Below are 57671 nucleotides of genomic sequence, written 5' to 3'. Positions count from 1 at the left end.
GGCGTCGACGGCGACTTCGGTCCTTTGGAAGAACTGGCCGACGCGCTGGGCGGTGCACTCGGGGCTTCCCGTGCCGCCACGGATGCGGGCTGGATCGGCCATGACTACCAGGTTGGCCAGACGGGCAAGACCGTGTCCCCGCAGCTCTACATTTCGGCGGGCATCTCCGGAGCGATCCAGCAGAAGGCCGGGATGCAGACCTCCAAGGTCATCGTCGCGATCAACAAGGATGCTGAATCGCCGATCTTCGAAATCGCGGACTTCGGCATCATCGGTGACCTCTTCAAGGTTGTTCCGCAGGCCACCGAAGAGATCAAAAAGCGGAAAGGCTGATCCCTTTGTCTTCTGACGCTACGTCAGCAAAGAGCCCGTTCAACGCCTCCAGGGAGCGTGTTGAGCGGGTGCTTTGTTTTACCGCCCACCCGGACGACATCGACTTCGGCGCGGCCGGCACCATCGCTGCCTGGACCGCTGCCGGCGTCGAGGTCAGCTACTGCATCATGACCGACGGCGACGCAGGAGGTTTCGATCCTGCCCACCGCGAAGAGATCATTTCCATGCGCGCAGAGGAGCAGAGACAAGCCGCTGCCCTCGTAGGAGTGACGGACGTGCACTACCTCCATGAGCGCGATGGCTACCTGGAACCGACGCATGGGGTCATCAAGCAAGTGGTGAAACTTATCCGCGAAATCCGCCCCGACGTTGTCCTTGCCATGCATCCGGAACGCAATTGGGACAGGATCCAGAAGAGCCATCCCGACCACCTCGCCGTGGGGGAGATCGTGACCCGGGCGGTGTACCCCGCGGTGGAGAATCCCTTCGCCTACCCGGAACTGGCGGAAGCCGGCCTCGAGGCCTTCAGACTGCCGTGGCTGTGGCTCTTCGCCGGTCCCGAAACCCGTGAGAACTATTTCGTGGATGTCACCGAACACATCGACGCGAAACTGGCTGCCATCCGGATCCATGCGAGCCAGCACCCCGATCTGGAGGGCATGGAACGGGCTGTCAGAGGCATGCTCCGGCACAATGCTTCACGCGCCGGCATGCCCGACGGGCGCAGCGCCGAGGCGTTCCATGTTGTGGAAGTCAACGGTTCCCAAACCATCGCCGGTTTCTGAAATTGCTGATGTGTAACCTGTGTCATATGCTTAGTCTCGTTTAAATCATATTTAATTGAGAGAGGCAGACTTTGATGGCGAAGACTGCACAACAGCCGGTATTGGTGATCATGGGTGTCTCCGGTTCCGGTAAATCGACAGTGGCCGGCGTATTGTCCGGCCGGCTGGGTTGGGACCTCGCCGAAGGCGACGACCTGCACCCGGAAGCGAACGTGGCAAAGATGCAGGCAGGGCACGCACTCAGCGATGAGGACCGTTGGCCCTGGCTGGAAATCATTGCCGATTGGATCAAGGAGCGTACCGCAGCAGGAAAGCCGGGCATCATCACGTGCTCGGCCTTGAAGAAGCGCTACCGGGATGTCCTGCGCGGCGAGGGCGTCGTGTTCGTCTTCCTCCAAGGGAGCAAGGACAAGATTTCCGACCGGCTGGCTTCGCGTCACGGACACTTCATGCCTGCCTCGCTGCTGGAATCCCAGTTCGATGCACTCGAGGCGCCCACGGAGGACGAGAACCACATCTCGCTGTGCGTCTCCGCTTCTCCGGCTGAAGAAGCAGACGAAATCATCGAACGGCTCGGCCTTGAGGCACAGACCGCCCACGCGGTCGGTGGCGCAGCGTGAACTGGACCGGGCACGATACCCAACTTCTTGTGGTCGCGGCTATCGGCATTGCGCTGATCGTCCTGCTGATCGCCAAATTCAAAGTCCACCCCTTCCTTTCCCTGGTACTCGGATCGGCCTTCGTTGGCCTGGCCTCCGGAGTGGAACTGGCCAAGGTTGTCAGCAACTTCGAGGACGGCGTGGGAGGCGTCCTTAAAGAGGTCGGCATCCTGATTGCGCTCGGCGCCATGCTGGGCAAGCTCCTGGCGGATTCCGGCGGCGCAAACCGCGTGGTGGACACCTTGCTGGAGAAAGCCAGCGGCAACAAGGTGGTCTGGATGATCACCTTGGTTGCGGTCATCATCGGCCTCCCGATGTTCTTTGAGATCGGCCTCGTCCTGCTGCTTCCGGTGATCGTCCTGGTCACCCAGCGCTCGCAGATGAAGCTCATGCGCATTGCCATTCCGGCCCTCGCGGGTCTGTCCGTGCTGCACGGCCTGGTCCCGCCGCACCCCGGGCCGCTCATTGCCATCAGCGCTGTGAAGGCTGAACTGGGCACCACCCTGGCATTGGGACTCCTGGTCGCCGTCCCCACGGTCATCATTTGTGGACCGCTGTTTTCCCGTTTGGCCGCGCGATGGGTTCCAGTTGACGCTCCTGCGGTGGCCGGCGGCGTCGACACCAAGCACGCCGTCGACCTCAGCGAAGTGAAGCGTCAGCCCAGCTTCCTCGTCACGTTGTTGACCATCATTTTCCCCGTGGTGCTCATGCTCCTGAAGGCCGTCGCGGACATTGTCTGGCCCGACGCGGCGCATGCCCCCATGATCCGCACGGTCCTGGACTTCGTGGGCCAGCCCCTCGTGGCGATGACCCTGGCGGTGCTTGCCGCCATGGTGACCTTTGGCTATGCCGTCGGCTTCACCGGAAGCAAGATCACCGCCAAGCTCGGCGACAGCCTCGGACCGATCGCCGCGATCCTGTTGATCGTGGGCGCAGGCGGCGGCTTCAAGCAGACCCTTATCGGTGCCGGCGTCGGTGACGCGGTCAAGAAATGGGCCGAGGGCGCCAATATGTCCGTGCTGGTCCTGGGCTTCATTGTGGCTGTGGCGCTTCGCCTGGCCACGGGCTCGGCGACAGTTGCCACCGTGACGGCTGCGGGCATCGTGGCTCCCTTGGCGAGCAGCCTGAGCCCGACGCACGCCGCACTCCTTGCTTTGGCCATCGGAGCCGGTTCGCTCTTCCTGTCCCACGTCAACGACGCCGGATTCTGGCTCGTGAAGGAACTGTTCGGCCTGACAGTCGGGCAGACGTTCAAGACGTGGTCGGTGATGGAGACGCTCATCTCGGTTGTCGGCTTCGGCTTTATCATGGTGCTCTCGCTGATCATCTAGCCGGGCTGCTTGGCAGTCAGTACGACGGCGGCCCGCCCCCTGTGTTTCCAGTGGGGACGGGCCGCCGTCGCGCTTTTCGGCAGGAAGCCCTAACTGAGCTTTTCTGCTGCGTAAACCTTGATGCCTTCGAGCAGGTAGGGCGCCAGGCCTACCCGGACCTTGTCGTAATTGGCGGTGAACCGGGGGTCGTCCACATACATCTGTCCCAGGCCTACATAGGATTCAGCGTTGGGCGTCCAACTCGCGCAGATCCACTTGTAATGCCGGCCGACGGCTGCCTGGACGTCCGGGTGGTCTGCCGGAAGGGCCGCGTCGAAGCAGCGGGCGAGATCCTGGTTCAGGGCCGCGTACTCCTCCATGAAGGCCTGTTTTTGGGCGGTTGTCATCGCCGAGTGTCGTGCTTTGCTCTCGTCGACGGCCCGATCGCCCCAGCGCTCGCGCGCCTCGGCTTCGTAGGGGTTGTTGTCGAAATCCTTGAAGATGTTCTCCGCGGTCATGGTTTCTCCTTGACGTAGTGCTGCGATAGTGGCGTCGACCGTCCGGGACATCCGGTCCAGCCGGTCGCGCTCGGCCAGCAGCCAGTTCCTGTGCACGGCAAGTGCCTCCACAGGATCGGCCTGGCCATCCAGAACTTCGCCGATGGTCTCGAGCCCAAGGCCAAGTTCACGAAGCAGAAGGATCCGCTGCAGGCGCAGCAGCTCAGGCTGGCCGTAGTACCGGTAGCCGTTGTGTCCCGTGCGGGCAGGTTCCAATAGTCCGAGTTGGTCATAGTGGCGCAAGGTTCGCGAGGAAACCTTGCTGGCCTTGGCCAATTCGGAAATGGTCCAGGTATCTGCCTTGTCCTGCTTCATGTATCCAGCGTAGAAGTTGACGTTACGTCAAGGTCAAGCCCCGTGACCGAGAGCCCATGTCCGGGCAGCCTCCGTCGCTTTACGTGAGAGGCGCTGCAGCGACGGTCGGGAGTGTCGGCTTCTTGGAGCCGCCCACGGGTTCAACCGTGATGCCGATGGCCGCCGCGCTGGAAATGCCGGAGACAACCGCCGGATGGCTCAAGGCCTGGGCGTCCATGAGTCCCTGGGATACAGGGTCGGAGCCGTCCTTGGGAATGAGCCACATCTGATAGACCTTGCCGGCCGGGGGAGCGGGAACTCCGTTCATACGGACCACCACAGCGTTCTTCGAGCTGGAGATGGACACAGTGGCAGTGCCGCCGCCGTTGACGTTGACGGTTGCTTGCCGGACATCGCCGGCCTGCAGTACCTGATTCACGGGATCGTTCTGCCCGGCCACGTAGACGCCCACGCCAACACCGCCAAGCGCAATTACCGCGGCCGCCGCAGCGGCTGCCACCCAACCACGGACGCCGCTGAAGCGTCGGCGATCCCGCCGGTTCCGGGCCGCGGCGAGGTCAACGACGTCGGGGGTTACGTGCGTTGCGGGTCCGGACGACACTTCGGGAACGGAAGAAGGTGCGGACGCTGTGCCGGTTTGTGCAGTGCGCGGTTGTTGCGGGAGCTGCCGCAGAATGTCCTCCAACAGTCCCGGCCGCGGTTCGGCCTCGTCGGCGAAAGAGGTGGCGAGGGTTTCGCGTGACTGCCTGACCCGCTCAAGGAACGCCGAGCGTTCAGGTGCCGTGGCAATGTAGTTGTCGATTTCCGCTCGCTCGGCGTCGTTCAAGGCGTCGAGGGCATAGATCTCGGCAAGCTCCAGGACGCGGCCTTCGGCAAGATCAGTGGCTATATCGCTGGCGAACATCCTGCGGAGGCCTTCCTTCCCGGCATTCTGCTTGTTGTCATCGTGTTCGGTCATGTCAGCTCACCCCCAGGCAAGTCTTGAGTCGGAGAAGTCCATCGCGGATGCGGGATTTGATGGTCGGCATCGCTGCACCGAGTTGTTCGGCGACTTCACGGTAGGTGAGCCCGCCATAGTAGGCGAGCCGCACGGATTCCAATTGCGTTTCCGTCAGGGTGCCGAGGCAACGGGTGACGGCCTCGGCCTCAAGCCGGCTGGTGGCTTCTTCTTCCACTGAATCGTGGTCAAGGAGTTGGCTTGCCGCGCCATACTTCGCTTCGCGGTCCGTGGCGGACTGGGCCGAGCGGACACGGTCGATCGCGCGCCGGTGGGTGATGGTCATGAGCCACGCGAGCGGGCTGCCTGCTTCGGGATTGAATTTGGCCGCGTTCTGCCAGACCTGGATGAAGACTTCCTGGGTGGTATCTTCGCTCAGGCCCGCATCCACCAAGACGCGCTTGGCCATGCCGAAGACCCTACGCGCGGTGAGCCGGTAAAACTCGCTGAAGGCGACCCGGTCGCCGTCGGCCATCAAGCCCAGCAATTCCGCAAGCTGGGCATTGGAGCCGGCTATCAGGCCGGGTGCCTCGGGGCCTCGCACATTCGGTGTATCCATCACCGTCCAGCATAGGTTGTTGGTGACCCCGGCAGTACCGGAAGTGCTGCGGGTCTTGAGAGTAGTCACCTGCGCCCCTTCCGCGGCCGCCGCTTCACCGGCCCCTTGCTTCGCAGGCCAACTGCCTGCCCAGGCTGTTGATGCCTGCACAGGGCATTCGGCGCAGGGGGCGCTTTGGATGGGTGATCCGCGGAGATGACCTTGCGGATATCTGGCGGCTCTGCCTGCCCGCTACAGCTTCGCCCCGGCAAAACCGTGTTGGCGCCAGGCCTCGTACACCGCGATGGAGGCGGCATTGGCGAGGTTGAGCGAGCGGAGGGATGGCAGCATGGGGAGCCGGACGCGGGCCGTGACGTGCGGGTCCTGTTTCAGCCAGTCCGGAAGCCCGACGGACTCGGGGCCGAACAGCAATACGTCGCCCTCCTCGTAGGCAATGTCTGTATAGGAGGATTCGCCGTCGGACGTGAAGGCGAAGACGCGCCCGGGCTGCAAAGCCGCCCATGCTGCCTCGATGTCCTTGTGCACCGTGACCACCGCGAGGTCGTGGTAGTCGAGTCCCGCGCGGCGCAGCTTCGCGTCGGAGAAGTCGAAGCCCAGCGGCTCCACGAGGTGGAGCTCAGCGCCGGTGATGGCGGCGAGCCGGATGGCGTTTCCCGTGTTGCCCGGGATTTCAGGGGTGTGGAAGAGGATGCGGAACACGTATCAATCCTAGCCAGCGAAAATACAGGGTTGTTCCTGCCGGCTCAGTGCATGCCGCGCAGCAGCCGGGCCAGGACCGGGACAACCACAGTGTTGGGCACCGGGCCTGAACTCAGGAACTGCTTGAGACCGCGGGCCAGCCCGGAGGCGTTGACGATTTGGACCGAACCGAAGTCTCCGTCCGTGCGCCGGTAGTGGTCGATGACAGGCTCGTGCGGGTTGCCGTCCGGGCTGTGGACTACTACCCACCCCGTCACATTCAGTTCCGGGAAGATCTCCTGCATGTGGCGAACGATCAGCTCTAGCTGCGGCGGCGGCACCGAACGGCCGCCGTGCTTGAGCGCCACCCCGTCCCAGGCATAGGCGCCCTTGGGCAGCAGCATGGAACCGATGAGCGCCAGGCGGTAGCCGGCAAGCAGGGCGTGATCGATGTGGCTGTCGTCCGAGGGGGAGCGGAGCCCGTTGACGAGCCGCGCTGAGGGGATGGCAGTCAGGATCTGGCGGCTGATGAGCTGGACTGTCCGCATTTCGCGCTGAATGCGGGCTTCGGCGCCGAAGATTCCACGCTTCCGGGGAATCCCGTGGATCTGCAGCGCGGCTTCGCCCTTGGAGAGCAAGGGGACCTCGCGGGGATCATCAAAGGGCGGCACATAGACGGGGGCGTCGCCGGCCGTGTTGCGCGGGGCATTCGGCCGGTGGACCCCGGCGGTGGTGCGGGTTTCCGGTCCGGGAGCGCCGGCCCCGCCGTAGTCCGGTCTTTGAGTCGCGAAGGGGTTCGCCCCGCCCGAAGCGCCGCTCGCATAGCGGCGGTCGTACTCCGCGCGTCGCTTGGGATCAATCAGGGTCTCGTACGCGAGCGTGACCTGTCGAAAGACCTCCGGATCCCCGCCATGGTCCGGGTGGGCGTTCCTCGCAGCCTTCCGGTAGGCCACTTTGATCTCCTTGTCCGTCGCGGTGACGGGGACCCGGAGGATCTGATAGTGGGAACTGCTGCCCTGAGCCAACCACGGGCCTTTCTCTGGGATTCTGAAGATTCCCGCCGTCCCGGTGCGGAGCGGCGATCTTGGCAAGTCTAGCCAGCCCACCATGAGAACGACGGCGGCCCGGGCTTTAGTTCCCCCCGGGCTTTAGTTCCTAGGGTCCAGCCCCTGCCGATGGCATGATTCAAGCTGTGAACTCCCCGGCCGGCTCCGATCATCCCCTTCACCTACCAGGGACCGGCCCTGATGGGCTGAGCGGGTCGCCCGGCCGAAGGATCGTGCTGGCGGTCAATCCGGCCGCAGCGTTTGGCCGGCACGCCGTTTCCGGGGACCAAGCCGCCCGCTGCCTCCGCGCCGCAGGTCTCGACGTCGTCGTACTTCGGCGCGAAAGCATGGACGCCCTGCGGGAAGCGGTAGACGAAGCGCTTCGGTCAGGCGCTGAAGCCCTGGTGGTGGTGGGCGGCGACGGCATGGTCCATTTGGGTGTCAACTCACTTGGCGGGACGGGGTTGCCGCTCGGGATTGTTCCCGTGGGTACGGGAAACGACGTAGCCCGGATGCTTGGACTGCCGTTGCAGGATGTCGCGGCGTCGTGCGCCCGCGTGGTCTCGGCGCTCGCCGACGGCGGGCGGGTACTCGACGCGGGCCGCATCACCACCGGCGGACGGACCATTTGGTTTGCCGGAGCCGTGTCCGCGGGATTCGACGCCGCCGTCAATGAACGGGCCAACTCCTGGAGGTGGCCCCGCGGTACGCTCCGCTACACCCTCGCGATGCTCCGGGAGCTCGGATCGTTCCGGGCCATCAACTACACCGTGACTGCCGACGGCGCGACATCGAAGGAGGGCGCCATGCTGATTTCCGTCGCCAACGGCCAGTCGATCGGCGGCGGTATGCGTATCGTCCCGGATGCCGCGCCCGACGACGGGTTGCTGGATCTGTTTATCGTCAAGCCCCTGTCCCGGCTGGCCCTCCTTGCGGTCTTCCCGAAGGTCTTCTCCGGCCGGCATACCTCGCACCCGGCGGTGGAAATCCGCCGGGTCCGCTCAGTGCGCCTTGCCGCCGAGAACGTGGTGGCATACGCCGACGGTGAGCGGATCGGCCTGCTTCCCTTGGACATCGACGTGGTTCCGGGCGCCCTGCGGGTATTGGCCTGAAGTCCCGAAGGATTAAGCAATGAGTGTTGATTTTAGAGTTAAGCTGGATCCATGACCGGACTTCCCTGGCTGCGTCGGCTCTCCGCTTTGGCCTCCCTCGACGACGGCAACCGCCGCCGCTTGTATGAGCACGTCTGCGGTGCAAAGGATGCGGTCAGCCGCGACGACGCCGCGATGGCCCTTGGGCTTCCCCGCAGCACGGCCTCCTTCCACCTGGACCGGCTGGTCCGTGACGGGCTCCTGAGTGTTGAGTTCCGCAAGCTCGGCGGCAAGGTCGGTCCGGGGTCCGGGCGCCCTGCGAAGCTCTATGCGCCCGTCATTGAAGAGATCGGCGCCTCGGTTCCGGAGCGACACTATGACCTCGCCGGGGAAGTGATGGCCTCTGCCATCCAGGACTTGATGGCGAAGGGTGGTTCCCCCCGCGAAGCGCTCCTCGAAACCGCCTACGCCCGGGGCCGCGAGGCAGGCAGCACGGGGCCCCGTTTCGAGGATGTCCTGGCGAACTATGGTTACAGGCCGGAAGCTGACGACGACGGCGGGTACTCCCTGGTGAATTGCCCGTTCCACCGGCTGGCCGAAAGCCACACGAAGGTCGTCTGTGCCATGAACGGCGCCTTCCTGAGCGGAGCGGCAGCCGCGTGCGGAATTGCCGAGGACCGGATCGCCGATGACAACCGCGAAGGCCATTGCTGCGCCAGAATCCGTCCGACCTCGTGATCCGTCCCGCGGATTAGGGGAGCGGCCCGGGAAAGCGCCTTTCGTCGCCGAAGCCGGGATCCGCCCGCCTCGATAGACTTGGGTAGTGCCTGTTTATCTTGACCATGCCGCCACCACGCCCCTTTCCGCCGTCGCCCTCACCGCCATGACCCGCGAGCTGGCACGGACCGGCAATCCGTCATCGCTGCACGCTTCCGGACGGCGTGCCCGGCGATCCGTGGAAGAGGCGCGGGAGGCGATTGCGGCAGCGGCCGGGGCGCATCCTTCCGAGCTCATCTTCACGTCCGGGGGAACCGAAGCAGACAACCTTGCCGTCAAGGGGATGTACTGGGCCCGCCACGACGAAGACGGCCGGCGCAAGCGGATCCTTTGCTCCGCTGTCGAGCACCATGCTGTGCAGGACACCGTCGAATGGCTAGAACGGCACGAAGGGGCCGAAGCGGTGTGGCTCCCCGTCGATTCCCAGGGCGTGGTGCGGCTGGACGCTGTGCGGGCGGAGATCGAGCGTGATCCGGGATCGGTGGCCCTGGTCACTGTCATGTGGGCAAATAACGAGGTGGGCAGTATCCAGCCCGTCAAGGAGATCGCGGAAATCGCCGCCGTCCACGGCATCCCCGTGCACTCGGACGCAGTCCAGGCATTTGGTTCGATTCCGCTTAATTTCCGCGAATCGGGGCTAGCCGCGATGTCGGTCTCGAGCCACAAAATCGGCGGACCCGTGGGCGTGGGCGCCCTCTTCCTCGGGCGCTCCACCAAGGTCACTCCGGTCCAGCACGGGGGAGGGCAGGAGCGCGACGTCCGCTCGGGAACCCTGGACACGGCGTCCATCGCGGCATTCGCCGCCGCGGCGGAGTCGGTCGCTCAAAACCTGGCGGCAGAGCGCGGACGAATCAGCGCCTTACGGGACCGGATCATCGACGGCGTCAAGGTTGCCATTCCCGAGGCAGTGCTACGCGGAGCGTCCGGCGACGCCCGGCTCCCCGGCAACGCGCATTTCACCTTCCCGGGCTGTGAAGGCGATTCCTTGCTGTTTCTCCTGGACCTCGCGGGCATCGAATCATCCACCGGATCCGCCTGTACAGCGGGAGTCCCCAGGCCCTCGCACGTCTTGCTTGCCATGGGGTTGGATGAGGACACCGCCCGCGGGGCACAGCGGTTCAGCCTGGGCCACTCTTCGAACGACGCCGACGTCGACGCCCTGCTCAAGGCTCTCCCCGACGCGTATGCCCGGGCGAAGCTTGCCGGCATGGCCGGTCACGAGTCCAGCATCCAGACCGCAGCGACTGTGGCCCGGGGCTCCGGCAGCGGCGCTGCCGGCGGCCATGCAGACGATCAGGTCCCGGGCAACAACTGATCCAGCGGAACGGCAGGATCAGTCAGGCGGTCCACGTCCACCTGGACGCGCCCCGAAATGAGTGCCTTGACCGGCTTCTGTACCCGTTGCTGGTTGACGCTCATGCCCGCCACTACGGCGCCATCCCGTAGCCAGAAGGCGAGGAAGCTGTTTTCCTCCAACGCTCCGCGGATGGCCGGTACGGAACCTGCCGCGAGCGTGGGATATCCCCAGTACTCCATCGAGACGTCGAACTGGTCTGTATAGAAATACGGGACCACGTCCAGCATCGCATCCTGTCCCAGCATCGCTTTCGCGGCGACCTTGCCCCCGTTGAGGGCGTTGGACCAGTGTTCGCTGCGGTGGTGATCGCCGGTGAAGGGGTGGAGGGCGTTGGCAACGTCTCCGGCCGCGAACACGTCCGGACTGCTGGTCCGGAGCGAAGAATCCACCACGATTCCGTTGCGGATATCCAGCCCGGCGGCTTCGGCCAGGGCCGTATCCGGAACCACGCCGACGGCCACCACCACGAGGTCGGCAGGAAGGACTTCGGCGGAGTTGGTGACAACGGCACTCGCCTTGCCCCCAGCGCCGGTGATTTCCGCTGCGCTCGCCGGGAGCCGGAACTGCACGCCGTGCTTTTCGTGCAGGCTGCGGAAGAAACCGCCCAGTTCGGGGCCGATGGCCATGCTGAGCGGCACATCTTCCAGTCCCAGCAGGGTCACGGTGTTGCCATAGCCGCTCGCGGCTGCGGCAAGCTCCATGCCGATCCAACCCGAGCCGATCATCACCACATTCCGGCCTCCGCCGGACAGCTCTTCCTTGAGCCTGCGCGAATCATCGAATGTCCGGAACGTCATGACACCGGCAAGATCGGAACCGGGGAGCGGAATCCGGCGCGGCTGCGCCCCGGTGGCGATCAGGAGCTTGCTGAACTGCAGCTCGGTTCCCGAGCCCAGCCGTACCGTGTGGGCGGCAGGATCGGCAGTTGCAACCGCCTCGCCAAGGAGGAGCTCGACGTCGTTCTCCCCGTACCAGCCGGCCGGCAGCACCGGGACGGTATCCTCGCCGGCTTTGCCCAGGAGGAACTCCTTGGAGAGGGGAGGTCGCAAGTAGGGCTGTTCATTCTCGGCGCAGACCACGGTGATACGGCCCTGGAATCCTTCGGCGCGCAGGGTCTTGGCCGCCGTGGCGCCGGCCAGCCCGCCGCCTGCAATAAGGATGTGTTCAGTGTCCATGGTGACTCGATTCGCGGGGCGTGGGGCGGTTCGCGCGGGCAGCCCGCGTGCGCATTTACGCGCGCGCAGGCGCAATCTAAAACTGTTAGTTTTGACTTTAGAATCGTCCGGGACGGTGGTCAAGGCATTTTTGGGGCGGATTCCCGCGGGCGCTAGAATAGTTGGGCGCGCTTACTCTCTTCAGCCGCACTTCTTCTCCCCAACACCAACAGAAAGCCAGCATGCGAGTTCTTGCAGCCATGAGCGGCGGAGTCGACTCCGCCGTTGCCGCCGCCCGCGCCGTCGAGGCAGGGCACGACGTCGTTGGCGTCCACTTGGCGCTGTCCCGCATGCCCGGAACACTGCGCACGGGCAGCCGCGGCTGCTGCACCATCGAAGACTCCCGCGATGCCTGGCGCGCCTGCGACGTGCTCGGGATTCCCTACTATGTCTGGGACTTCTCGGAGCGCTTCAAGGAAGACGTTGTCCAGGACTTCATCGACGAGTACGCCGCGGGCCGCACTCCCAATCCCTGCATGCGCTGCAACGAGCGGATCAAGTTCGCCGCCTTGTTGGAGAAGGCCATCGCGCTCGGTTTCGACGCGGTCTGCACGGGCCACTACGCCAAGGTCATCCAGGACGCGGACGGCAATCCCGAACTCCACCGCGCGGCCGATTGGGCCAAGGACCAAAGCTATGTGCTCGGCGTGCTGACCCACGAACAACTCAAGCACTCCATGTTCCCGTTGGCAGAGACTCCCTCCAAGGCCGAGGTCCGCGCAGAGGCCGAGCGCCGCGGCCTGTCCGTGGCGAACAAGCCGGACAGCCATGACATCTGCTTCATCCCGGACGGCGATACAGCCGGCTGGCTCGCCGAGAAGATCGACATGACCACGGGCGACATCGTGGACGAGGCCGGAACCAAGGTAGGGGAGCATCCGGGAGCCAACGCCTTCACGGTAGGCCAGCGCCGCGGCCTCAAGCTGGGCACCCCCGCCGCTGACGGCAAGCCGCGCTTCGTGCTGGAAATCCGGCCCAAGGAAAACAAGGTGGTCGTCGGGCCCGAAGCCCTGCTGGCGATCGACGAGATCCGCGGAATCAAGGTGTCCTGGGCCGGCGTGCCCATTGCCGAGGTGGCTACCGGCGCCGAGTTCGACTGCTATGCCCAGGTCCGCGCCCATGGCGATCCCGTTCCTGCCAAGGCATTTGTCGAGCGGCACGTCGACGACGCCGGGATCGGGCGAGAAGGCCTCGTGGTGACCCTTGTCGATCCCCTCCGTGGCGTCGCACCGGGGCAGACGATCGTGCTGTACCAAGGCACCCGTGTCCTGGGCCAGGCAACCATCGACGTCGCCCGGTCCCTTCAGCGCGCAGAACTCTAGACCCGGCTGCACGCCGCAGTGGCGAAGGCGCCCACAATGTTGTGAGCGAATATTGTGAGCGCTAACGGGATTTTCTTAGCGACGTTTTGAGCGGCCTGCGGCGGTCTTCCTAGTCGACTTCACGCCAAAAGAAAAGTAAATTTTGTGTCTCAACTCACAAAATCAAACGTTTCACCAGAAAACCTTCTGATTGAATCGTGGAGTCAGGAGTATGTGCTCCGAGCAAATTACCCACGGCGGTTCGCCGTATCCATCGAACAGAAAGTTCACTGATGGCATTGAACAAAAAAGCCTTGCGAAGCGCTATCGCGTTCGCGGGCATCTCCGTATTCGCTTTGACGGCCTGCACGGGCCCGTCGGGCGGCGGCGGTTCAGCTTCCTCAGCTGCCAGCGGCCCGATCGCTTACGGCACCACCGATAAAGTGACCGCACTCGATCCCGCGGGTTCGTACGACAACGGTTCCTTCATGGTGATGAACCAGGTCTATTCCTTCCTCCTCAACTCGAAGCCAGGAAGCGCCGACCCCGTTCCGGACCTGGCAGCGTCGGCGTCGTTCACCTCGCCCACCGAGTACACCGTCAAGCTGAAGCCCGGACTCAAGTGGGCCAACGGCCACACACTGGACTCCACCGACGTCAAGTTTTCGTTCGACCGGCAGCTCAAGATCAACGACCCCGCCGGTCCTGCAAGCCTGCTAGCCAACCTGGACAGCGTCACCACCCCTGACGCCAACACGGCCGTTTTCAAGCTGAAGCTCGCCAACGACCAGACGTTCCCGCAGATCCTCAGCAGCCCGGCCGCGCCGATTGTGGACCACCAGGTCTTCCCCGCCGACAAACTGCTTTCCGATGACGACATCATCAAGGCCAAGGCGTTCTACGGCCAGTACACGATCGACAGCTACAAGAAGAACGAGCTCATCAGCCTCAAGGCCTACCCTGACTACCAGGGTGTCCTGGGCAAGCCGGCCAACGACGCCGCCACGATCAAGTACTACGCTGAGCCGACCAACATGAAGCTGGACATCCAGCAGGGCAACATCGACGTTGCGAACCGAAGCCTCAGCGCCACCGACGTCGACGACCTCAAGAAGGACTCGAAGGTCAAGGTCAACGTTGGTCCCGGCGGCGAGATCCGCTACATCACCTTCAACTTCAACACCATGCCGTTCGGCGCGAAGGCAGCCGGTGCCGACCAGGCCAAGGCACTTGCCGTGCGCCAGGCGATCGCCAACCTCGTTGACCGCCAGGCAATCGCGGACCAGGTCTACAAGGGCACATACCTGCCGCTGTACTCCAACGTCCCCAGCGGCTTCCTGGGCGCCAACGAGTCGTTCAAGGATGCCTATGGCGACAACGGAAAGCCGAGCTTGGACAAAGCCAAGAAGGTTCTTTCCGATGCCGGTGTCAAGGACGTCGTCACGTTGAACCTCCAGTACAACCCGGACCACTACGGCAAGTCCTCGGGCGACGAGTACGCCATGATCAAGGACCAGCTTGAGAAGTCGGGCCTCTTCAAGGTGAACCTGCAGTCCACCGAATGGGTGACCTACAGCAAGGCCAGCCGTGCGGACGAGTACCCGCTGTTCCAGTTCGGTTGGTTCCCTGACTTCAGCGACCCCGACAACTACCTGACCCCGTTCTTCCCGAACGGTGGCTTCTTGAAGAACCACTTCAACGACCAGGCCGTGACGGACCTGATCAACAAGCAGCTGACCACCACGGACAAGTCGGCTCGCGAATCCACCATCAAGGACGCCCAGAACGCTCTGGCAAAGGACATTTCCACTTTGCCGCTGCTCCAGGGTGCCCAGGTTGCCATCTCGGCGAAGGGCGTGAACGGCGTCGACAAGACGCTTGACGCTTCCTTCAAGTTCCGATTGGGAACTATTTCAAAGTAAGCAGCCGGTAGGGGGAGGCGGTGCCAACAGGTGCTTTGCCTCCCCTTATTGCTGATTGCCTCACATTTGAGCAAAACCCCGCGCGATCCGCGGGCAATGAACTTTAGGTAGCAATGACAACACTTATAGAGGTGCCCGACGTCGAACCGGACGCGGTCGCTCCCAAGAGTAAATCAGCGGGCGGGGGGCTCGGCAGGTACATCGTGGTCAGGTTCTTCCTGATCATTCCCACGATCTTCATCCTCGTGACCCTGGTTTTCTTCCTCATGCGGGTCATCGGAGACCCCATCACCGCAGCGCAGGGCGGCCGGCTTCCCCCGGATGTCCTGGCGCAGCGAATCCACGACGCCGGTTACGACCGGCCGATCATCATCCAGTACTTCGAATACCTGGGCCAGTTGGTCACCGGTAACTTCGGCACCACCATCACGGACCGGCGCCCCGTCGTCGAAATGCTGTCGACCTTCGGCGCAGCCACCCTTGAGCTGACGATCAACGCGCTGGTCGTAGCGCTCGCGGTCGGCATCCCGCTGGGCATGATCGCCGCGCAACGGCGCGACAAGGCGACTGACGCCTTCCTGCGCTGCTTTGCCATCCTCTGCTATGCCACTCCGGTCTTCTTCTCCGGACTCCTGCTCAAGCTGACGTTCTCGGTTTGGCTCGGATGGCTCCCGGTGGCCGGGCGAGTGTCCACCCGCACTGAGCTGACCATGGGCCAACTGGCCGCTCCCACCGGCATTTATTGGCTCGACGCCCTGCGCAGCGGCAATCTCACCGCTCTCGGCGACGTTGTGTCTCACGCGGTGCTGCCCGCTATTGCCCTGGGTCTCCTGACCGCCGGCGTCTTCCTGCGCCTCGTCAGGACCAACGTCATCGGAACGCTGGGCAAGGATTACGTCGAGGCCGGCCGTTCCCGCGGCGTCAGCGAGTTCCGACTCGTGACCAAGCACGCCTACAAGCCGGCGCTCATCCCCATCATCACCGTAATGGGCTTGCAGATCGCCCTGATGCTCGGCGGAGCCGTGCTCACCGAGACCACCTTCGAATGGAAGGGACTTGGCTACCAGCTGGTCCAGTACCTGAACGCCAGGGACTTCGTGGCGGTCCAGGGCATCGTGGTGCTGCTGGCCGTCATCGTCGCATTTACCAACTTCGTCGTGGATGTCGTCGCCGCGCTGATCGACCCGCGAGTGAGGTACTGACATGAGCACTGCAACAATTCCAGAACGGAAGAAGTCCTTCCTGTCAGGACTTCCTGTCATTTCCCACGTCAACAAGAGCGTTGGCCTCCAGCGGGGCATGCTCATCATCGGGCTTGTGCTGACCGGGATCTTCCTTCTCTCGACCGTGCTCGCGCCGTTCATCGCACCGTACGGCTATTCCCAACTGAGTGATGCTTCCGGTTCGTTCCCGACGCAGGAGGCTCCCGGAAGCAAGCACCTGCTCGGCACAACAGTCGGTGGCTATGACGTTCTCTCCCGCGTCCTGTGGGGTTCACAGACCGCCGTGACCGTGATCGTCGTCGCCGTGGTGATGTCCATCTTCCTCGGCGTGGCGCTGGGCCTGCTCAGTGGCTACTTTGGCGGCTGGCTGGACCGGGTGCTGGTAGTCATCGCCGATGCCATCTACGCCTTTCCTTCCCTGCTCCTGGCGATCGTCATGTCGATCGTCATCAGCCGTGGCCAGTCGAGCTTCTGGGGCGGCATCCTCGCCTGCGCCTTCTCGATCACCGTGGTGTTCGTTCCGCAGTATTTCCGCGTGATCCGGGCCGAAACCATCAGGCTCAAGGCTGAGCCGTTCGTGGAGTCGGCCATGGTCCTGGGCGCGTCCAGCATCCGGATCATCACCCGGCACATCTTCAAGAACGCCACCAGGACGCTTCCGCTGATGTTCACCCTGAACGCCTCTGAAGCGATCCTGACCCTTGCCGGCCTTGGCTTCCTGGGCTTCGGCATTGAACCGTCCTCAGCCGCAGAATGGGGCTTCGACCTCAACAAGGCCATGGCGGACGCGTCCTCCGGCATTTGGTGGACCGGCGTCTTCCCCGGTATCGCGATCGTCCTCACAGTGCTGGGGCTGACCTTGGTCGGCGAAAGCATCAACGATCTCAACGATCCCCGCCTACGCGGCCGCAAGCGTGCTGGAGGCAAGGCCTCCCGCTCCAAGGCCGCGGCAGGAACCGATGGCACGAACACAGGGGCCGCTACCGCTCCTGAACGAGAAGCAGGTAAGGCATGACCACCAATATCGGCAACATTTCGGACCAGCCGCTGCCATCCGGGCAGCCCGTCCTGGACATCGAACGGCTCAAAGTCACCTTTGCCACCGACAGCGGAGACGTCTACGCGGTCAAGGACGTCAGCCTCGAGGTCAAAGCCGGCGAAGTGCTGGCGATCGTAGGGGAGTCAGGTTCGGGCAAGACCGTCACGGCCAAGACCATCCTCGGCCTGCTCCCTGAAACGGCCATCAGCTCGGGAGCCGTGCTGATCAACGGTAACAACGTCATCAGCGTCAGCGCGTCCAAACTGCGCAAGATCCGCGGCCGCGATGTGGCCATGGTCTTTCAGGAACCGTCAACGGCCCTGAACCCGGTGTTCACGGTCGGCTGGCAGATCGCCGAAGGCATCCGGGCCCATGCCTCGGACGGACACCGCATCTCGGCCAAGGAAGCCAAGAAACGGGCAACCGAGGCTTTGCGGAAGGTAGGCATCCCGGATCCAGAAACCCGCGTCAACTACTATCCCCACCAGCTCTCCGGTGGCCAGAAGCAACGCGTAGTCATCGCGGCTGCGCTCGCGTTGAACCCGGGTTTGATCGTGGCGGACGAGCCGACGACGGCCCTGGACGTCACTGTCCAGGCCGAGATCCTTCAGTTGCTTCGGGATCTTCGGGACAAGTACGGCACCTCGATTGTGCTCATTACGCACAACATGGGTGTCGTGGCCGACCTGGCCGACCGCGTCGTGGTCATGTACCAAGGCGACGTCGTCGAAGAGGCCACCGCCAGGGTCCTGTTCTCCGAGCCCAAGCAGGACTACACGAAGAAGCTGCTGGCCGCCGTGCCGCACCTCGGCCGCAACTCAGCGTCCGAGGGGGCCACCGAACGGTTGCACCAAGGTGGAAAGGTCCTGGTTGAGGCCAAGAACCTCACCATCGAGTATCCGGGGCGCCTCGGCAAGCCCGGGTTCAAGGCCGTGGACAACGTCAGCTTCACGGTCTCCGAGAACGAGGTCTTTGGCCTGGTTGGCGAGTCCGGTTCCGGCAAGTCCACCATCGGCCGCGCCATTGCGGGCCTCAACAAGGTAACCGGCGGCAGCCTCAAGGTCCTCGGCTACGAAATGCTGGACTTCAAGGAACACACGTTCAAGCCGCTGCGCAAGGACATCGGCTTCGTCTTCCAGGACCCGGCCGCCTCGTTTAACCCTCACCTGACCATCGGTGAGTGCGTAGCGGAACCGCTGCTCATCCATACCCACCCGAGCCCGGCTCAAGCACGCCTGCGAGTGGCGCAGTTGCTCGAATCGGTGCAGCTGCCGGCGTCGTACGCTGAACGCTTCCCGCACGAGCTCTCCGGCGGGCAGCGCCAGCGCGCTTCGCTGGCGCGTTCGCTCGCGCTCAACCCGCGCCTCCTGATCGCCGACGAGCCGACCTCGGCCCTCGACGTTTCCGTGCAGGCGAAGGTCCTGGAACTGTTCAAGGACATTCAGGAAGAGTTCGGTTTTGCCGCGTTGTTCATCAGCCACGACCTCGCGGTCGTGGACATTCTCTCCCACTGGGTGGGCGTGTTGTACAAGGGCGAACTCGTCGAGCAGGGGATCGGCAGCCAGATCATGGGCAATCCCCAGCACGACTACACCCGCAGGCTCATCGCCTCCCTGCCGGTGCCGGATCCTGACGAACAGGCCCGACGCCGGGAAGAGCACCGCGCGCTGCTGGGCATCTAGCCCGCCATCCAAGCGGCGATCCGCAAAGAACGGACATGCCCGCCCTTCTCCGCGAAGGGCGGGCATGTCCCTTGGGCCGCGGCTATTCGGACACGATGCTGATGTTGAAGAGCTTGTCCTTCGGCTGACGCATGAAGATCCGCAGCCACAGCGGCATCCACATTTCGAGGCCGCGGGCGACGTCGAGCCCGCCCAGGTCGTGGATGTGTTCCGGGAGCCAGCCGAACTCCCGCAGGAGCGCGACGACGGTGGCTTTCGCCTCGTCGTCGTTCCCCGCCACGAAGACGTCATGGGCGCCATCGGCGAGCCTGAGCGGGTCAACCATCAGCGGAGCCTCCAAGGTGTTGAGGGCCTTGACCACACGGGCCTTGGGGAAGGAACGCTGGATGGTTTCGGCAATGCTGTCGGTATTGCAGACGGAGAGCGACGGCGGGAAGCCGGCAGAAAAGTCCAGCGGATTGGACACATCCATAAGGACCTTGCCGGCCAGGTTCGCCGCCCCGGCTTCACTCAACGCGGCGAGCGAGACCATGCCGGGGGTTGCGTTGACCACGATCTCGGCCATGGCTGCGGCCTGCGCGAAGGAACCGGAGCTTGCTCCCGGACCTGCCTGCGCCGCCCACTCCGTCCCCTTGGGATTGCCGGCCTCCCGGGAACCCATCATGACCTCGTGGCCTATCGCCACCAATTTGCCGGCCAGAGTGTGCCCCACCATTCCGGTGCCAAGAACTGCGATTTTCATGCGTGCTCTCCTTCTCATCGGCGCGGACATGCCCATTCTGCCCCTCAAGGGCCGGCCGGCACACCCTAGACTGGAGGAATGACCGAGCAGAACCACGCCCTCCCCGACGCCGACTCCTTCGATCCTTCCGCCAGCTCCCTGGCCGGCCGCGTGGACCAGGCCGTCATGGACGAGTTGCTCTCCATCCGCTCCAGCATCGACAACATCGACGCCACTCTCGTCTTCCTCCTTGCGGAACGCTTCAAGGCCACCCAGAAAGTGGGCGTCCTCAAGGCGACGCACAAGCTTCCTGCCGGAGACCCGGGAAGAGAGTCCGCCCAGATTGCGCGGCTCCGCCGGCTCGCGGAAGAGGCGAACCTCGATCCTGCCTTCGCCGAGAAGTTCCTGAATTTCATCATCAGTGAGGTCATCCGGCACCACGAGGCAATCGCTGAAGGCCACCAGGCTTCCATCGCGCAGGCCTGAACACATGGCCGCCGAAACCGCGCAGAACCAGGTCACCGCCACGGCATTGGGTCCTTGGCCCGGAACGGATCCTGCTGAGGCAGCCCGGATCATCCGCGGCGAGCTGGGCAGCCCCCACCTGCCGTTCCTGGCCGAGCTTCCGGACCGTGGCGTCGGCTCGGACGCCCTCGGCCGGACCGCATCCCTTCTGGTTGAGTTGGCCATCGATGTGCAGCCGCACGGCTGGCGCCTGGTTGACCGTCCCGGGAAAGACCTGCGGCGTGCGAAGTCCGCCCTTGCTACGGACATCAACGTCCTGGCCGACGTTGCCGGCTCGGAAGAATCCTCCGCCGATGCTCTGAAGATCCAGTTGCGCGGCCCGATGAGCCTCGCGGCCGGCCTCTACTTGCACAACGGGGAGCGCGCCCTCCTTGACTACGGCGCCCGTAGGGAAATTGCGGAGTCCTTGGCCGCCGGCGTCGCCGAGCACGTATCCCGGGTCCGGGCGGCCGTGCCGGGCGCCGGGATAGTGGTCCAGCTCGACGAACCGGATATCTCTTCCGTGTTGGCCGGCACCATTCCCACCGCGAGCGGATACCGCACCCTCCGCTCCATCCCGGTCGAGGAGGTCACGGGCGCCTGGCGGTTGGTGATCGACGCGCTGCGGGCCGCAGGGGTGGCGGAGACCGTGGTTTCCGTTCCGGAAATCGAAGCCCCGATCCAGCAGATCCTCTCCTCCGGAGCCGACGGCGTCGCCCTCCCGCTCAAAGCACTCACCACGCGCCAATGGGAACAGATTGCCACCGCGGTGGAAGCGGGCAAACGCCTGTGGGCCGGCGCTATGCCCATAGACAATCCGCGGGCAAACCTGCCACGTACCGCCGAGCTTGTGGACACCGTCTGGCGGCCTTGGCGCCAACTCGGCCTGCCGGCGTCGAGCCTCGGGGCTGTGCGTGTCACGCCGTCGGACGGGCTGGCCGGATTCTCGCCGTCGGGGGCCAAAGAGGTTCTCAACCGCTTGAGCCAGATTGCGGACGGGCTGAACCAGCTCGCGCTCGGCTAGCCTGCCGTCCGGCCCCTTCTAGACGCGCCGTTCCCAACGGTCCGGCTCGGCATAACGGGGGAGCCCGACGGCGGCGGTCGCGGTTCGCGGGCGGCGGCACCATCCGTCGCGGGTAGCGAGGGCGCCAAACGGTAGTCGAAGGAGCCCGCGTAGACCAGGACCAGGCCGACGTGTGGCTGAAGCACCTTCACCTGGATCCGATGCTTGCCTTCTGCCGCATCCCACCACTGCTCCGCGTAGGCCTTCGCATCAAGGGAAGCCGGCAAGGTGAGCCTCAGCGGACCCAGGAACAAACGCGAGGCACCCGAGACGCCGCGAAGGCGCCCCTCCGGCGTGACATCCAGATCCAATGCCGTGGCAAGCCTGCGGTATCGGCCCACATAGTCGACCAGGCGGGTGCCGCCGTCGTCGGTGGTCTCCGCGACAGTGGTGTCATGGAACAACCGGGTGTGCCCGGGAAAGAAAATTTCACGCCGGGCCGTGAGGCTGGACCGTCCGAACGGATCAAGGTGGGCATGATTTTCGATGCGGAACGGGACACGCTCGCCGTACTCGGGGAAGAAGGCCTCTTCCCCTGCAACCGTGGCAAGGAAGGGGCGGAGCCACTTCTGCCGGCAACCGACCACGTCGAAGACGCCCTCGCCGATTCCGTAGGATCCGGAGCCCGGGGCAAGGGAGAAATATTCCTGGAGTTCAGGCTGCAACTGCCGGAACTTGCCGCCCAGCGCCAGCTCGTAGATGGGTGTGCTCATGTGCTTTCCTCGGATTCCGGGTTGTTGATATCTGGACTCGGCGCGTCGCCAGGCTACAAGCGGCCCGCAGCCTTTAGCCGAATGTACGCATCCGCCAGGAGCGGCGGCAGTTCCAACGGCTCGGCGTCAACTACCTCCGCGCCAAGCTGGCGCAATTGGGCGCTGACGGCCTCACGGTCCAGCAGGGCACGTTCGGCGGCCGAGGCACGGAAGACCTGGCTCGCCGTCGTGCGTTCTTCCTTCATTCGTCCCAGCAAGGGATCCCGGACCGATCCGAGCAGCACGACGTGCTGCCGCACCAGTTGCGCGACCAAAGGAATGAGTCCTTCTTCGGGGGCGCCGCTGTCGAGCGAGGTCAACAGGACCACGAGAGAACGGTGCGCGGAAATGGCCCGTACCTGGGCCGGGACCAGGGCCCAGTCCATCTCGATCAGTTCCGCCTCAAGCGGAGCCATGGCCTGGACCAGGGAGCCGAGGAGATTGCCTTTTGCCGCTGAATCGACGCGCCCGCGGACGCGCCTGTCGAAGGCGAAGAAGTCCACGCGGTCTCCGCCTCGCTCAGCCAGCACTGCCAGCAGGAGAGCCGCCTCCATTCCGGTGTCCAGGCGGGGCTCGTCGTCGATTCGGGCTGCCGCCGTGCGCGAGGTGTCGAGCATGATCACGACGCGGCGGTCCCGTTCGGGTCGCCAGGTCCGGACGACGACGGCGGTGCGCCGGGCGGTTGCCCGCCAGTCGATGGAGCGCACGTCGTCGCCCCGGACGTACTCGCGGAGGGAATCGAACTCCGTGCCGGCCCCGCGGATCTGCACGGCCGCTTTGCCGTCGAGCTCCCGCAGTTTCCGCAGCTTGGACGGCAAATGCCGCTTGGAATGGAACGGCGGCAGGACGCGAAGACGGCCGGGGAGGGCCACGGTGCGTTGCCTGGCAGCCAGGCCAAGCGGGCCGAAAGAACGCAGCGTTACATGAGGTGCCGTCAGGTCGCCGCGCCGTGTTGGCCTCAGCTGTACTGACATTCGCCGTCGCTCACCAGCCGGGATTTCGATGCGCTGGACCGGGGCGACGGTCCCTGCGGAGGGCTGCCAGGCGTCACGCACCATTCCGCGGAAGGTCCGCCGGTTGCCGTTTTCCATCGTCAGAACGGATTCCGTTTCCGCGTGGAGGGTGACATTCCCGGGATCCTTCCGCCGCAGGGCAATCTTGGCCGGCGAGGCGGCCAGCAGGAGGTCGGACAACACGAGGGCCAAAAGCATGGCGGAGGTAATGAGGACTGTACCCCAGGCGGGAAACAGCAGCAACGGGGCCAATGCGGCGAAAACCAGCAGCACAAAGCGGCCTGTGATCGCCATTCAGTACCGCCTGAAGGAGAGAGTCATGAGGTGGAAAGTCATGAGGCGAGGCCAATCAGCGCGGCACGGGAACAGAAGCCAGGATGCTGCCGAGGACATCATCCACGTGCACACCGTCCATTTGGGCTTCGGGTCGAAGCCCAACACGGTGCCTCAAACACGGCAGGGAGAGTGCCTTGACGTCGTCGGGGGTGACGAAGTTGCGTCCGGACAACCATGCCCAGGCGCGCGAGGTGTTCAGCAGCGCTGTGGCGCCACGTGGGGAGACTCCCAGCTGGAACGACGGCGCCGCCCGCGTCGCCCGCACGACGTCCACGATGTAGCCGAGGATCTCGGGGGCCACTGTCACTTCGGCCACCGCGTCGCGGGCATTTTGCAGTTCGGCGACGCCTGCCACTGGCCTGACTCCCGCAGCCAGCAAATTGCGCGGATCAAAACCTTCCGAGTGCCTGCGGATCACTTCGATCTCTTCGGCACGTCCGGGCAGCGGCATGGAGAGCTTCAGCAGGAAGCGGTCCAGCTGCGCCTCGGGCAGGGGATAGGTGCCCTCGTACTCGACGGGGTTCTGCGTGGCGGCAACAATGAACGGCGACGGCAAGGGCCGGGAGATTCCGTCCACGGATACCTGGCGCTCCTCCATGGCTTCCAGCAGCGAAGCCTGGGTCTTTGGCGGCGTTCGGTTGATTTCGTCCGCCAACATGATGTTGGTGAACACCGGTCCTTCGCGGAAGGTGAATTCCGAGGTGTGCGTGTCGTAGACGAGCGAGCCCGTGACGTCACCCGGCATGAGATCCGGAGTGAACTGGACGCGCTTCGTATCCAGGCTCAGCGCCGCGGACAAGCCACGCACCAGCAGGGTTTTGGCAACGCCCGGAACACCCTCAAGCAGTACGTGGCCCCCGCAGAGCAGCGCGATGAGCATGCCCGTCACCGTTGCATCCTGTCCGACGACAGCCTTGCCTACTTCGTGACGGACGTCCAGCAAGGCTTTGCGGGCAAGGTCGGATCGGGTAGGTGCCTGCGCTGGCTGTCCCTGCGACGCCGGGCCTCCCGAGTAGCCGTAGCTGCCGTCGGTGAAACTGTTTGCTTGATTGCTCATGCGGCTGTTGCCTCCTGCTCGAGTTTTTCGATGCTTTGTGCCCATTGGACCAGTTCTGATTCGGTACGTGGCCGGTGGTCCAGCAGTAGCATCCGCAGCTCCTGTGCCGGCCGGTTGATGTTTCGGGACACGGCATCGAGAACGGCATCTGCGCTCGCCTCGGGGCCGAGCCGGAAGTGCTTGGCAAGCCTGGTCAAAGTGCCGGCCCGGAGATTATCGGCTGCCTGGCCGACAGCGCGCGAATCCTGGTAGAGACGGGCGCGGCCTTCGGCGGTCTCTACAGCTTTGACCACGACTGGCAGCGGCTCGAACACGAGCGGACCAAGCCGCCTGCCCCGCCACAGCACGGCGAGCAACGCGAGTACCGCCAACCACAAACCCAGGAAGCCGACCCACGGTGGCGCCAATTCATTCAGAGTAGGCGGTGAGCCATCATTCGGTACGTCACCGAGGCCAGGGAGATACCAGACGAGATCCGGCGTAGGCCCGAGGGTCCGGAGGGACAACGCGGCGTTGCCCTCCACCTGCAGGAGATCGTTGCTGAGAAGGGCGGTGCTGCCGAGAACCACCAGCCGACCGTCCGCGCTGGCCGCGTACATGCCGCCGTCGTTGCTGCTGGGCCGGTAGCAGGTCACATCGGCTCCTGTGTAAAGGAATGCGCCCTTGCCGGAGACACGCCCCGCAGCAAGTGGATCCGCTTGCCCGCAGCCCGCTTCCAACGTTGACGTCCCGTCGGGAACCACTCCGGCGTTATGGATCTCGCGGCTCAGCCCGGTCAGGGTTCGGAGTCCGGGAGCCACGACAACCACGCGGGCGGCCGATTGCAGCAAGCTGTGCAACTGGGCGGAGTCGAGATAGCCATTGCGGTCATACAACAAGACAGTGGCGCGCGGTTTCCCGGCCAGCAGTGAGGTTGTGGTCGCGAGCGAATCGGATTCCGTGACCATGACTCCGTGCTGTCGAAGGATTTCGGCCGCGGCCATGGCACCATCCGGGGCGGGATTGCGGGCAGAGAGGGGTGCCGTGTCCGAGTTCGCGGGGGACTGGGCCACCGTGACAGAGCCCAGTACCGCGACGATGGCCCCGATGATGATCCAGGCCATATGGCGGCGCAACCAGCCCCGCAACTGCGCGGCTGTACGGCGTTCCTTTGCTTTGCCGGGGCCGGTTGTCATTGGATCGGTTGTCATCGGGCCGGTTGTCATCGCGGCACCGCCAAACCGTTGGCGGACTGCCCGGCGAAATCGGGTTTCATGGCCGATAGTCCGGTGTCCAATGCCAGCACGGCAGCATGGTCGGAAGAGGTGGCGGTTGCCTTCCCGTATTTCACGCCATCGAAAATCCTGGCCACTTCCTCAAGCCGCGAACTGGCTGCCCCGAACGCGCGCCCCAATCGAGCAGCCGCCTCGTCCGCGGTCCGGCCAGCCTGGGCATCAATGACTGCCCGCTCCTCCGCAGAGCGAACCACAGCGCGGAACTGTTCGACGACGGCCGTTTGCCAGTCCTCACGGCTTGCCGCAGCAGATGCCCGGGCGCGGAACGCGTCGGCATCAACTGTTGGCTCGCCGTCGAAGACCTTCGCCGACGTCTTCTTCCGCGCGTTGAGCCTCGGCCTGACAACTATCACGGCAACCACGATGAGAACCACGGCCAGGGCACCGATCAGCGGCACGCCGATATTTGCTCCGCCGATGGAATCGCCGTTCAAGGAGCGGAGCCAGTCGATGAACTGATTCCACATCTCAGCGATCCAACTGGGTTTGGCCGATGCGTATTGCGGCTTGGACAGTTCCTCGGCCGCCCATCGCTGGGCCTCGCCGCGATCGGGATCGACGGGAGGCTCGGAGGCGGCGAAAAGAAAGGCGAAGGGCGCCGATGCCGGGATCATCCTCTGGGGAAACCCTGAGCGGTGTTCGGCGGCCATGGTTGCGAACCGGCTTGACGTGCCCGGCGGCGGCCCGGAACGCCGTCGGGATCTTCTCCGGTCTCCAGAAGCCGCAGGAGCTCCACGTCCAGTCCGTCACGTCGCATCCTCAGGTCCATGTAGATCAGGGATGCTACGGAGGTTTGGAAGGCGAAGCCGACGGCACTTACGAGGACTCCTACGACCAGCGAGACCACCGCCAGGACAATCGCCGTCGTCGTCACTTGTGAGGCGCCGGCATGGGGTGCGAACACGGAGTTTATTCCACCGGAAGCCAAGCCCAGGGGAATCTGGATGACCGAACCGATGATACCCACCATGAAGGCCACGAGCAGCGTGATTCCGAAGATCCGCCACCAATTCCGGCTCGTCAGCGTCCACGAGCGCCGGAGTCCGGCGAAGACTCCGAGCTCTTCTATCGTGATGGCGGCCGGGGCCACCAACAGCTTCGTGTAGATCCAGGCGTATGCGACGGCGGCGCCGAATCCCAACGGGAGAAGCAATAGCACGCCGAGCGGTCCCAATCCAGTCAGGATGAGGGCGGCCAGCAAGAACACGACCAGGAAGAAAAGCAATGATCCAGCAAGGAGGAGGGAGGCAAAGCCTACCAAGGGCCAGATACGCGAGCGGGCCAGGGACCACATTTGCTTGAACCCTGTGGGCCGGTTCAACGCGGACCTGGCGACGGGGATGGCCATGACGCCCTGAAGGATGGCTGCGAGCACCATGGTGAGCAAGGAAATTCCCATAATCCCGGCAGTGGCGCCAAAGACCGGGCCAAGATACCGCATCGCCTCGTCCTGGCTAGTGAATCCTCCTACGGGAGGTTGGACCATCCCGAGCATGCCCAGCGCGGCCACCTCGCTCAATGCGCCGGTGATGGCCTGGACAATGAGGGCGGACCCGAACATGGTTTTGGCGTTCCGGCGGATGGTCTGGAAGGCGCCGTCCATGATTTCACCGAAGAAGAGCGGCCGGAGGGGCACGATTCCGGGCTTCGGGGGAGCCACATAGCGGGGCTGGCCATAGGGCGGCGGACCGCCGGCGGGCCAGCGCGGATCGATCGGCGCGCCCCACGATTGTCCCGGATACTGTGGCGCGCCCCATTGTGGCTGGGCGCCCCATTGCGGCTGGGTGCCCCACGGCGGCTGTGGTCCCTGTTCCGGCCGGTTGCCCGGATCTGGCTGTGACACGTTTTCCTCCCCAAAAGATGCGTCCGCAGCAATGCACGGACCCCGGGAGGGACCGTTCGCACCAGCCTATAGTTCCGTCGTCGCGCCTCATAGCCCATTTGCCTGCGGGCTGCAGCGCGCCATGCCGTGATCGGGCTCAACGGGACAAAGGCTTGGTGATAAGGGAATATATAACTATGAAGGCACGCATCCTGGTAGTAGACGACGACGAAGCGCTGGCCGAAATGATCGGCATCGTGCTGCGGAACGACGGCTTCGACCCGGTTTTTTGCGCCGACGGCGGGCAAGCGCTGGAGGTCTTCCGTTCCTCCAAACCAGATCTGGTACTGCTTGACCTGATGCTGCCCGGATCGGATGGCATCGAAGTGTGCCGCCAGATCCGCGGGGAGTCGGACGTTCCGATCGTCATGCTCACCGCCAAATCGGATACCTCCGACGTCGTTCGCGGCCTTGAATCCGGTGCTGACGACTACGTGCCCAAGCCTTTCAAACCGGCCGAGCTTGTGGCCCGGGTCCGCGCCCGGCTGCGCCCGGGAGACCAGAAGGCGCCCGAGACCCTGCGGATTGCCGACGTCACCATCGACGTGGCGGGCCACTTGGTGACCCGCGGCGGAGAGCGGATTTCGCTGACGCCCCTGGAATTCGATCTCTTGGTCGCGCTGGCGCGCAAGCCCTGGCAGGTCTTCACCCGTGAACTGCTCCTTGAGCAGGTATGGGGCTACCGCCACGCTGCCGACACCCGGCTGGTCAATGTCCATGTCCAGCGCCTGCGGTCCAAGATCGAGCGTGACCCGGAAGCTCCTGAAGTTGTATTGACGGTTCGTGGTGTCGGATATAAAGCAGGCGCCTGAGTCTTCCACCGGTGAGCCCGGCACTGATCAAGAGGCCGCGGCCAAGGTCAAAAATCCCGTTTCAGGACATCCTGTCCCGGAACACACGGACGCCCGGGCACTGAATCTCCCGTGGATCCTGGAGCGCACCCGCATATGGACGCGCCGCGCCCTGATCCTGGCACTGCGTGTCTCCCGCCTTGTGGTGACCGGACTTCGCCACATCCGGCCGGGAATCCGGTATTTGTGGCGCGCCCTGCTGCGCCGTTGGCGCCGCTCCCTCGAATTCAGGACCGTTGCGGTGACGATCGTGCTGTCGATGGTGTCATTTGCTGTGGTCGGCGCGTACCTCTCAAACCAAATAGCGAACAACCTGTTCCAGGAGCGTTTGAAGCAAGCCGAATCCGAGAGCCGCTACTACGTCAAGCAAGTCCAGGACACCTTCGACGGTTCACAGGCCAACGACCAATCAAGCGTCATCACCCTCGTCTACGACACCCTCAAAGCGGTGGAGGGCAACGGCTCGGTCATCCAGCGGCGGTACGTGTTCGAAGCGATGCCCGAACAAACCAAGCCGCGCAACCGCTGGGTGGAATCGCGGGCCTCGGATCAATTGACGGTCCGCGTCATTCCTCCGGCACTTCGCAAGTCGGTGCAGGAATCGGGCAAGGACCAGTACTGGGCTTCCACCGAGTTCCCCGTCGGCAACCAGGACCACCCCGGCATCGCCGTCGGAAACAAGGTCACGTTCAACGGCACGGTCTACGAGCTCTATCTCCTCTATGACCTGGATACCGCCCAACAAACCCTGGACGAAATCCAGAACGTGCTGTGGGCGGGCGGCGCCGCACTCATCCTGATGATCGGCGGTATCGCCTGGTACGTGACCAGGAACGTCGTGAGTCCGGTGAGCCACGCCGCCGTCGTCTCCGAGAAGCTGGCGGCAGGCCAGTTGCAGGAACGGATGGTGGTCAAGGGCGAAGACGAAGTGGCCAGGCTGGGCGCCTCCTTCAACCACATGGCCGCGAGCCTGCAGGAACAGATTACGCAGCTGGCCACGTTGTCCCAGATGCAGCAGCGGTTCGTCTCCGATGTGTCCCATGAACTGCGGACACCGCTCACGACCGTTCGGATGGCAGCCGAAGTGTTGTTCGATGCCCGCGATGACTTCGACCCCATCAACAAGCGCTCCGCGGAACTGCTTTACAACCAGGTGGAGCGTTTCCAGTCGTTGCTCTCGGACCTGCTGGAGATTTCACGCTTCGACGCCGGGGCCGCGGTGTTGGACTCCGAACCGACGGACATCTTCCAGGTCGTTTCGCACGTCATCGACGGCGCCTCTCCCGTTGCCGCGGAGTACGGCTCCGAAGTGCGCCTTACCTCTCGCCACAAGCGCATCATCGTGGAGATGGATGCCCGCAGGATCGACCGCATCCTGCGGAACCTGCTGCTCAACGCCGTCGAACACGGCGAGGGGAAACCTGTCCACGTTTCCGTTGCGGCCAACCACGATGCCGTCGCCATCTCTGTCCGGGACTTCGGCATAGGGATGACCGCGGCGGAAACCGCGCGGGTCTTTGACCGTTTCTGGCGCGCCGATCCCGCACGTGCGCGGACCACTGGCGGCAGCGGACTGGGACTTTCCATCGCCGCGGAGGACACCAAGCTCCACAACGGTTGGTTGCAGGCTTGGGGCCGCAAGGGATCCGGTTCAAACTTCCGGCTGACGCTGCCTCTCAAGAAGGGTGGCACCATCGTGAAATCACCGTTGCAGCTTGAACCTGCAGACATCCATTTGCCGGGCGCCGCTCCTGAGCGCCAGATGCTCGTTTTGGATGCGGGCGACCCGCCGCCCGAGCGGGGTTCCACTGCGGACCCGAGCCCCGGGGATGCTTCGTCACCTCCGCCTGCACTGCCCCCCGTACTGCCGCCTGCCGGAAACGACGACGCCGACACAGCCCAAGGGAGGACGGCACCTTGAGTTCCCGACGCTCGTACCTGTCCCGGCGCCCGTACCTCTTACGGGCCGTGATCGCCGTTCTTGCTGTCCTCATGGTGGTCCTCAGTTCCTGCGCGCAGATCCCGCGGTCCGGTCCGGTGGGAAAGAGCAAGGACGAAAGCGCGGGCAACCCGAACGCTCCCGTCTTCTTCCCTCCGCCGCCACACCCAGGCGCCACCCCGGAGTCCATCATCGAAGACTTCTATGGTGCTGGCAGCGGTTACGAAGGCGACTACGCCGTGGCCCGGCAGTACCTCACGCAGGCGCTGTCCGTCAGCTGGAAGTCCGACAAACGCACGCTCGTTTTCCGGAAGGCGACCGTCGTCAAGACCGGCGTGGAAAACGAGTTCAAGTACCAGTTGGACCTCGCCTACGCGGTCGACGCCGACGGCGTTGCGACGCAGTTCCCGGAAGGAACCACCGAAACAATTCCGGTGACCCTGGAGCAGGTCGACGGCGAATGGCGGATTTCGGCGGTCCCGGACGGCACCGCGATCCCGGAAGAGACGTTCAAAGTCATCTACGCGGCCCAGCCCATCTATTTCTACGACCCCACGTTCACGTACGCGGTTCCGGACGTCCGGTGGTTCATCAAGAAGAACACTGTCAAGGCGATGACCAGCGCTTTGCTCGACGGTCCTGCGCCCTACCTCCAGGGTGCCGTCGTCAGTGCTTTTCCTTCCGGCATGAAGCTGGCCAGGGAGTCGGTGCCGGTGGTGTCGGGAGCAGCCCAGGTGGACCTTTCCGCGAAGGAGCTGGTGGATGCCTCGGCCGAGGACCGGCAGCGCATGCAAAACCAACTGACCCTGACCTTCCGTAGCCAGCCGGACGTGGTGAACGTTCAGTTGCGGGCTGACCAGGATCTTGTCCGGGTCGAGGACAATGGCTCGGTCCTGCCGCCGGTGCTTGAGAAGAATGCTCCTGCACGCCAAATCGCCGTCAGCAATGACGAACTCGTGCGCTACGAGAACAACAGGGTCTCGGCCCTTCCGGACATGCAGGCGGTGGCCGGACTGAGCCCGAGCGCTCCCGCCGAGTCCCCGACGTCCCAGGCGGTGGCCTTCCTCAACGGTGCCGGAACCACCCTGTATTCGATGATTCCCGGCCAACCCGCCCGCCAACTGACAACCAGGAGCACGCTGAGCCATCCCTCCTTCAGCCCGCAGGACTGGGTTTGGACGGCAGGTCCGGGAGCCAACGGTGCCACCGAGGTCGTGGCGTTCAAACCGTCCAACGTTCCTCAAGGCCAGCCCGTCCCCACGGTGACGATGACGCCGGCATGGTTGGCAGGGCGCGTGGTGAGGGACTTCCGGATATCCCGTGAAGGGACGCGCGCACTGGTCATCTCCGAGATGAACGGCAAGTCATCGGTACAGGTGACCGGTATTGTCCGCAATCCTGACGGCACCCCCAAGGATCTGACTGCACCCATAACTTTGTTCTCTTCCGCTCCCGTTGATCAAGGGGTTTGGGTGAATTCCACGACAGTCGCGGTGATGAAAGCCTCGTCAACCGAGAACGTGGTTCCCGAACTGTTGTCCTTGACGTCGAGCCAGCCGCAGCTGTTGCCGGCATGGCCGAACCTGACGACCATCAGCGCGGGCAACGGACCGGAACAGATTTTCGGACAGTCGGGCGCAGGCGTGTTCCAACGAGTGGGCAACGGCTGGGAACTGCAACTCAAGGGCCCGGTAGACCCTTCCTTCCCGGGCTAGGCGCCCTCCGCGAAGCGCGGTTTTCCACATAGCGCGCTTCGGGAGTGTTGGCCGTAGGCGAGGAGCCGGATGCTTGGGGCATGCGTACTGACAGCCGTTGTCGAGTGCGTGACCCTGACCTCACCGTCTTCCCGGTTAGCGGCGCGCGCCATCGGGGAGTCCATCCTGCCCGGTTGGCGAGGCTCGCGCAGGGCGTTGGCGAGGCCTTCGTCGAGTTGCTGGCCGTTCTGGCCCCGGTGGAATGTGTGTGCTGTGGTTCCGAAGATTCGGCGCTCTGCGGCGCCTGTGCACGGCAGTTGCGCCTTTTGTGCACCCGTCCATTCCGGGCAGAAGGGCAGGCGCCGGCCTTGCTCACGGTGGACGGGTCCGTGATCCTGCCCGTTGTCGCGGGCGGACACTATCGGGACGAACTGGCCCAGGCCCTGCTTTCTTTCAAGCATCTAGGCCAAGGACGGCTGGCCTCGGTGCTCGCGCCTGCACTGGGCAAGGCCATCCGTTCTGCCGTTGGAGACGGGGCAGGCATCTGTCTTGTACCCGTTCCCAGCAGCAACGCGGCCTTCCGGCGACGCGGATTCAGTCCGGTCCATCTCTTGCTCGGCCGTCTACGGCGCCTGGACATGTTGCCGGGTCTGCGCATGACGGATGCGTTGAAGAAGGCGCCCGGACCGGGAAACGGGCAAAAGGGCTTGGGCCGCGGAGAGCGTGCGCGCCGTGTCCGCGGCTCCATGACCGTTCGGATGTTCCGCAAAGGTTCCTTGGAGGGTAGGGCATGCGTCGTCGTCGACGACGTCCTCACTACGGGTGCCACCCTCGCCGAAGCCGCGCGGGCAGTGTCTGCGGCGGGAGGCGTGGTGTGTGGCGCGGTGGTCCTTGCAGCCACCAGGCCGCCGGCCGTTAGCGAGCAGCCTACGGACGGGCCGGGCATGCAGCCCACACCGACTCAAACAAAAAATAAGTGACGAAAGGATGAATTACCAGTGGCGATGAACTAACGTCGGTTATGGGTACCAAGAACAGATGTACCTGTCGATAGCGGCTCGGAAAGGGGCTCGACTGTCCGTCAGATCAGCCCCGAGAAGCGCCCTTATCGTGTCACCTGAGTTGTTTGGAGGGCACCATGGAGTTCATGATCAGCGGCCGTAATCTGACCGTTTCGGATCGCTTCCGCGAGTATGCCGGCGAGAAGATTTCAAAGATTGAATCGCTTGGGGACAAGGTCCAGAGGGTTGACGCGAAGGTTTCAAAGGAAACCAACCCGCGCCAGACACCGGGCCAGCTCACGGTGGAAGTGACAGTTCTGGGCCGGGGCCCTGTGATCCGGGCCGAAGCGAGCGCCGCTGACAAATTTGCCGCCTTTGATCTCGCCTATAGCAAGCTGCTGGAAAGACTCCGCAGGGCCAAGGACCGCAAGAAGGTCCACCACGGCCGCCACACCCCCAAAGCCGTTCGTGAGGCTACTGCGACGCTTGAGCCTGCCAGCGCGAGCGAACCCATTTACGTAGAGGCCAGCAACCACCAGGAGCCAACGACGCCACCGGTGGAGACTTCGCCCTACGACGTCGACAACGACATTCCGGCCGGTGATTCCCCGGTCCTGATTCGTCGCAAGGTTTTCCCCGCCGCTTCGCTCACCCTTGATGACGCGGTGGACAACATGGAATTGGTGGGCCACAATTTCTACCTGTTCGTGGACAAGGAAACCAACACGCCGTCGGTTGTCTACCGCCGTCGTGGCTGGACATATGGAGTAATCACTCTCGACTCCACATGCGAACCAGGAGACGAACCCGTGGAGGAAAAGATCCACGCTTACCGTTCGAATGACCAGGCCGCCACAGCCTAGGCCGCATTCGTATTTCCCATGAAAGGACTGGCATGGCCGCTTCGCTGAGCCTGTTGCAGGCACGGCGGATTGCATTGGCAGCCCAAGGACTGGACAAGGAACGGCCCACCGGCCCCGTGACTTCACGGACGGTGGGCCGCACCTTTGCCCGCCTCCAGGTGGTGCAGATCGATTCCGTCAATGTCCTCTCACGCAGTCATTACCTTCCATTCTTCTCAAGGCTTGGCAACTACGACCGAAGCATCATTCATGCCATGGCCGGGCGAAGCCCGCGGCGCATGATGGAGTACTGGGCGCACGAGGCGAGCTTCATCCGCCCGGAACACTTCCAGGATCTGCTGCTGTGGCAAACCCGTGCGTGGGTAGGCGCGGCCCACTTGGAACGCGGAATCCGGGAGGACATGGCCAAGCGGATCCTCGACGCGCTCGCAACCGGGCGCCCCATGACTGCCGCTCAATTGACCGCGCACCTGGGGCACCAGGAAGACCGGGAGCACGATAACTGGGGCTGGAACTGGAACCTGGTCAAAAGGGTTCTGGAGCACCTGTTTGAAGAGGGGCTCGTGACGGCCGCGTCGAGGACAGAGCAATTCGAGCGCCGGTACACGCTGACATCGCGGGTTCTGCCGCCGGGATTGCCCGCCATCATCGCTCGGCCAGGAGCGCTCCCGAACGGTGGCTCCGACATGTCGAGGGCGGCCATGGACCGGCTGATCGACGCCGCAGCCCAGGCCCATGGCATCGGAACAATCCGTTGCTTCGCCGATTACTTCCGGACTCCAGTGAAGGCCGCTGCAGCCTCGATCGACAGGCTCGGTGCCGCCGGGCGCCTGGAGCCGGTTACGGTGCGTGGCTGGGACCGGGCTTTGTACCGGCATGTGGACGCCCGGCTTCCCCGGGCAGCCACGGGCCGCGCACTGCTCAGCCCGTTTGATTCACTGGTCTTTGAGCGTAGAAGGCTTGAGGAGTTGTTCGGCTTCCATTACCGGATCGAAATCTACACACCCGCGGAGAAGCGCAAGTTCGGCTACTACGTGCTGCCTTTCCTCCTCCGGGACGCCGTGGTCGCGCGCGTGGATCTCAAGGCCGACCGTTCGGCCAAGCAGCTTCTGGTGCGTGCCGCCCACGCCGAGCCGGACGCCCCGGCGGACACCGCCGTCGAGCTTTCTGCCGAGCTGCGGCTTATGGCCGAGTGGCTGGGGCTCGACGACGTCGTCGTGTCACCGATCGGCGATCTCTCGTCGGCGCTTGCCACGGCGGTGGCCCGCGGCTGAGGTCCAGGGGTCTCCGGCAGCGGCCTGCGGGCGCCTGCGCTCCGCTCTCAGGGAAACGAGGCCGCGGCGAGTTGGTCTCTCCCGTAGACTGAAACCGCCAGAATTCGGCAGCTTGAGACTGGGAGCAACTTTACGTGGCATCACTTATCGAAAAACTTCTCCGCACGGGTGACAAAAAGACCCTGAGGCAACTGCGGACCTATGCCGATTCCATCAACGCCCTCGAAGACTCCTTCAAGACTTTCTCCGACGCCGAATTGCGCGAGGAGACGGACAGGCTGCGCGCCCGTCACGAGGACGGCGAGAAGCTCGACGATCTCTTGCCGGAGGCTTTCGCAGCCGTGCGTGAAGCTTCCTCCCGCACCCTGGGGATGCGCCACTTCGATGTCCAGCTCATGGGTGGGGCCGCTCTTCACCTCGGCAATATCGCGGAAATGAAGACCGGTGAAGGAAAGACCCTTGTGGCCACCGCTCCGGCCTTCCTCAATGCCCTGACCGGCAAGGGCGTGCACGTCGTTACAGTCAACGACTACCTCGCCGAATACCAGTCCGAACTCATGGGCCGTGTCTACCGCTTCCTTGGCCTTAGCAGCGGTTGCATCCTGTCCAACCAGGATCCCGACGTGCGCCGTCAGATGTACGCTGCAGACATCACCTATGGCACCAACAACGAATTCGGCTTCGACTACTTGCGCGACAACATGGCGTGGGACAAATCCGAGCTTGTGCAGCGCGGCCACCACTACGCGATTGTCGATGAAGTAGACTCCATCCTCATCGACGAAGCCCGTACCCCGCTCATTATTTCCGGTCCTGCCCAGGGTGACACCAACCGCTGGTACAGCGAATTCGCCAAGGTCGTGCAGCGTCTCCAGCCTGAAATCGACTACGAGGTCGACGAAAAGAAGCGCACTGTCGGTGTTCTCGAAGCCGGCATCGAGAAGGTCGAGGACTACCTCGGCATCCAGAACCTCTACGAATCCGCCAACACCCCGCTCATCGGCTTCCTGAACAACGCCATCAAGGCCAAAGAGCTTTTCAAGCGGGACAAGGACTACGTCATCCTGGACGGCGAAGTCCTCATTGTTGACGAACACGCCGGCCGTATCCTTGCCGGACGGCGCTACAACGAAGGCATGCACCAGGCGATCGAGGCCAAGGAAAACGTCGAGATCAAGGCTGAGAACCAGACTCTCGCCACCGTGACCCTGCAGAACTACTTCCGCATGTACTCCAAGCTCTCGGGCATGACCGGTACCGCTGAAACCGAAGCCGCAGAGTTCATGAGCACGTACAAGCTTGGCGTGGTGCCCATTCCCACCAACCGGGACATGCAGCGCCTCGACCAGTCGGACCTCGTGTACAAGAACGAAATCGTGAAGTTCGAAGCCGTCGTGAACGACATCGCGGAGCGGCACGAAAAAGGCCAACCCGTTCTCGTCGGTACCACCAGCGTGGAGAAGAGCGAATACCTTGCCAAGCTGCTGGCCAAGGAAGGCATCCGGCACGAGGTCCTGAACGCAAAGAACCACGCACGCGAGGCCGCCATTGTCGCGCAAGCGGGACGCAAGGGCGCCGTCACGGTCGCTACCAACATGGCCGGCCGTGGTACTGACATCATGCTGGGCGGAAACGCCGAGTTCACGGCCATCGCCGAACTGGCAAAGCGGGGCCTGGACCCTGAAGAAAACTCCGAGGAGTACGAGGCCGCGTGGCCGGAAGCATTCGAAGCAGCCAAGCAGGCAGTCAAGGACGAGCATGAGGAAGTGCTTGAACTTGGCGGGCTGTATGTGCTGGGCACGGAACGCCACGAATCCCGTCGCATCGACAACCAGCTCCGTGGCCGCTCGGGCCGCCAGGGTGACCCGGGGGAGTCCCGCTTCTACCTCTCGCTGACCGATGACCTCATGAGGCTCTTCAACTCCGGTGCCGCCGAGCGCCTTATGAACAGCTCCGTGCCGGACGACGTTGCCCTCGAATCCAAGCTCGTGTCCCGCGCAATCGCTTCGGCCCAGGGCCAGGTTGAAGGGCGGAACGCTGAGCAGCGCAAGAACGTCCTCAAGTACGACGACGTCCTGAACCGCCAGCGCGAAGCCATCTATGGCGACCGTCGCAGGATCCTGGAAGGCGACGATCTGCACGAAAAGGTCCAGTTCTTCCTGGAAGACACCATCAACGCCCTGATCGATGCCGCAACGGCGGAGGGAACCGGCGATGATTGGGACTTCCACCAACTGTGGACCAACCTCAAGACGCTATACCCGGTAACTGTCACGGCCCAGGACATCATTGACGAAGCCGGCGGCAAGGCCCGCGTGTCCGTTGAATTCCTCAAAAACGAGATCCTTTCGGACGCGCAGCTCGTTTACAAGGAGCGGGAAGAAGCCATTGGCGCCGAGAACATGCGCGAGCTTGAGCGCAGGGTTGTCCTCTCGGTCCTTGGACGCAAGTGGCAGGAACACCTCTATGAGATGGACTACCTCAAAGAGGGCATTGGCCTGCGCGCCATGGCCCAAAGGGATCCCCTGGTCGAGTACCAGCGTGAAGGGTTCACGATGTTCCAGAGCATGATGGAAGCCATCCGCGAGGAGAGCGTTGGCTTCCTCTACAACCTGGAAGTGGAAGTAACGCCGGCCGAAGACGTGGTGGTGGTGGACGGCAGCCCTGAAGGCGGTCACGTTGAACATCACGATCCACAGATCCGCGCCGCCGGCCTCGAAGCCCCGGAAAAGCCTGTTCAGCTGCAGTACACGGCACCTGGTGAAGACGGCGCGAGCCAGACCCGCGTCGAAGGGCGGGCCTCGGGACGCTCAGGCAACCCCGCCAAGGCTGCCGCCGATGACAAGCAGCGCGGATCCAACAAGAAGAAGCGCCGCTGACACCGCGATTGCCTGCCGCCTGTAGCTGACGGACGCCCGCAACCGCTGGACGTATCCAACAAACGGATGCTTGCGGCGAAAAAGGAGAAGGACCAGAACACCCGTTCTGGTCCTTCTCCTTTCCGGTCCTTGATGAACCCCGCCGTCAGCCGATTTCGAGGGCGGTGACCTTCCACGCGCCGTTGCTCCCTTCAAGCCTCATGGCTACGGCGCGGGAGCGGAGTTCTTCTGAGACAACCAAGCTGGCCTCGTACACTCCGTCGTTCACCGCGCAGACACGCACAGAGCGGACCATCGGACTTCGGTGAAGGCGAGACTGCCCGCCTTGGGCGTTGGCAGCATGGGCCCGCGTCAGTGCGGCCCGGTGCTGCAGTGCACTGAGGCATCCGGGGTCCAGGGTCCGTGAGAGCTGTTGCGCCGGCCGGGTGCCGGCAAGAACTTCGACGGCGGCTTGGGCGATGCTGCGGGCCAGCGCGCGGATTTCCGCGTCGAGGCTGAGGAGCTGGGCCGCTTTGCGGGCAGAAGATGGCCCCCTGCCGGACGGACCGTCCGTTCGGGCTTTGGCGCGAGGCGAAGCCACGATTGAACGGGAGGCAATGGGTGGCGAAGTCGCCTGGAGGACCGCGTCGGGCAAGCTGTGGACGGCTGGTGATGCGCTCATGGACTCCCTCGGTTACGGATCGCTGGATGGCGGTTGGTAGTGGTTCGGCTGGCGGTTCGGCTGGTGGTTCGGCCGCGGAGCTACTTGGGAGGTGGTTGGAGGATCTGACCCGGGACAATGAGACCCGGGTCGTCTCCGATGACATTCCGGTTTGTGGCGTACCACTTCGGCCACTGGAGGGCAATGTCGACGTCGCTGGCCAAGGGGCCTAGCTGCCGGGCGGCAATCGACCACAGTGAATCGCCTCGCTTCACCACCACTTCGCCTTGATTCGGCGAGGCAGACTGTTCCGCGGCCCGCTGTGGCCTGGTACCCAGAAGCCCCGGCTCGGCGGCAGGTGCGCGGGGTTGCCAATGGGGGTCGATCTCCGATGAGCCGGACTCAAGTGAGGGCACGACTGGGAGATGGGGAGAAGGACTGGAGGCGGGTAACCATTGGGCAGAGATGCCGCTGGACGGTGCTGAGCCGTTTGACGGGCTCCACGCTGGTTCAAGCTGTTCCGGTGACGCATTCGCCAGGGGGATTCCTACGAGGTTCAGGCCGAGAATTGCAACGGCCAGTCTGCGCATGAAGGCCGGGCTGAGTTTGGCGGTGGCGCTCGCGCAGCGGTCCTTTCCCGATTGCTGGAGGAGCGCGGCGGCCATTGCCAGAAGGAACGTGGCGATCCACCAGACCCCGATCCCCAGACCGGCGGCAGTTGCGACAAATCCCAGGAGGTCTTCGAACATGGGTGCCTGGAATCGTCCTGCCGCGGAGTGCCATCGGCCAACCAAGATCAGTCCGGTGATAGCGAGCAAAAGAGCGAGCACCAGGATGGTCGCCGCCATTGCAACATCGTGCCGAACGAGCGTGTTCGTCTGTTCCATGGGTTCCCCTTACCCAGTTGATGACATTTGATGCTGTTTGATGGTACTTGATGCTGCTTGACCTATTTTGGGCACAGTAAGCGGCATTTGTCTAGGAGTTGGTTGTCTATGAAGAAAGATTGACCATCGAGGGGTGCACGCTTACGCTGACGCAATGCGTTGGGATGCTTTGTTTGAAGACATGGAGGCACAACTGGCCTCCGAACGATTGCTGGGACTTGAGTCCGAAATTTCAGAGCGGGCCCGCGTGGAGATGGCCGGAATCGACGTCTCCGACAGGTTGCGCGGAGCAATCGGCCAGAAGATTGATGTGACGCTGCGGTCCGGAACGCAGGTGTCCGGGACGCTCAGTCATGTCGGAAGCGAATCGTTGGTCCTGGACGAAGCTCGCCACCAGTGGTTGGTGCCCGTCACGGCAGCATTGACCTATCAGGGCCTGGGCCGGCAGGTGCGGGCAGGCCAGTCGAAGGCGTCACAGCGGCTTGGCCTGGCCAGCGCACTCCGAATGCTGGCCCGCGACCGGGCGGAACTGGCAGTTCACCTGCTTGAGTCGGTGCGGGAGGAGCGGACGATGCGGGGCGTCATTGATCGCGTGGGCAGGGACCACTTTGATCTCGCCGTCATGTTGCCTGGTGAAGTCCGCCGGTCCGGAAACGTCGTGTCCGTGGCAACAATTCCGTTCCAGTCGCTTTCCGCGCTGCGTTCATTGCGGGGCCAAGACTTGTAATCCGGGCCAGCGTCCCGCCGCAGCTACCTGGGGGCTGGACGGAGATCAGGAGGACTTGGATTTGGCCTCTTGGATTATCCTGCTCGCCTCGGCATAGCGTTCCTCAATGTACTGCTCCAGCATCTTCTCTTCGACGCGCCACTGGCCCCTGCCACCCACTTGGATGGCCTTGAGCTCTCCGCTTCGCACCAAGGCGTATGCCTGCGGCGAGTTGATCTGAAGCTGTTCGGCGACATCAGCGAGGGTGAGGAATCGGGGCATGCATCCATTTTGCCACCGTTCGACCCACTTGCCGCGGTTATCCACAGGTTGACGTAATTTGAGGCATTTGGCTTTCGGAAGGGACCCACTTGCGGTCAGAATAAAGGCCACTGAAGGTCGACGCCGACAGACAATGCAAACGGGGGAGCAGGATGGGTGTGACTACCGCGGCCGCTGCAGCGCGGCTCAGGAAACCGTCATGGAGGGATCCGCGACTTTTGGTGGGGATTCTCCTGGTCTTGGCATCGCTGGCTGGAGTCATCGCCCTTGTTGGAACCGCGGACCGCACCATTCAGGTGTATGCCGCTCGCGAGTCGATTGCCGTCGGCCAGAGAATCAGCAAGGACGATCTTACGATCGTCAAAGTCCGGCTCGACGACATTGAGTCCAGTTACGTGACTCTGGCTGACGGTCTGCCCGAGGGAAGAGTTGCCGTTCAGAGAATTGCCAAGAACCAACTCGTCCCGCAGGAGAGCCTGGGGGCCGCCGACTCCCTGGACCGCAAACCGGTGGCGATCGCGATCCAGGAATCACTGCCTTCCCAGGCTGTGGCGGGATCCCGCGTTGACGTCTGGGTATCACCCCCCGATGCGCGCAACGGTTTCGGCACGCCGCAGTTGCTGTTGCCCGGCGCGGAGATCGCCCAGGTCACGGAGGGTGCCTCCACCCTCGGAGCGTCGAAGGAGAAAGTGGTTCTGGTCCTTGTGACCGATGAGCAGATGCCGAAACTTCTCGGAGCGCAGGCGAATAAAGCGAAGATTGCCGTGGTTTGGAATCCGGGCGGTGCCGGCAAGTGAGTATCCCCGTTGTCACAGTCGGGCAGTCCCGGGAAGATTTGGTCGGGGGACTCGAGCGGCTCCACGGGCCGGTGACGGTGGTGCGTCGGTGCGGCGAACTCGCGGAACTTCTGGCCGCTTGCCAAAGCGGTCTCGCGCGCGCGGCGGTCATAGCCGAAGGTGCCGAGGAATTGACGGCGTCGCTGGTCGACCGGCTGGCGGCTGTCGGAGTCTCCATCGTTGCCCTGAGCGATGACTCGGAGGAGGAAGGCCGCCTGCGCAGCATCGGCGTCGTGACAGCGTCCCTGGATGTAGATTCGGCAACGCTGGCTTCCAAGATCTCCGATGCCGTAGGCCAGCTGCCCGGACCAGGAAGGCGACGCGCGGAGCCGCGGGATTCCGGGTTTGCGGACACCGCCGCCGAACTCCGTCCCACCGATGCACAGGAAGAACCGGAGCACGTGCCGGCAGGGGCGGGTCGGATCATCGCCGTCTGGGGGCCCACCGGGGCGCCTGGCAGGACTCTTGTGGCTGTCAACATTGCTGCAGAGCTGGCGGCTGAAGGCAAATCAGTGATCCTTCTCGATGCAGACAGCTACGGGGCCAGTGTCGCGGCGTCGCTCGGCTTGCTGGACGAATCCGCCGGACTGGCGCAGTCTTGTCGACTGGCGGATCAGGGATTGTTGGATACCGAATCACTCAAGCGGATCGCCGCACCGGTCTTCGCCAAAGCCACCAGTTTCCGGGTTCTTACCGGCATTACGCGCGCGGACCGGTGGACGGAGCTCCGGGCCGCCGCGCTCTCCTCGGTGCTTGAACTCTCCAAGGAGATCGCGGACGTCGTCGTGGTCGATGCAGGTTTCTGCCTTGAGGCGGACGAGGAACTCAGCTTCGACACCATGGCCCCTCGACGCAACGCCGCAACCCTCCGCAGCATCGAACTGGCGGACACCGTTTACGCCGTCGGCGCGGCCGATGCCATCGGGGTTCCGCGGCTCGTGCGTGGCCTCGCGGAACTTGAACGGGCAGTCCCGCACGCGGCTCCCCGGGTGGTCTTGAACAAGGTCCGGGCAGCATCCGCGGGCCGCTCACCCGAACGAGAGCTCCGCGAAGCATGGGAGCGGTACGGCCCCGGTCATGGCATCGAGGAATTCCTTCCATCCGATCCTGAAGCTTGCGACGCGGCCCTGTTGTCCGGTGCCGTGCTCTTCGAAGCTGCGCCGGAGTCTCCCTTGCGCCTCGCAATCGCAAAAATGGTCTGTGCACCTGTCCAGCAAAATGGCAAATCCTCTGTCATTTATTCCAGAGCAAGGCGTCGTCTAAAGCGTTAGGCTCGCCATGTGGGCTGCAAGGACGCAGCAATTGAGATGTGATGGAGGCGTTTGTCGATGTCGTCAGGATCCAGCGTGGAGGATCGTTCTAAACCTGCAGTAGTCCGGGAAGGGTTCTTCGGGGACTACTACGAGCATCTCGCAGAGGAGGACGCCCGCGGATACGATGCCGAGCAATTGACCTCCAGGGCAGCGGCACACCGGGAAGCGGGGCAGAGCCGCAAGCCGGGCACTGCCAACGTCAGGATTGCCAACGAGGGTGATCGCAGCATTCTGTACATCGTTACGGATGATATGCCGTTCCTGGTGGACTCGGTGAACGCCGAACTCGTTCGCCAGAACTGCGCCATCCGGCTCGTCATGCACCCACTCTTCGTGGTTTCTCGTGATCACGTCACTGGCGATCTGTCCGACATCGCCCGGGTGCCGTCGAACATCGGCATCTCAAGCGGTGACACCGCGGCGATGCCGAACATCGCCCATCTGATCGCCCAAGGTGACAACGTCTCCCACATGGAGTCGTGGATCGCCGTCGAGGTTGACAGAGTGGCCGACGACTTCCAGAAGGAACTCGTGGACGGAATCCACCGCGTCCTGAGCGACGTCCGCGCCGCCGTCGAAGACTGGCCCAAAATGCGCACGAAGGCGCTCGAGCTGGCATCGTCCCTGGACAAGGTGGCCCACCCGGAAGACATCGCGGAGCTCAGGCAAGCGCAGGACCTGCTGCGTTGGTTGGACAACGGCAACTTCACGTTCCTGGGTTACAGGGAATACGACCTCATCACCGAGAACGGTGAAGACGTCCTTGAGTTGCGCGAAGCGAGCGGTTTGGGGCTCTTGAGGGCGGGGGACCACCCGCACCAAATCCAGCACCTCACCGACGCCGGACGCCGGAAGGCGCGCGAGAAGCGCGCCTTGGTCATCACCAAAGCCAACTCGCGGTCCACCGTGCACCGCCCCGCGTACCTGGACTACATCGGTGTCAAGAGCTTCGATGTTGCCGGCAACGTCAACGGTGAGCGCCGCTTCATCGGCCTCTTCGCCACGAGCGCGTACACCGGTTCCGTCAAGAACATCCCCATCGTTCGGGAAAAGGTCGACGCAGTGCTCCGCTCGGCCGGGTTCCCGCAGGACTCCCACTCCGGCAAGGACCTCGTCGGTATTCTCGAGACCTACCCCCGTGATGAACTCTTCCAGATCGAGACCGAGGACCTGGCAGCAACGGCTTTGGGCATCCAGCGTCTGCAGGAACGGCGCCGCACGAAGCTCTTCCTGCGCCCGGATATCTACGGACGGTTCATGTCGGCACTGGTCTACCTGCCCCGTGACCGCTACACCACCAACGTCCGGCAACGAATTGAGCAGGAACTCCGCGAGACCTTCGAGGCCGAGAGCATTGACTACGAGGCCCGGATCACGGAGTCCGCACTCTCGAGGGTGTTCTTCCGTATCCGGCTGCCGCGGGAGGCGGAGCTCCGCGACGTCGACACCGGTGAACTCGAAAAGCGGCTTGTCCGGGCTTCGCGGTCGTGGGCTGAAGGTATTGCAGAGGTGCTCCGCGAGAACACCAGCGGGCTGGACGCCGAGCGACTGTCAGTCCTGTGGGCGGATGCGTTTCCCGCCGGATACCGTGTCGACTACGAAGTCGAGGACGCCCTCAAGGACATTGAGCGTTTCGAGAAGTACGCGGCCACAACCGACCGGAACGCCGTCGCTGTCCAGGCGGTCCCCGGAGTGCATGTCTACCTGCCCAACGGCGCCGGTGAGCTCCTCGAAGAGGATGCCCGCGTCAAGCTCTACCTTTTGGAACCGAAGAGCCTGAGCCAGATCCTGCCCTACTTCCACAATCTTGGCCTTGAGGTCCTCGATGAGCGGCCTTTCGAGATTGAAACTGCCGACCACCGGGACTTCTTCCTCTATGACCTTGGCCTGAAGTACCCCGCCGGTGTCGATCCCGTGGCTACCGGCCAGCTCTTGGCGGACTCCTTCAGCGCCGCGGTGACAGGTGCGGTGGAATCCGATAGTTTCGACCGTCTCGTGCTCCGGGAAGGTATCCACTGGCGGCAGGTCGTCATGCTCCGCGCCTATGCGAAGTACATGCGGCAGATGAGGAACACGAACTCCTTCGAGTTCATTGCGGATACCCTTCTCGCCAACCCGGAGGTTGCCCGCGGCCTGATTGACCTCTTCGGGGCCCGCTTCGATCCTTCGTCGCCCGACGCCGCGCGTCCGGCCCGCCAGGAGAGCGCCCGCGCCACACTGGCTGAAGCAATTGACCAGGTGGCCACGCTCGACGCCGACCGCGTCCTGCGGACTTTCGTCAACCTCATTGAGTCGACCCTGCGCACGAACTACTTCCAAGGCAAGTCGTACGTCAGCTTCAAGCTCGATCCGACCACGATCGACGGCCTGCCGTTCCCGCGCCCCAAGTACGAGATCTGGGTGTACTCGCCACGCGTTGAAGGCGTGCACTTGCGCTTCGGCAAAGTGGCCCGTGGCGGCTTGCGGTGGTCGGACCGCCGTGAAGACTTCCGGACCGAGATCCTCGGGCTGGTCAAGGCGCAGACGGTCAAGAACGCTGTGATTGTGCCGACCGGTGCCAAGGGCGGATTCTTCGCGAAGCAACTTCCGGATCCGGCACTTGACCGCGCCGCGTGGATGGCGGAAGGCATCGAAAGCTACAAGACCTTCATCCGCGGCCTGCTCGATCTCACCGACAACCTCGTGACCACAGCCGACGGCGAGAAGATTGTGCCGCCGTCGGACGTTGTCCGTCAGGATGACGACGATTCGTACCTGGTAGTGGCTGCGGACAAGGGCACGGCAACCTTCTCGGACACTGCGAACGGCCTGGCCGCCGAGTATGGATTCTGGCTGGGGGACGCTTTCGCTTCCGGTGGCTCCGTAGGATACGACCACAAGGCCATGGCCATTACGGCCCGTGGTGCATGGGAGTCGGTCAAGCGCCACTTCAGCGAGCTGGACCTTGACACCCAGACCGAGGAATTCACCGTGGTCGGCGTCGGCGACATGTCCGGCGACGTGTTCGGCAACGGAATGCTGCTCTCCAGGCACATCCGCCTGCTGGCCGCCTTCGACCACCGCCACATCTTCCTGGACCCGACGCCGGACGCGGCTTCGTCCTTCGGCGAACGGCAGCGTCTCTTCGACCTTCCCCGCTCCTCGTGGGATGACTACGACCGCTCGCTCATCAGCGCAGGCGGCGGGGTCTTCCCCCGCCAAGCCAAGGTCATTCCGATCTCGCCGGAGGTCCGCAGGGCCCTCGGCCTGCCGGACGGAACGGTTCAGCTGAGTCCTCCCGACCTTCTGCGTGCAATACTCCTGGCTCCGGCCGATCTCCTCTACAACGGCGGGATCGGAACGTACGTCAAGGCCAGCACCGAGTCCCACGCCGAGGTGGGGGACAAGGCAAACGACGTCATCCGCGTGAACGGGCGCGAGCTGCGCGTCAAGGTTGTCGGCGAAGGCGGCAACCTCGGAATGACGCAGCGCGGACGCATCGAGGCTGCACTGCAAGGTGTCATCCTCAACACCGATGCGATCGACAACTCCGCCGGCGTGGATTGTTCCGACCATGAAGTCAACATCAAGATCTTCGTGGACCGGATGGTTGCCGCAGGGAAACTGGATGCTTCCGAGCGCACATCCTTCCTCGCCGACATGACCGACGAGGTCGGGCGCCTTGTGCTCGAAGACAACATCGATCAGAACATCCTGTTGCTCAACGACCGGACACGCGTCGCCGAATGGAGCCCGAGCTACGAGCGCCTGATGGACTGGCTCGAGAAGTCCGCCGACCTCAAACGGGACCTTGAAGCGCTACCGACCACCGACACCCTTCGTGAGCGGCTTGAACAGGGCCAGGGCCTGACGTCCCCGGAACTGTCCGTCCTCGCCGCGTACGCCAAGATCGAATTGGGCTCGGCATTGCGGGACAGTGATCTGGCGGATGATCCCTGGTTCCGTAAGACGATTCGCTCCTACTTCCCGAAGCAGCTCCGCGAACGGTTCGACGCCGAACTGGACACCCATCCCTTGCGTCGCGAGATCATCGCAACCGTGGTGGCCAACGACATGATCAACCTGGGTGGCATCACCTTCGCCTTCCGCACCATGGAGGAGACCTCGGCTACCGAGGTCGCCGTCGCGAAGGCGTTCGTAGCCCTCCGTGAGATCTACGAACTCGACTCGATGGTGCGTGAGCTCAAAGCCCTGCCTGCTTCGTTCCCCACGGAACACTGGAGCACGGTGCACCTCGACATCCGGAGGCTTCTGGACCGGGCCGTTCGCTGGTTGCTCAGCCAGGGTAACGCCTCGAAGCCGATCTCGGAGATCGTCGCGGAATTCAAGCCGATGATGGATCCGATGCGGGCCAGGGTGCTCGACTACTTGCGCGGCAGCGACAAAGAACGGGTCACCGGTTGGCTTGAAAAGGCGCGCTCTTGGGGCCTTCCCGACACGCTCGCCCATCGCTGGGCCGAGCTGTTCGAGAGTTTCGTACTCTTGGACATCGCCAAGATCACGCATAGCCGCGAGGCCCGTGTGGAAGAGGTCAGCCATGTCTATTACACGGTGTTCGACCGCTTCCACGTCGATTCGTTGCTGGAGCGAATTACGGCACTCCCGCGCGATGACCGCTGGCAGGCGCTTGCCCGCGCAGCCCTGCGCGACGACCTCTACTCGACCGTAGCGGACATGACGACGTCGGTGCTCGAATCGAGCGACGCCGGCCTCGACGCCGAGGCTCGTTTGCGGGCTTGGGAAGACCTCAACGCCGAGCAGTTGGGGCGCGCGAAGAGCATGTTCGACGAGGTCAACGCGCTGGAGGCCGACGACATGGCTTCTCTGTCGGTAGCATTGAGGCTCTTGAGGTCAATCGTTCGACGCTAGGGACAAGCCCGGGCGTCATATGGAGGTGCAGTGGCAATCTTTACAGACCCCATCAGGGAGCACGCTGATTTCGGGCCTGGAGATGCTGAATGGCTGCACCTCCTGGTCGGCGACTGGCAAATGGTCGCCGACCTGGCGTTCGCGGATTTGGCCCTATGGTTTCCGCATCCTGAGTTCGGTTATATCGCGCTTGCACACGTCAGGCCGTCGACGAGCCACACGGTGTTCCATGCGGACTTCGTCGGGGAAGGCATCCGCTCGGATCTGCAACCGATAGTCGACAAGGCGTGGTCCAGCCGTTCCATCGAACGCTCCAGTGAAACGAGCTGGAGCAGCGAGATGGCTCTTCGGGTTGAGGCGGTGCCCATGGTCAGGAACGGACGGACCCTTGCCGTCGTCACGTCGCATATGGACCTTTCCAGTTCACGGATGCCTTCCCGCCTGGAGCTCACGTACAGGCAATGCGCCTACGATCTGCTCCGGATGGGAACGCTGGGCCTCTGGCCGGACTTCGCGTCACCGACGGGTTCCCGCCGTGGCGCTCCCCGCGTGGGTGACGGCCTGATCAGGCTCGACGCCGAAGGCATCGTCCAGTACGCGAGTCCGAACGGCGTCTCCGCATTCCGCCGGCTCGGCGAGGTGGAAACCTTGGAAGGACGGTCCCTCGCGGAAGTAACCGCAGGACTCCTCAAGGACCGGCGGATGGTGGACGAGACGTTGCCGCTTGTGGTTACCGGTCGGATGCCGTGGCGGAGCGAAATCGAGTCCCGCGGAGTCAGCTTGTCGTTGCGCGCGATTCCGTTGCGCGACGAAAAGCATCGCTTCGGTGCCTTGGTTTTGTGCCGCGACGTGTCCGAACTGCGACGTCGCGAGCTCGAGCTGGTGACCAAGGACGCGACGATTCGTGAGATCCACCACCGCGTCAAAAACAACCTGCAGACGGTGGCGGCTTTGCTGCGCATGCAGTCGCGACGGATGGTCAGCGATGAGGCGAAGCAAGGCCTGGAACAGGCAATGCGGCGAGTGGCGACGATTGCGTTGGTTCACGAGACCCTTTCTCAAGGGCTCACGCAGAGCGTTGATTTCGATGAACTCATCGGACGTCAGTTCCGGCTCTCGGCAGAAGTAGCGTCCCCTTCGCAGCACGTCCGGACTGAGCGCGCCGGCCTGTTCGGCGAATTGCCGAGCGACTTCGCCACGCCCCTTGCGCTGGTCATCAATGAGCTCGTGACAAATGCCGTGGAGCACGGCCTTGAAGGACGGGCCGGAACGGTATGGCTGATGGCCGATCGTTCCACGGGGGAGCGCGGCGATGAACTCCTGACGGTGACCATCGCCGATGACGGCGTCGGACTGCCGGAGGGGTCGTACACAGAGGGTCTAGGCCTTCAGATTGTGCGGACACTCGTCACGAGCGAATTGGGTGGCAGCATCCAGTGGAGGCCGCGCGACGGCGGAGGCACCGCCGTCGAGATCGTCCTGAACCTGGTGCGAAGCTGACGCCGGCCGCCGGCGGCGCGCTCTGTCGGTAACCGCGGTTAGACATACGAAGATGGCCCGGACCTTTCGGTCCGGGCCATCTTCGTATGTTCTCTTTGCCTCAGGCGCCGTGCTTTGTGGGCCCCAGATGCTTAGGAAGCGCGGCGGGCGCGGGCGGCGCGGCGCTTAAGTGCGCGTCGCTCGTCTTCGCTCATACCGCCCCAGACGCCAGCGTCCTGGCCCGATTCAAGGGCCCACTGAAGGCATGTGTCCACGACGGGACAGCGACGGCAGACACTCTTCGCTTCCTCGATCTGGAGAAGCGCAGGGCCGGTGTTGCCTACTGGGAAGAAAAGCTCCGGGTCCTTGTCAAGGCAGGCTGCGCGGTTACGCCAATCCATGCTGATCAGTCACTCCATTCGTGAGTACTAGTTAAGCCTTTTGTGAAAATATTCACTAGAGGCTTCATAGGAAAGGGGACCCATTGGGCCCCCTTGGTCGTCTGAGTCAAGCGTGTCATGTTAACGCCATGTAAACAAGGGGTTCTAGCGTTTGAAACCGTGAGCGATGCATCACATTGGCCACCGGTCTACTCACAGGTATTCGACTATGTCCGGTATTGTGCCAGTGTGTCAAGACCCCCTCTGAACCCCAACCATGACCCCGCAGCGCCCGGCGACGACGGCCACGGGACCGGCAGCGACAGCATCGGCCGGGCATCCGGCGGAGGACCGCGTCCTGTAGGAATCGTTGTTATTTCGATTGTGGTTGTGCTGGAAGCCCTCGCCCTGTTGACCGCCGGCGCCCTGTATATATACGAGCTCGTGACCGGGGCTCCGGTGGCCTCATTCTGGGGAGCCGTGTTTACCCTCGGCCTTCTGCTGGCCTTTTCTGCACTGTTGTTTGCGGTGGGACACTTCCTGTTCCGTGGCTACCGTTGGACCCGGGCACCCGCGTTGGTTGCCCAGCTGTTCGCCCTGACGATCGGGTTTCCCACCATGACGGGAGGGCTGGTTCTCGCCGGTCTTGCCATGGTGGTGCCGGCTCTGGCCGGGATTGTCTTCTTGTTCGACAGGCGGGTCATTGCCTTTGCCTCCCGAACGGGCGGATCCCGCGCTGCAATCTAGCTGTTTTCACTTGGGTACGGCTTCCTAGTCCGGAGCAGCGATCTGGACGGAGCGTGTTCGTCCATACTCGATGAGGACAGCACGACCCGGTGGTGGCGCCGGTTCGATGTCGACGCGGACGCCGAAGAATTCTCGAGCGGCAGGCGGCCCATTGCCGAGGAGAATTCCGCTTCCGTGGTTTCGGGCCAGGGAAGCAAGGGGCGTCCGCTGCAGAAGGACAGGGCTGCCCGCAGTTGCCACCACTGAGAAACCCATACCGGGAAGTTCAGCCAGGAGGCACGCGGTTTCGCTGCTGAGGCGCTCGGCGTCGTCCACAAGGGGGATGACTTCTGCTCCCACGAACCTGCTGCTTGCATCCCGGTGGAATTCGGCCCAAAAGGCATCAGGATCGGCCCCTTCGGGTGGTGTCCACCAATGATGGCCTGGATTGAGCACGGCCAATGCGGTGAGCAACGACGACTTGCCGGAACCGGGTGTGCCGAGGGCGAGGAGGACGGCTGGGCGCGGCAGCTTGATCCAAGCAGGTTCGTGTTCGTCCCCTCCAACCCCAAGGAGCACCGACCCCTGCGCATCAGCGCGGGAAACGGCAGTGGTTTCGGTTCGGCCATCCGCAGCGAGGTCCGAAGCCCGGATGAATTGGGGCAAGGGATCCACCCGGAATGGGCGCAGTGCAGTCTCCGGGGGCACACAGTACGGCCAGGCCGCGCTTGGCGGGGTCGCCACGAGCTGCGCGACTGCGGTGTCAACATCAAGCAAGTTGCCACTCACGACTGCCCGGCCCTTCAGGGGCTTCATTGCCGCGAACCGGGGCCACGCCAACCGCCCTTCTTCTGTGGTCCCAGCGGGAAAATATGCGCGGTTGGGGATTGACGCGAACATGCGCGAGGCGGTCAGTTCGCGGTCACCCGTGGCAAGAACAGCCAGTCCTGCCTTCGGTCCATCGCGGACGATCGAGTGGACAACGTCTTCGGCCCAGGCCAGCGGTCCGGCGCGCAATTCGGAGACCCAGGAACCCCAGCTTGAAATGACCAGCAGAAGGGGGACCTGCCCGGCGACGGTTCCCGGGGATTGCCGCGCCGACATCTCAGCTGCGAACCTCTCCAGGATGCGGACTGCCCTTCTGATGTCGTTGGGGGAGGCAACGGCCCCTACGCGCCCCTGGGCTGCCACGTCGGTGAACGAACCGTCACCGTCGAGGACATAGAGATGGAGTTCATCGGCACTTCCTACAAGCTGCGCCGCCGCTGCCCGACACGTATCTTCAACTCCGCTTCCAGGAGGGCCAACGAGCCCAAGATTCCCGTGGACGAGCGGAGTCCAGGACACGCCGGCAACTCGTTGTTGTGTGGGCAAGTCTGCCAAGCCAAGGTAGGCTGTCGGGCCTGCCGGCGTTCCGCTTGCCGCGTGCTTGCCCGCCATTGCCGAGGTGCCGAGGGATTCGTGAAACGGGATGGACTCGGGAAGCGGATGAGCAACAGGTCTCCGGGGCGGTGTACCCCCGAGGATGCCCCAAACCCGGTTGATTGCTTTGATAATCGGGCGGGCGGCCTCTGCTGGCGTTGCAACCGCACCCTGGGTCTCTGCGTCTGCGGTTTCCAACCAACCGCTGAACCGGAGCGACCCCGCTGCCGGCCGGGCAATGGCTTTTGTGAGTGATGGGGCTTTTTCGCCGACCGAGAGGGTCGCTGACTGAAAGGGCTCGGGATCTTCCACTCCGCGAACCATGTATGCGCGGCCAGGCAGGGACACCGGAATCGATGCCGCTGCCGGCGAGTTGATGACGTCCCGGGATTCCATTTCTGATTGGACGCGAAGAGCAATGCTGGTGGTGACGTTGGCCCGGATGTCCGCACTCAGTGCACTCTGCGGACGTTGTGTTGCCATGATCAGGTGGATGCCCAGAGACCGGCCCAGGGTGGCGATCCGCATCAATTCGGCCAGGGCATCCGGGGCGTCTTCAATGAGCATCCGGAATTCGTCGATGACAAGTACCAGACGGGGCAGTAAGGGAAGTTGGCTTCTTCGTCCCGCCGCGCCCCCGCCCCCGGTTCTTCCGGCTGTGGCCCAATATGCGGGCAAATCAGGGACACCGGCCTTCGCAAGGATCGCTTCCCGCATCCGGACCTCGGCGCGGAGGGAGGAGAGGGTGCGTTCGAGTTCGTGTTCACTGAGATCCGTAAGCATTCCGACGCATTGCGGTAGGTCGAGCAATGGCCCGAGGCCCGAACCGCCCTTGAAATCGACGAACAGGAAGTTGACCCTGTCCGGGCTATGGGTCAGCGAGATCGCGGAGACTATTGTGCGCAGAAGCTCTGACTTTCCCGATCCGGTAGTTCCAGCAACGAGGAGATGCGGGCCGTCCGAAACCAGGTCCAGGGACCGGGGACCGTCGGCTCCTTGCCCAATGACTGCGGATAGCCCTCCGCGTACTGAGGAAGCGCTCCAGCGGGCCGCGATGCTTGAGGGCTCAGGGAGAAGCAGTTCGGCAAGCTCGCAGGTAGAGGGGACAAGGGGTGCCCTTTCAGTCGCCAGGCCAGGCACTCTTGCCAATGAGCGACAGTAGCGGTCGAAGACCGGGTGCGGCACAAGGTCAGGGTCAAATTCAGTTTCTGAAAGACACGAGCGGAGGACTGAGCGTTTGTTCCAGAGCTCGATTGCGGAACCGCTTTCGTCCCCGCTCGCGGTGCGTTCGAAGACTCTCCAACCAGACTCGATCGCCGCCAGCCGGAGTGAGTCGACGGCGGGATGACGTTCGGGCCCCACCAGAAACAGTGCTCCCGGTCTATCCGCGGGCATGGAAAGAACAGCCGCGGCTGAAGAGGCGTCCGTGGTCAAGGTGACGCGGGGGAGGAACCGGGCGCTTGACGGCAAGAGGGCTATCGGTCCGTGTATCAGAACAGGGACGTTGGCTGCGCAGGGAAAAGCCGCCAGCTGCATGAGCAGGAATCTGAACATTCCTTGCACCTTGGCTTCGGGTCCTGTGAGGGAAACGGCTTGGATCGAGGGATCCAGAACCACGGGAACGGGGCCCAACCGCGGTGGCTGAAAGCCCGGGTCCGCGGGATCGAGTGCAACCCGGGCGTTCTGCGGACTGATGCCGAGCCGGAGCCAGACATCGCGGCAGCCCGCCGTTCCTTGCGTTGTGACCGCGCCTTGCTCCGTGCCCGTGACTTGCTCCGTGCCGGGTCCCTGGGATGTGCCGGTGCCTTGGGTTGTGCTGGTTCGTGGCAGCGTCAACTGCATTCGCCCGCGTTCCCTTGAGAGGAAAACTGCTGAGTTGACGGCGTAGGCGAGCTCGGCGGCGGACGGTGAACACCGCCGTCGTCGGGCCCGGTCTTGTTCGACGGCCGCCGCGATCGCGGCAGCCAGAAGGCAGCGCTCCCGCCTTCCCGAAATTGCCGGGGCAAGGACCGCGATGGCAGAAATTGCGGTGAATCCGAGGAACATCCACATGCCAGTGGCCAGAGCCATTCCGACTCCCAGCAGGAACGGGAGCCCGGCCGTGAGGAGAAGTTGCGTGCGGCTGCCCGCATCGTGGCGCCGGGGGACCAGGATCGGCTGGGCGATGCCCAGCCCCGCTGCCCCGAGCGACTCCGCTCCGTATTCTCCGTCGCCGAAGACAATTGACATGACAGAGCCGCCACATCGGATCCTCGAGGCGGTTGAGAGAGGGGCGGAGCGGACTTTGCGTCCATCCACCACCGTTCCGTTCGCGCTCCCGTTGTCGGTTATGGTGACCGCTGTCTCGGAAATCGTCAGGACAGCGTGAACCCGGGAAACATCAGGATCCGGGAGGCAGATATCGGCGTTGCTCCGGCCGATCCCGTAAGTGCCCCGTTCCAGCGGTATGACCATGCCCGCGGCTGGTCCGGCGTGAACCAGCAAGGACAACGCTGCGGGACTGCGATCGCGATCACGGGTGTCTTGCGCCTCCGAATCGGACCCGTCTACCAACACAGCTCCCGACATGAGCGGCGCCGAGCCAACGGTGAGACCGCTGAGTGGCAGCCCATCTACTGCAAGTTTTCCAGTTGCGAACTCGGCCGCGACTGCAGCCTCGACCACTGCCCCAGGGGTGCCGTTGCAGGCGGCTATGGCCAGTTCGATGGGTTCGCCTTGCCGTAACGCCCGCGGGGCCCGGACGAGGGTGCAATGGAATGTCACTGTGTCCGCTCCTTCGGTTCGCGGGACTGCTGTTCTTCCACGATATTTGTGATGAGGACCGGGCGTTCCAGGGCAGTTGGCCTATGTGGAAAACGTTGCACTGATTCGCGCGGGAAGGGACCGGCCCGAAAACCGGGCGCGCCATCTCGGGTAGGCTTGACCTGCAGCCAATGCACACCATTGGGCTGCTCATATTCGAACCAGGAGATTTTGTGACCGCTGACCTCGTCATTGTCGGGTCAGGCTTTTTTGGCCTGACAATCGCAGAACAGGCAGCCACCGAGCTGGGCTTGAAGGTTGTTGTCATCGACCGCCGGCACCACGTCGGAGGCAACGCATACAGCGAAACGGAAGAGCAGACCGGCATCGAGGTGCACCGGTACGGCGCGCATCTGTTCCACACCTCGAATGAACGGGTATGGGAATACGTCAACCGGTTCACGACCTTCACCAACTACGTCCACAAGGTTTACGGCGTCCACAAGGGCGAGGTCTACTCCCTGCCCATCAACCTGGCAACCATCAACCAGTTCTTCAGGGCCAATCTGACGCCCGGCGAAGCGCGGGCACTCATTCAAGAGCAGGCCGGCGAACTTGCCGGAACCGATCCACAGAACCTGAACGACAAGGGCATCCAGCTGATCGGCCGTCCGCTTTACGAGGCCTTCATCAAGCACTACACCGGCAAGCAGTGGCAGACAGACCCCAAGGACCTGCCGGCCGGGATCATTTCCCGGCTTCCCGTCCGCTACAACTACGACAACCGTTATTTCAACGACAAGTATGAGGGCCTTCCGACCAATGGATACACCGCATGGGTCAAGAAGATGGCCGAGCATCCGAACATCGAAGTTCGCTTGAACACGGACTTCTTCGACGACTCGCATGAGTATTCGAAGGACAAGGTTGTCGGCAAGATTCCCGTCGTCTACACCGGCCCCGTAGACCGCTACTTCGACTTCGTCGCCGGAGATCTGTCCTGGCGCACCATCGATTTCGAAAAGGAAGTCCTGGACATGGGCGACTTCCAGGGAACGTCCGTTGTGAACTACAACGACGACGACGTCCAGTTCACCAGGATCATCGAGCCGCGGCATTTCCACCCCGAGCGTGAATACCAGACGGAGAAGACCGTTATCATGCGGGAGTTCTCTCGATTCGCGGAAAAGGGTGATGAGCCGTACTACCCGGTCAACACGGCCCTCGACAGGGAGAAGCTGCTCAAGTACCGGGATTTGGCAGCGGCGGAAGAGAATGTACTCTTCGGCGGCCGTCTTGGCACCTACAAGTACCTCGATATGCACATGGCCATCGGTTCGGCTCTGTCGATGTTTGATAACAGGATTCGTCCGCACTTCGAAAGCGGCACAGCAATTGAAAGCGGAGGAGTAGACGCGTGAGCAGCGAAATCAAGATGCAAGTATTGCAGCGGGTTATCCTGCCCGCTGATGACCAGCTGGACACAACTGCGTTGTACGTCGACGCCGGCCCGGCGAACGGTATCCGCCTGCGCGAGAACGACGAATTCGCAAGGAACCCCAAGTCGACCGAGGAGAAGCTTCACTTCGTCAGTTCGGGCAGCGAAGAGGTCCACTTTGAAGACGTCCTCTCCAGGAGTTCCGTAAGGCTCCGCGCCGGAGAGCAGCTTTCCTTCGGAACGTACTTCAACGCGTTTCCTGCGAGCTATTGGCGCCGCTGGACAGACCTTCAAATGGTCCGCCTCGTTGTACGTACAACGGGCCACGGCACCGTCACGGTCTATAAGTCGAACGCGCGTGGCACTCTTCAGCGTGTTGATGGTGCGAGGGTCCAGGGCACCGCTGTCACCGAATTCGAGCTCTCCCTTAAGCCCTTCGGCGACGGCGGGTGGTACTGGTTCGATCTTGCCTCCAGCCGGGAAGAACTGACGCTCGATTCAGCGGAATGGCAGGGCGCGGAGCGCGAGGGCAACCCCGGTAAGGTGACCCTGGAGATCACCACCATGAACAAGCCGGACTTCTGCCTGAACAACGCCAGGATTCTCTCTGAGCATCCCGAGGTGCTGGAGCATGTCCAGGAAATTCTCATCGTGGATCAAGGAACCCAAAAGGTTGCCGAGCAGCCAGGCTTTGCCGAGGTAAAGTCGGCCCTCGGTGACAAGCTTCGGATCATCGACCAAGCCAATCTCGGCGGCTCGGGTGGCTTCTCCCGCGGTATGTATGAGGCCGTGGAGAACGGCAGCGACTACGCGCTCCTGTTGGATGACGACGTCGTCATCGAACCGGAGAGTATTTCGCGCCTGCTGACCTTCTCGGATCATTGCCGGAAGCCGACTATCGTGGGCGGCCACATGTTCGACCTCTACAGCCGCAGCGTTCTTCACACCTTTGGTGAAGTGGTGGACCCCTATCGATTTGTGCCTGCAATGCCCCATGCGGACATGGAGATGAGGCATGACTTCAGCGTCGCGAACCTTCGGCAAACGCCGTGGCTGCACCGGCGCGTCGACGTCGACTACAACGGCTGGTGGCTGTGCATGATCCCGACGGAAATCATCCGTGAGATCGGGCTGTCGCTTCCTGTCTTTATCAAGTGGGACGACGCCGAATACGGACTTCGTGCCCGTGAGGCGGGCTTTGCCACGGTTTCCTTGCCCGGAGCGGCCGTCTGGCATGTCTCCTGGATCGACAAGGACGATCTGGTTGGCTGGCAGGCCTATTTCCATGGCAGGAACCGCCTGATCACGACGCTCATCTACAGCCCCTACAAGAAGGGGGGCCGCGTTATCCGGGAGTCGTTCCAAGCGGATGTAAAGCACTTGGTTTCCATGCAGTACTTCACCGAACATTCGCGGCTCGATGCTTTGAAGGATCTCTTCCTCGGGCCCGGGCATTTGCATGGCAATCTCGCCACGAAGCTCGGCGAGATCAATGCGTTGAAGTCCGACTATCCCGATGCAGAGATGCGCGAGAACGTCGATGATTTCCCGGCCCCGGCATTGGGCCGCGGACCCTCCGGCCTCAACCCCATTGGACTTCCCAACAAGAAGGACCTCGTTAAATGGGGTGTCACCACGGTTGCGCGCCAGTTGGTGAAGAAACCGGCAGCGGAATCAGCAGAGCGACCCCAAGGCTTCCTGGCTCACCGGGACAACCGATGGTTCCGCTTGGCGCACTATGACAGCGTCGTGGTCTCGAACGCCGATGGCACCGCGGCTTCCTGGTACAAACGCGACCCCGAGAAGCTCAAGTCCATGCTGGCGGAAGCAGGAAAGCTTCACGCCAATCTCTACCGCCAATGGGAGGAACTCTCGGAGCAGTACCGCAAGGCTCTGCCGGAGATCACCTCCATGGAAGCTTGGAAAAAGACGTTTGGCTTGGCCGACGAGGAAGGCCACTAGATGACACAGCCCGTGACCGACTTGGTCCAACCGGGCCGCGG

At 63.5% G+C, this 57671-nt stretch carries 48 protein-coding genes (2 of these 48 running past the window's edge); 30 read left to right on the top strand and 18 right to left on the bottom strand.

Features of this window, described 5'->3' with window-relative positions; all coding sequences use genetic code 11:
* The 4 genes from ABH924_RS01080 to ABH924_RS01065 all read left to right on the top strand — a co-directional run.
* Window positions 1-333: the final stretch of an electron transfer flavoprotein subunit alpha/FixB family protein gene (locus ABH924_RS01080; RefSeq protein ID WP_234748197.1), read on the top strand. The gene continues 621 nt to the left of window position 1, outside the view; only the last 333 of its 954 coding nucleotides appear in the window; the start codon falls outside the window, past its left edge; it ends in the stop codon at window positions 331-333.
* Window positions 334-338: 5 nt separating this feature from the next.
* Window positions 339-1118: a PIG-L deacetylase family protein gene (locus tag ABH924_RS01075; RefSeq protein ID WP_404496254.1), complete on the top strand. Its 780-nt coding sequence runs from the start codon at window positions 339-341 to the stop codon at window positions 1116-1118.
* Window positions 1119-1192: 74 nt separating this feature from the next.
* Window positions 1193-1738, top strand: coding sequence for a gluconokinase (locus tag ABH924_RS01070; RefSeq protein WP_234748192.1), 546 nt, complete (start codon window positions 1193-1195; stop codon window positions 1736-1738).
* Window positions 1735-3108, top strand: coding sequence for a gluconate:H+ symporter (locus tag ABH924_RS01065; protein WP_234748189.1), 1374 nt, complete (start codon window positions 1735-1737; stop codon window positions 3106-3108). Before ABH924_RS01070 ends, ABH924_RS01065 begins: the two co-directional genes overlap by 4 nt.
* A gap of 89 nt (window positions 3109-3197) precedes the next feature.
* Here ABH924_RS01065 and ABH924_RS01060 read toward each other — a convergent pair whose 3' ends face one another.
* The 5 genes from ABH924_RS01060 to ABH924_RS01040 form a co-directional block, all read right to left on the bottom strand.
* The gene (locus ABH924_RS01060; RefSeq protein WP_404496251.1) at window positions 3198-3959 is read right to left on the bottom strand and encodes a MerR family transcriptional regulator; all 762 of its coding nucleotides are present in this window, start codon (window positions 3957-3959) and stop codon (window positions 3198-3200) included.
* 79 nt (window positions 3960-4038) lie between these two features.
* Window positions 4039-4917 carry an anti-sigma factor domain-containing protein gene (locus tag ABH924_RS01055; RefSeq protein ID WP_404496249.1) on the bottom strand — a complete coding sequence of 293 codons (879 nt, stop codon included), beginning with the start codon at window positions 4915-4917 and terminating at the stop codon, window positions 4039-4041.
* Between the two features lies 1 nt (window position 4918).
* Window positions 4919-5515, bottom strand: a complete 597-nt coding sequence (gene sigK, locus ABH924_RS01050) for an ECF RNA polymerase sigma factor SigK (protein ID WP_404496553.1) — start codon at window positions 5513-5515, stop codon at window positions 4919-4921.
* A 231-nt stretch (window positions 5516-5746) separates the two neighbouring features.
* A complete protein-coding gene (locus ABH924_RS01045) occupies window positions 5747-6214 on the bottom strand; it encodes a tRNA (cytidine(34)-2'-O)-methyltransferase (RefSeq protein WP_404496247.1) in 468 nt (155 codons plus the stop codon).
* 44 nt (window positions 6215-6258) lie between these two features.
* A complete protein-coding gene (locus tag ABH924_RS01040; RefSeq protein ID WP_404496245.1) occupies window positions 6259-7218 on the bottom strand; it encodes a J domain-containing protein in 960 nt (319 codons plus the stop codon).
* Window positions 7219-7472: 254 nt separating this feature from the next.
* Here ABH924_RS01040 and ABH924_RS01035 point away from each other — a divergent pair, with 254 nt between their 5' ends.
* The 3 genes from ABH924_RS01035 to ABH924_RS01025 all read left to right on the top strand — a co-directional run bounded on the left by ABH924_RS01035 (window position 7473) and on the right by ABH924_RS01025 (window position 10422).
* Window positions 7473-8351, top strand: a complete 879-nt coding sequence (locus tag ABH924_RS01035) for a diacylglycerol/lipid kinase family protein (protein WP_404496243.1) — start codon at window positions 7473-7475, stop codon at window positions 8349-8351.
* 51 nt (window positions 8352-8402) lie between these two features.
* Window positions 8403-9068 (top strand): helix-turn-helix transcriptional regulator, encoded by a 666-nt coding sequence (locus ABH924_RS01030; RefSeq protein WP_404496241.1) that lies wholly within the window; start codon window positions 8403-8405, stop codon window positions 9066-9068.
* Between the two features lie 85 nt (window positions 9069-9153).
* Window positions 9154-10422: a cysteine desulfurase family protein gene (locus ABH924_RS01025; RefSeq protein ID WP_404496239.1), complete on the top strand. Its 1269-nt coding sequence runs from the start codon at window positions 9154-9156 to the stop codon at window positions 10420-10422.
* Here the strand turns inward: ABH924_RS01025 and ABH924_RS01020 are convergent.
* A complete protein-coding gene (locus ABH924_RS01020) occupies window positions 10401-11639 on the bottom strand; it encodes an NAD(P)/FAD-dependent oxidoreductase (RefSeq protein ID WP_404496237.1) in 1239 nt (412 codons plus the stop codon). The two genes, ABH924_RS01025 and ABH924_RS01020, sit on opposite strands and share 22 nt — an antisense overlap.
* A gap of 239 nt (window positions 11640-11878) precedes the next feature.
* Between ABH924_RS01020 and mnmA the strand changes: the two genes are divergently transcribed.
* The 5 genes from mnmA (at window position 11879) to ABH924_RS00995 (ending at window position 18845) form a co-directional block, all read left to right on the top strand.
* The gene (gene mnmA, locus ABH924_RS01015) at window positions 11879-13000 is read left to right on the top strand and encodes a tRNA 2-thiouridine(34) synthase MnmA (RefSeq protein WP_404496551.1); all 1122 of its coding nucleotides are present in this window, start codon (window positions 11879-11881) and stop codon (window positions 12998-13000) included.
* 272 nt (window positions 13001-13272) lie between these two features.
* Window positions 13273-14901, top strand: a complete 1629-nt coding sequence (locus ABH924_RS01010) for an ABC transporter substrate-binding protein (protein ID WP_404496235.1) — start codon at window positions 13273-13275, stop codon at window positions 14899-14901.
* Window positions 14902-15014: 113 nt separating this feature from the next.
* A complete protein-coding gene (locus tag ABH924_RS01005) occupies window positions 15015-16103 on the top strand; it encodes an ABC transporter permease (protein ID WP_234748169.1) in 1089 nt (362 codons plus the stop codon).
* Window position 16104: 1 nt separating this feature from the next.
* Window positions 16105-17139 (top strand): ABC transporter permease, encoded by a 1035-nt coding sequence (locus tag ABH924_RS01000; protein WP_404496233.1) that lies wholly within the window; start codon window positions 16105-16107, stop codon window positions 17137-17139.
* Window positions 17136-18845: an ABC transporter ATP-binding protein gene (locus ABH924_RS00995; RefSeq protein WP_404496231.1), complete on the top strand. Its 1710-nt coding sequence runs from the start codon at window positions 17136-17138 to the stop codon at window positions 18843-18845. The genes ABH924_RS01000 and ABH924_RS00995 overlap by 4 nt, the downstream gene beginning before the upstream one ends.
* Before the next feature lie 82 nt (window positions 18846-18927).
* Here the strand turns inward: ABH924_RS00995 and ABH924_RS00990 are convergent, their stop codons facing one another.
* Window positions 18928-19587 (bottom strand): NADPH-dependent F420 reductase, encoded by a 660-nt coding sequence (locus tag ABH924_RS00990; RefSeq protein ID WP_404496229.1) that lies wholly within the window; start codon window positions 19585-19587, stop codon window positions 18928-18930.
* Window positions 19588-19665: 78 nt separating this feature from the next.
* Between ABH924_RS00990 and ABH924_RS00985 the strand changes: the two genes are divergently transcribed.
* Both ABH924_RS00985 and ABH924_RS00980 read left to right on the top strand, forming a co-directional pair.
* On the top strand, window positions 19666-20052 hold the full coding sequence (locus ABH924_RS00985) for a chorismate mutase (RefSeq protein ID WP_236811919.1): 387 nt from the start codon (window positions 19666-19668) through the stop codon (window positions 20050-20052).
* A 4-nt stretch (window positions 20053-20056) separates the two neighbouring features.
* Window positions 20057-21094, top strand: coding sequence for a hypothetical protein (locus ABH924_RS00980; RefSeq protein ID WP_404496227.1), 1038 nt, complete (start codon window positions 20057-20059; stop codon window positions 21092-21094).
* On the opposite strand, the gene ABH924_RS00975 is transcribed toward ABH924_RS00980, so the two are convergent.
* Genes ABH924_RS00975 through ABH924_RS00950 form a run of 6 tightly spaced genes read right to left on the bottom strand, consistent with a single transcriptional unit; the run spans window position 21091 to window position 27408 of the window.
* The gene (locus ABH924_RS00975; RefSeq protein WP_404496225.1) at window positions 21091-21846 is read right to left on the bottom strand and encodes a DUF4166 domain-containing protein; all 756 of its coding nucleotides are present in this window, start codon (window positions 21844-21846) and stop codon (window positions 21091-21093) included. The two genes, ABH924_RS00980 and ABH924_RS00975, sit on opposite strands and share 4 nt — an antisense overlap.
* A gap of 53 nt (window positions 21847-21899) precedes the next feature.
* Window positions 21900-23192, bottom strand: a complete 1293-nt coding sequence (locus ABH924_RS00970) for a DUF58 domain-containing protein (RefSeq protein ID WP_404496223.1) — start codon at window positions 23190-23192, stop codon at window positions 21900-21902.
* A 55-nt stretch (window positions 23193-23247) separates the two neighbouring features.
* Entirely contained in the window at window positions 23248-24291 is a 1044-nt protein-coding gene (locus tag ABH924_RS00965; protein ID WP_404496221.1) for an AAA family ATPase, read from the bottom strand.
* The gene (locus ABH924_RS00960) at window positions 24288-25481 is read right to left on the bottom strand and encodes a DUF4350 domain-containing protein (RefSeq protein WP_404496219.1); all 1194 of its coding nucleotides are present in this window, start codon (window positions 25479-25481) and stop codon (window positions 24288-24290) included. Before ABH924_RS00960 ends, ABH924_RS00965 begins: the two co-directional genes overlap by 4 nt.
* Window positions 25482-25492: 11 nt before the next feature.
* Complete coding sequence (locus tag ABH924_RS00955; RefSeq protein WP_404496217.1) at window positions 25493-26179, bottom strand: DUF4129 domain-containing protein; 687 nt, start codon at window positions 26177-26179, stop codon at window positions 25493-25495.
* Window positions 26176-27408: a hypothetical protein gene (locus ABH924_RS00950; protein ID WP_404496215.1), complete on the bottom strand. Its 1233-nt coding sequence runs from the start codon at window positions 27406-27408 to the stop codon at window positions 26176-26178. The genes ABH924_RS00955 and ABH924_RS00950 overlap by 4 nt, the downstream gene beginning before the upstream one ends.
* A gap of 176 nt (window positions 27409-27584) precedes the next feature.
* Between ABH924_RS00950 and mtrA the strand changes: the two genes are divergently transcribed.
* The 7 genes from mtrA to secA all read left to right on the top strand — a co-directional run bounded on the left by mtrA (window position 27585) and on the right by secA (window position 37948).
* Complete coding sequence (mtrA, locus tag ABH924_RS00945) at window positions 27585-28259, top strand: MtrAB system response regulator MtrA (RefSeq protein WP_059387541.1); 675 nt, start codon at window positions 27585-27587, stop codon at window positions 28257-28259.
* Window positions 28260-28359: 100 nt separating this feature from the next.
* On the top strand, window positions 28360-30219 hold the full coding sequence (mtrB, locus tag ABH924_RS00940; protein WP_404496550.1) for an MtrAB system histidine kinase MtrB: 1860 nt from the start codon (window positions 28360-28362) through the stop codon (window positions 30217-30219).
* Window positions 30216-31952, top strand: coding sequence for an LpqB family beta-propeller domain-containing protein (locus tag ABH924_RS00935; RefSeq protein ID WP_404496213.1), 1737 nt, complete (start codon window positions 30216-30218; stop codon window positions 31950-31952). The genes mtrB and ABH924_RS00935 overlap by 4 nt, the downstream gene beginning before the upstream one ends.
* Before the next feature lie 80 nt (window positions 31953-32032).
* The gene (locus ABH924_RS00930; RefSeq protein ID WP_404496211.1) at window positions 32033-32911 is read left to right on the top strand and encodes a ComF family protein; all 879 of its coding nucleotides are present in this window, start codon (window positions 32033-32035) and stop codon (window positions 32909-32911) included.
* Window positions 32912-33069: 158 nt separating this feature from the next.
* Window positions 33070-33795, top strand: coding sequence for a ribosome hibernation-promoting factor, HPF/YfiA family (gene hpf, locus ABH924_RS00925; RefSeq protein ID WP_234748144.1), 726 nt, complete (start codon window positions 33070-33072; stop codon window positions 33793-33795).
* Window positions 33796-33827: 32 nt separating this feature from the next.
* Entirely contained in the window at window positions 33828-35069 is a 1242-nt protein-coding gene (locus tag ABH924_RS00920) for a winged helix-turn-helix domain-containing protein (protein ID WP_404496209.1), read from the top strand.
* 134 nt (window positions 35070-35203) lie between these two features.
* Window positions 35204-37948: a preprotein translocase subunit SecA gene (secA, locus tag ABH924_RS00915; protein ID WP_404496207.1), complete on the top strand. Its 2745-nt coding sequence runs from the start codon at window positions 35204-35206 to the stop codon at window positions 37946-37948.
* Between the two features lie 145 nt (window positions 37949-38093).
* Here the strand turns inward: secA and ABH924_RS00910 are convergent, their stop codons facing one another.
* Together ABH924_RS00910 and ABH924_RS00905 are read right to left on the bottom strand one after the other, a co-directional pair.
* Window positions 38094-38609, bottom strand: coding sequence for an Rv3235 family protein (locus ABH924_RS00910; RefSeq protein WP_404496205.1), 516 nt, complete (start codon window positions 38607-38609; stop codon window positions 38094-38096).
* An 80-nt stretch (window positions 38610-38689) separates the two neighbouring features.
* Complete coding sequence (locus ABH924_RS00905; RefSeq protein ID WP_404496203.1) at window positions 38690-39475, bottom strand: LysM peptidoglycan-binding domain-containing protein; 786 nt, start codon at window positions 39473-39475, stop codon at window positions 38690-38692.
* Window positions 39476-39629: 154 nt separating this feature from the next.
* Between ABH924_RS00905 and ABH924_RS00900 the strand changes: the two genes are divergently transcribed.
* Window positions 39630-40202 (top strand): hypothetical protein, encoded by a 573-nt coding sequence (locus ABH924_RS00900; protein ID WP_404496201.1) that lies wholly within the window; start codon window positions 39630-39632, stop codon window positions 40200-40202.
* A 45-nt stretch (window positions 40203-40247) separates the two neighbouring features.
* On the opposite strand, the gene ABH924_RS00895 is transcribed toward ABH924_RS00900, so the two are convergent.
* Entirely contained in the window at window positions 40248-40463 is a 216-nt protein-coding gene (locus ABH924_RS00895) for a helix-turn-helix domain-containing protein (RefSeq protein WP_059387549.1), read from the bottom strand.
* A gap of 152 nt (window positions 40464-40615) precedes the next feature.
* Here ABH924_RS00895 and ABH924_RS00890 point away from each other — a divergent pair, with 152 nt between their 5' ends.
* The 4 genes from ABH924_RS00890 to ABH924_RS00875 are packed head-to-tail and all read left to right on the top strand — an operon-like array spanning window position 40616 to window position 48981.
* Complete coding sequence (locus tag ABH924_RS00890) at window positions 40616-41260, top strand: SAF domain-containing protein (RefSeq protein ID WP_404496199.1); 645 nt, start codon at window positions 40616-40618, stop codon at window positions 41258-41260.
* Entirely contained in the window at window positions 41257-42570 is a 1314-nt protein-coding gene (locus ABH924_RS00885; RefSeq protein ID WP_404496197.1) for a CpaE family protein, read from the top strand. The genes ABH924_RS00890 and ABH924_RS00885 overlap by 4 nt, the downstream gene beginning before the upstream one ends.
* Before the next feature lie 57 nt (window positions 42571-42627).
* Window positions 42628-47481 (top strand): NAD-glutamate dehydrogenase, encoded by a 4854-nt coding sequence (locus ABH924_RS00880; RefSeq protein WP_404496195.1) that lies wholly within the window; start codon window positions 42628-42630, stop codon window positions 47479-47481.
* 30 nt (window positions 47482-47511) lie between these two features.
* The gene (locus tag ABH924_RS00875; protein ID WP_404496193.1) at window positions 47512-48981 is read left to right on the top strand and encodes a sensor histidine kinase; all 1470 of its coding nucleotides are present in this window, start codon (window positions 47512-47514) and stop codon (window positions 48979-48981) included.
* A 131-nt stretch (window positions 48982-49112) separates the two neighbouring features.
* Here ABH924_RS00875 and ABH924_RS00870 read toward each other — a convergent pair whose 3' ends face one another.
* On the bottom strand, window positions 49113-49361 hold the full coding sequence (locus tag ABH924_RS00870) for a WhiB family transcriptional regulator (protein WP_003804966.1): 249 nt from the start codon (window positions 49359-49361) through the stop codon (window positions 49113-49115).
* 228 nt (window positions 49362-49589) lie between these two features.
* Here ABH924_RS00870 and ABH924_RS00865 point away from each other — a divergent pair, with 228 nt between their 5' ends.
* Window positions 49590-50087 carry a hypothetical protein gene (locus ABH924_RS00865; RefSeq protein WP_404496191.1) on the top strand — a complete coding sequence of 166 codons (498 nt, stop codon included), beginning with the start codon at window positions 49590-49592 and terminating at the stop codon, window positions 50085-50087.
* A 24-nt stretch (window positions 50088-50111) separates the two neighbouring features.
* Here the strand turns inward: ABH924_RS00865 and ABH924_RS00860 are convergent, their stop codons facing one another.
* Window positions 50112-54251, bottom strand: coding sequence for an FtsK/SpoIIIE domain-containing protein (locus ABH924_RS00860; RefSeq protein ID WP_404496189.1), 4140 nt, complete (start codon window positions 54249-54251; stop codon window positions 50112-50114).
* A 212-nt stretch (window positions 54252-54463) separates the two neighbouring features.
* On the opposite strand from ABH924_RS00860, the gene glf reads away from it, so the two are divergent.
* The 3 genes in view from glf to ABH924_RS00845 are tightly spaced (at most 14 nt apart) and all read left to right on the top strand, a layout consistent with a single transcriptional unit that may run on beyond the window.
* Complete coding sequence (glf, locus tag ABH924_RS00855) at window positions 54464-55651, top strand: UDP-galactopyranose mutase (RefSeq protein ID WP_234748122.1); 1188 nt, start codon at window positions 54464-54466, stop codon at window positions 55649-55651.
* 14 nt (window positions 55652-55665) lie between these two features.
* Window positions 55666-57630: a glycosyltransferase gene (locus tag ABH924_RS00850; protein ID WP_234748630.1), complete on the top strand. Its 1965-nt coding sequence runs from the start codon at window positions 55666-55668 to the stop codon at window positions 57628-57630.
* Window positions 57631-57671: the 5' portion of an ABC transporter permease gene (locus ABH924_RS00845; protein ID WP_234748120.1), read on the top strand. The gene runs 829 nt beyond the window's last position; 41 of the gene's 870 nt are visible here — the first part of the coding sequence; its start codon is at window positions 57631-57633; its stop codon lies off the right edge, out of view.

This window comes from Arthrobacter sp. GAS37 (assembly GCF_044908325.1).
GTDB lineage: Bacteria > Actinomycetota > Actinomycetes > Actinomycetales > Micrococcaceae > Arthrobacter > Arthrobacter ramosus.
This window is presented reverse-complemented; position numbering and strand designations above follow the sequence as displayed.

Bases quoted from the DNA above. Each gene is read 5' to 3' on its own strand.
- ABH924_RS01070 (WP_234748192.1), top strand. From the start codon at position 1,193: ATGGCGAAGACTGCACAACAGCCGGTATTGGTGATCATGGGTGTCTCC.
- ABH924_RS01060 (WP_404496251.1), bottom strand. From the start codon at position 3,959: ATGAAGCAGGACAAGGCAGATACCTGGACCATTTCCGAATTGGCCAAG.
- ABH924_RS01055 (WP_404496249.1), bottom strand. From the start codon at position 4,917: ATGACCGAACACGATGACAACAAGCAGAATGCCGGGAAGGAAGGCCTC.
- sigK (WP_404496553.1), bottom strand. From the start codon at position 5,515: ATGGATACACCGAATGTGCGAGGCCCCGAGGCACCCGGCCTGATAGCC.
- ABH924_RS01030 (WP_404496241.1), top strand. From the start codon at position 8,403: ATGACCGGACTTCCCTGGCTGCGTCGGCTCTCCGCTTTGGCCTCCCTC.
- ABH924_RS01020 (WP_404496237.1), bottom strand. From the start codon at position 11,639: ATGGACACTGAACACATCCTTATTGCAGGCGGCGGGCTGGCCGGCGCC.
- mnmA (WP_404496551.1), top strand. From the start codon at position 11,879: ATGAGCGGCGGAGTCGACTCCGCCGTTGCCGCCGCCCGCGCCGTCGAG.
- ABH924_RS01010 (WP_404496235.1), top strand. From the start codon at position 13,273: ATGGCATTGAACAAAAAAGCCTTGCGAAGCGCTATCGCGTTCGCGGGC.
- ABH924_RS01005 (WP_234748169.1), top strand. From the start codon at position 15,015: ATGACAACACTTATAGAGGTGCCCGACGTCGAACCGGACGCGGTCGCT.
- ABH924_RS01000 (WP_404496233.1), top strand. From the start codon at position 16,105: ATGAGCACTGCAACAATTCCAGAACGGAAGAAGTCCTTCCTGTCAGGA.
- ABH924_RS00995 (WP_404496231.1), top strand. From the start codon at position 17,136: ATGACCACCAATATCGGCAACATTTCGGACCAGCCGCTGCCATCCGGG.
- ABH924_RS00990 (WP_404496229.1), bottom strand. From the start codon at position 19,587: ATGAAAATCGCAGTTCTTGGCACCGGAATGGTGGGGCACACTCTGGCC.
- ABH924_RS00985 (WP_236811919.1), top strand. From the start codon at position 19,666: ATGACCGAGCAGAACCACGCCCTCCCCGACGCCGACTCCTTCGATCCT.
- ABH924_RS00980 (WP_404496227.1), top strand. From the start codon at position 20,057: ATGGCCGCCGAAACCGCGCAGAACCAGGTCACCGCCACGGCATTGGGT.
- ABH924_RS00975 (WP_404496225.1), bottom strand. From the start codon at position 21,846: ATGAGCACACCCATCTACGAGCTGGCGCTGGGCGGCAAGTTCCGGCAG.
- ABH924_RS00970 (WP_404496223.1), bottom strand. From the start codon at position 23,192: ATGGCGATCACAGGCCGCTTTGTGCTGCTGGTTTTCGCCGCATTGGCC.
- ABH924_RS00965 (WP_404496221.1), bottom strand. From the start codon at position 24,291: ATGAGCAATCAAGCAAACAGTTTCACCGACGGCAGCTACGGCTACTCG.
- ABH924_RS00960 (WP_404496219.1), bottom strand. From the start codon at position 25,481: ATGACAACCGATCCAATGACAACCGGCCCCGGCAAAGCAAAGGAACGC.
- ABH924_RS00955 (WP_404496217.1), bottom strand. From the start codon at position 26,179: ATGATCCCGGCATCGGCGCCCTTCGCCTTTCTTTTCGCCGCCTCCGAG.
- mtrA (WP_059387541.1), top strand. From the start codon at position 27,585: ATGAAGGCACGCATCCTGGTAGTAGACGACGACGAAGCGCTGGCCGAA.
- ABH924_RS00930 (WP_404496211.1), top strand. From the start codon at position 32,033: ATGCGTACTGACAGCCGTTGTCGAGTGCGTGACCCTGACCTCACCGTC.
- hpf (WP_234748144.1), top strand. From the start codon at position 33,070: ATGGAGTTCATGATCAGCGGCCGTAATCTGACCGTTTCGGATCGCTTC.
- ABH924_RS00920 (WP_404496209.1), top strand. From the start codon at position 33,828: ATGGCCGCTTCGCTGAGCCTGTTGCAGGCACGGCGGATTGCATTGGCA.
- ABH924_RS00910 (WP_404496205.1), bottom strand. From the start codon at position 38,609: ATGAGCGCATCACCAGCCGTCCACAGCTTGCCCGACGCGGTCCTCCAG.
- ABH924_RS00905 (WP_404496203.1), bottom strand. From the start codon at position 39,475: ATGGAACAGACGAACACGCTCGTTCGGCACGATGTTGCAATGGCGGCG.
- ABH924_RS00900 (WP_404496201.1), top strand. From the start codon at position 39,630: ATGCGTTGGGATGCTTTGTTTGAAGACATGGAGGCACAACTGGCCTCC.
- ABH924_RS00895 (WP_059387549.1), bottom strand. From the start codon at position 40,463: ATGCCCCGATTCCTCACCCTCGCTGATGTCGCCGAACAGCTTCAGATC.
- ABH924_RS00890 (WP_404496199.1), top strand. From the start codon at position 40,616: ATGGGTGTGACTACCGCGGCCGCTGCAGCGCGGCTCAGGAAACCGTCA.
- ABH924_RS00880 (WP_404496195.1), top strand. From the start codon at position 42,628: ATGTCGTCAGGATCCAGCGTGGAGGATCGTTCTAAACCTGCAGTAGTC.
- ABH924_RS00870 (WP_003804966.1), bottom strand. From the start codon at position 49,361: ATGGATTGGCGTAACCGCGCAGCCTGCCTTGACAAGGACCCGGAGCTT.
- ABH924_RS00850 (WP_234748630.1), top strand. From the start codon at position 55,666: ATGCAAGTATTGCAGCGGGTTATCCTGCCCGCTGATGACCAGCTGGAC.